The sequence below is a fragment of the Variovorax sp. 10N432 genome, from assembly GCF_056394465.1.
Window position 1 is genome coordinate 168,782 of record NZ_JBFTHX010000010.1, and the last position, 55,880, is coordinate 224,661.

At 68.1% G+C, this 55,880-nt stretch carries 53 protein-coding genes (2 of these 53 running past the window's edge); 37 read left to right on the plus strand and 16 right to left on the minus strand.

From position 1 onward, the window contains the following. The 5 genes from AC1DF3_RS14550 to AC1DF3_RS14570 form a co-directional block, all read right to left on the minus strand. Nucleotides 1-429, minus strand: the 5' portion of a protein-coding gene (locus tag AC1DF3_RS14550; RefSeq protein ID WP_478139997.1) for a glutaredoxin family protein. It extends 204 nt beyond the left edge of the window; 429 of the gene's 633 nt are visible here — the first part of the coding sequence; the start codon lies at nucleotides 427-429; its stop codon lies off the left edge, out of view. Between the two features lie 34 nt (nucleotides 430-463). Then, nucleotides 464-2,512, minus strand: a complete 2,049-nt coding sequence (locus AC1DF3_RS14555) for a M3 family metallopeptidase (protein WP_478139998.1) — start codon at nucleotides 2,510-2,512, stop codon at nucleotides 464-466. 34 nt (nucleotides 2,513-2,546) lie between these two features. Further along, a complete protein-coding gene (gene folD / locus AC1DF3_RS14560; protein WP_478139999.1) occupies nucleotides 2,547-3,410 on the minus strand; it encodes a bifunctional methylenetetrahydrofolate dehydrogenase/methenyltetrahydrofolate cyclohydrolase FolD in 864 nt (287 codons plus the stop codon). Between the two features lie 72 nt (nucleotides 3,411-3,482). Then, nucleotides 3,483-4,115, minus strand: a complete 633-nt coding sequence (locus AC1DF3_RS14565) for a response regulator transcription factor (RefSeq protein ID WP_286507613.1) — start codon at nucleotides 4,113-4,115, stop codon at nucleotides 3,483-3,485. After that, nucleotides 4,112-6,649, minus strand: a complete 2,538-nt coding sequence (locus AC1DF3_RS14570; protein ID WP_478140000.1) for a PAS domain-containing sensor histidine kinase — start codon at nucleotides 6,647-6,649, stop codon at nucleotides 4,112-4,114. Before AC1DF3_RS14570 ends, AC1DF3_RS14565 begins: the two co-directional genes overlap by 4 nt. A 205-nt stretch (nucleotides 6,650-6,854) precedes the next feature. Between AC1DF3_RS14570 and aceE the strand changes: the two genes are divergently transcribed. The 4 genes from aceE to lpdA (AC1DF3_RS14590) are packed head-to-tail and all read left to right on the plus strand — an operon-like array spanning nucleotide 6,855 to nucleotide 13,675. After that, complete coding sequence (aceE, locus tag AC1DF3_RS14575) at nucleotides 6,855-9,569, plus strand: pyruvate dehydrogenase (acetyl-transferring), homodimeric type (protein ID WP_478140001.1); 2,715 nt, start codon at nucleotides 6,855-6,857, stop codon at nucleotides 9,567-9,569. A 37-nt stretch (nucleotides 9,570-9,606) separates the two neighbouring features. After that, nucleotides 9,607-11,265, plus strand: a complete 1,659-nt coding sequence (aceF, locus tag AC1DF3_RS14580; protein ID WP_478140002.1) for a dihydrolipoyllysine-residue acetyltransferase — start codon at nucleotides 9,607-9,609, stop codon at nucleotides 11,263-11,265. Then, nucleotides 11,262-11,852: an Ntn hydrolase family protein gene (locus AC1DF3_RS14585; protein WP_286532989.1), complete on the plus strand. Its 591-nt coding sequence runs from the start codon at nucleotides 11,262-11,264 to the stop codon at nucleotides 11,850-11,852. The genes aceF and AC1DF3_RS14585 overlap by 4 nt, the downstream gene beginning before the upstream one ends. Next, nucleotides 11,849-13,675: a dihydrolipoyl dehydrogenase gene (gene lpdA / locus AC1DF3_RS14590; protein ID WP_286532990.1), complete on the plus strand. Its 1,827-nt coding sequence runs from the start codon at nucleotides 11,849-11,851 to the stop codon at nucleotides 13,673-13,675. The genes AC1DF3_RS14585 and lpdA (AC1DF3_RS14590) overlap by 4 nt, the downstream gene beginning before the upstream one ends. A gap of 70 nt (nucleotides 13,676-13,745) precedes the next feature. Here the strand turns inward: lpdA (AC1DF3_RS14590) and AC1DF3_RS14595 are convergent, their stop codons facing one another. Continuing rightward, nucleotides 13,746-14,306, minus strand: a complete 561-nt coding sequence (locus AC1DF3_RS14595) for a C40 family peptidase (RefSeq protein WP_286532991.1) — start codon at nucleotides 14,304-14,306, stop codon at nucleotides 13,746-13,748. A gap of 222 nt (nucleotides 14,307-14,528) precedes the next feature. Between AC1DF3_RS14595 and AC1DF3_RS14600 the strand changes: the two genes are divergently transcribed. Both AC1DF3_RS14600 and AC1DF3_RS14605 read left to right on the plus strand, forming a co-directional pair. Next, on the plus strand, nucleotides 14,529-15,659 hold the full coding sequence (locus AC1DF3_RS14600) for a PQQ-dependent sugar dehydrogenase (RefSeq protein WP_478140003.1): 1,131 nt from the start codon (nucleotides 14,529-14,531) through the stop codon (nucleotides 15,657-15,659). A 93-nt stretch (nucleotides 15,660-15,752) separates the two neighbouring features. Next, the gene (locus AC1DF3_RS14605; protein WP_286524137.1) at nucleotides 15,753-16,352 is read left to right on the plus strand and encodes an isochorismatase family protein; all 600 of its coding nucleotides are present in this window, start codon (nucleotides 15,753-15,755) and stop codon (nucleotides 16,350-16,352) included. A 28-nt stretch (nucleotides 16,353-16,380) separates the two neighbouring features. On the opposite strand, the gene AC1DF3_RS14610 is transcribed toward AC1DF3_RS14605, so the two are convergent. The 5 genes from AC1DF3_RS14610 to AC1DF3_RS14630 form a co-directional block, all read right to left on the minus strand. Further along, nucleotides 16,381-16,800: a hypothetical protein gene (locus AC1DF3_RS14610; protein WP_286524136.1), complete on the minus strand. Its 420-nt coding sequence runs from the start codon at nucleotides 16,798-16,800 to the stop codon at nucleotides 16,381-16,383. Between the two features lie 75 nt (nucleotides 16,801-16,875). Then, nucleotides 16,876-17,436 carry a GAF domain-containing protein gene (locus AC1DF3_RS14615; RefSeq protein WP_286532995.1) on the minus strand — a complete coding sequence of 187 codons (561 nt, stop codon included), beginning with the start codon at nucleotides 17,434-17,436 and terminating at the stop codon, nucleotides 16,876-16,878. 43 nt (nucleotides 17,437-17,479) lie between these two features. Continuing rightward, a complete protein-coding gene (locus tag AC1DF3_RS14620; RefSeq protein ID WP_286532996.1) occupies nucleotides 17,480-18,322 on the minus strand; it encodes a tetratricopeptide repeat protein in 843 nt (280 codons plus the stop codon). Beyond that, on the minus strand, nucleotides 18,319-19,236 hold the full coding sequence (ku, locus tag AC1DF3_RS14625; protein WP_286524132.1) for a non-homologous end joining protein Ku: 918 nt from the start codon (nucleotides 19,234-19,236) through the stop codon (nucleotides 18,319-18,321). The genes AC1DF3_RS14620 and ku overlap by 4 nt, the downstream gene beginning before the upstream one ends. Nucleotides 19,237-19,330: 94 nt before the next feature. Beyond that, nucleotides 19,331-19,489: a DUF3606 domain-containing protein gene (locus AC1DF3_RS14630; protein WP_478140004.1), complete on the minus strand. Its 159-nt coding sequence runs from the start codon at nucleotides 19,487-19,489 to the stop codon at nucleotides 19,331-19,333. A 277-nt stretch (nucleotides 19,490-19,766) separates the two neighbouring features. Between AC1DF3_RS14630 and AC1DF3_RS14635 the strand changes: the two genes are divergently transcribed. From AC1DF3_RS14635 to AC1DF3_RS14655, 5 genes are all read left to right on the plus strand, one after another. Continuing rightward, on the plus strand, nucleotides 19,767-22,649 hold the full coding sequence (locus AC1DF3_RS14635) for a 2-oxoglutarate dehydrogenase E1 component (RefSeq protein WP_286532999.1): 2,883 nt from the start codon (nucleotides 19,767-19,769) through the stop codon (nucleotides 22,647-22,649). A 63-nt stretch (nucleotides 22,650-22,712) separates the two neighbouring features. Next, nucleotides 22,713-23,987 carry a 2-oxoglutarate dehydrogenase complex dihydrolipoyllysine-residue succinyltransferase gene (odhB, locus tag AC1DF3_RS14640; protein WP_286524128.1) on the plus strand — a complete coding sequence of 425 codons (1,275 nt, stop codon included), beginning with the start codon at nucleotides 22,713-22,715 and terminating at the stop codon, nucleotides 23,985-23,987. A 10-nt stretch (nucleotides 23,988-23,997) separates the two neighbouring features. Continuing rightward, complete coding sequence (gene lpdA, locus AC1DF3_RS14645) at nucleotides 23,998-25,428, plus strand: dihydrolipoyl dehydrogenase (protein WP_286533000.1); 1,431 nt, start codon at nucleotides 23,998-24,000, stop codon at nucleotides 25,426-25,428. A gap of 4 nt (nucleotides 25,429-25,432) precedes the next feature. After that, the gene (gene zapE / locus AC1DF3_RS14650; RefSeq protein WP_286507640.1) at nucleotides 25,433-26,533 is read left to right on the plus strand and encodes a cell division protein ZapE; all 1,101 of its coding nucleotides are present in this window, start codon (nucleotides 25,433-25,435) and stop codon (nucleotides 26,531-26,533) included. After that, complete coding sequence (locus tag AC1DF3_RS14655) at nucleotides 26,530-27,210, plus strand: hypothetical protein (RefSeq protein WP_478140005.1); 681 nt, start codon at nucleotides 26,530-26,532, stop codon at nucleotides 27,208-27,210. The genes zapE and AC1DF3_RS14655 overlap by 4 nt, the downstream gene beginning before the upstream one ends. Here AC1DF3_RS14655 and AC1DF3_RS14660 read toward each other — a convergent pair. Beyond that, nucleotides 27,197-27,967: a PP2C family protein-serine/threonine phosphatase gene (locus AC1DF3_RS14660; RefSeq protein WP_286533004.1), complete on the minus strand. Its 771-nt coding sequence runs from the start codon at nucleotides 27,965-27,967 to the stop codon at nucleotides 27,197-27,199. The genes AC1DF3_RS14655 and AC1DF3_RS14660 overlap by 14 nt on opposite strands. A 124-nt stretch (nucleotides 27,968-28,091) precedes the next feature. On the opposite strand from AC1DF3_RS14660, the gene AC1DF3_RS14665 reads away from it, so the two are divergent. Together AC1DF3_RS14665 and AC1DF3_RS14670 are read left to right on the plus strand one after the other, a co-directional pair. Further along, nucleotides 28,092-28,295, plus strand: coding sequence for a DUF465 domain-containing protein (locus tag AC1DF3_RS14665; RefSeq protein ID WP_286368180.1), 204 nt, complete (start codon nucleotides 28,092-28,094; stop codon nucleotides 28,293-28,295). Further along, a complete protein-coding gene (locus AC1DF3_RS14670) occupies nucleotides 28,295-30,313 on the plus strand; it encodes a DNA repair helicase YoaA (protein ID WP_286533005.1) in 2,019 nt (672 codons plus the stop codon). The genes AC1DF3_RS14665 and AC1DF3_RS14670 overlap by 1 nt, the downstream gene beginning before the upstream one ends. Before the next feature lie 12 nt (nucleotides 30,314-30,325). Here the strand turns inward: AC1DF3_RS14670 and AC1DF3_RS14675 are convergent, their stop codons facing one another. After that, nucleotides 30,326-31,135 (minus strand): outer membrane protein assembly factor BamD, encoded by an 810-nt coding sequence (locus tag AC1DF3_RS14675; protein WP_286533006.1) that lies wholly within the window; start codon nucleotides 31,133-31,135, stop codon nucleotides 30,326-30,328. 14 nt (nucleotides 31,136-31,149) lie between these two features. Here AC1DF3_RS14675 and AC1DF3_RS14680 point away from each other — a divergent pair, with 14 nt between their 5' ends. The 20 genes from AC1DF3_RS14680 (at nucleotide 31,150) to AC1DF3_RS14775 (ending at nucleotide 51,482) form a co-directional block, all read left to right on the plus strand. Then, on the plus strand, nucleotides 31,150-32,175 hold the full coding sequence (locus AC1DF3_RS14680; RefSeq protein WP_478140006.1) for an RluA family pseudouridine synthase: 1,026 nt from the start codon (nucleotides 31,150-31,152) through the stop codon (nucleotides 32,173-32,175). Nucleotides 32,176-32,304: 129 nt separating this feature from the next. Then, on the plus strand, nucleotides 32,305-33,060 hold the full coding sequence (gene scpB, locus AC1DF3_RS14685) for an SMC-Scp complex subunit ScpB (protein WP_478140007.1): 756 nt from the start codon (nucleotides 32,305-32,307) through the stop codon (nucleotides 33,058-33,060). After that, a complete protein-coding gene (locus tag AC1DF3_RS14690; protein ID WP_478140008.1) occupies nucleotides 33,057-34,790 on the plus strand; it encodes a pseudouridine synthase in 1,734 nt (577 codons plus the stop codon). Before scpB ends, AC1DF3_RS14690 begins: the two co-directional genes overlap by 4 nt. A 150-nt stretch (nucleotides 34,791-34,940) precedes the next feature. Next, nucleotides 34,941-35,366, plus strand: coding sequence for a nucleoside-diphosphate kinase (gene ndk / locus AC1DF3_RS14695; RefSeq protein ID WP_286524114.1), 426 nt, complete (start codon nucleotides 34,941-34,943; stop codon nucleotides 35,364-35,366). Between the two features lie 20 nt (nucleotides 35,367-35,386). Then, nucleotides 35,387-36,535 carry a dual-specificity RNA methyltransferase RlmN gene (gene rlmN / locus AC1DF3_RS14700; RefSeq protein ID WP_286533010.1) on the plus strand — a complete coding sequence of 383 codons (1,149 nt, stop codon included), beginning with the start codon at nucleotides 35,387-35,389 and terminating at the stop codon, nucleotides 36,533-36,535. A gap of 4 nt (nucleotides 36,536-36,539) precedes the next feature. Then, complete coding sequence (gene pilW / locus AC1DF3_RS14705) at nucleotides 36,540-37,373, plus strand: type IV pilus biogenesis/stability protein PilW (protein ID WP_286533011.1); 834 nt, start codon at nucleotides 36,540-36,542, stop codon at nucleotides 37,371-37,373. After that, entirely contained in the window at nucleotides 37,366-38,256 is an 891-nt protein-coding gene (locus tag AC1DF3_RS14710) for a helix-turn-helix domain-containing protein (RefSeq protein ID WP_478140009.1), read from the plus strand. Before pilW ends, AC1DF3_RS14710 begins: the two co-directional genes overlap by 8 nt. Before the next feature lie 11 nt (nucleotides 38,257-38,267). Continuing rightward, a complete protein-coding gene (gene ispG / locus AC1DF3_RS14715) occupies nucleotides 38,268-39,560 on the plus strand; it encodes a flavodoxin-dependent (E)-4-hydroxy-3-methylbut-2-enyl-diphosphate synthase (RefSeq protein WP_478140010.1) in 1,293 nt (430 codons plus the stop codon). Nucleotides 39,561-39,569: 9 nt separating this feature from the next. Further along, nucleotides 39,570-40,871 (plus strand): histidine--tRNA ligase, encoded by a 1,302-nt coding sequence (gene hisS, locus AC1DF3_RS14720; RefSeq protein WP_286533017.1) that lies wholly within the window; start codon nucleotides 39,570-39,572, stop codon nucleotides 40,869-40,871. Nucleotides 40,872-40,874: 3 nt separating this feature from the next. Beyond that, a complete protein-coding gene (locus AC1DF3_RS14725) occupies nucleotides 40,875-41,570 on the plus strand; it encodes a YfgM family protein (protein WP_286533018.1) in 696 nt (231 codons plus the stop codon). Continuing rightward, nucleotides 41,567-42,712: an outer membrane protein assembly factor BamB gene (bamB, locus tag AC1DF3_RS14730; protein ID WP_478140011.1), complete on the plus strand. Its 1,146-nt coding sequence runs from the start codon at nucleotides 41,567-41,569 to the stop codon at nucleotides 42,710-42,712. The genes AC1DF3_RS14725 and bamB overlap by 4 nt, the downstream gene beginning before the upstream one ends. A gap of 21 nt (nucleotides 42,713-42,733) precedes the next feature. Continuing rightward, entirely contained in the window at nucleotides 42,734-44,074 is a 1,341-nt protein-coding gene (gene der / locus AC1DF3_RS14735; RefSeq protein WP_478140012.1) for a ribosome biogenesis GTPase Der, read from the plus strand. 188 nt (nucleotides 44,075-44,262) lie between these two features. Continuing rightward, nucleotides 44,263-44,508 carry an RNA chaperone Hfq gene (gene hfq / locus AC1DF3_RS14740; protein ID WP_093123058.1) on the plus strand — a complete coding sequence of 82 codons (246 nt, stop codon included), beginning with the start codon at nucleotides 44,263-44,265 and terminating at the stop codon, nucleotides 44,506-44,508. 54 nt (nucleotides 44,509-44,562) lie between these two features. Beyond that, nucleotides 44,563-45,732 carry a GTPase HflX gene (gene hflX, locus AC1DF3_RS14745; RefSeq protein ID WP_478140013.1) on the plus strand — a complete coding sequence of 390 codons (1,170 nt, stop codon included), beginning with the start codon at nucleotides 44,563-44,565 and terminating at the stop codon, nucleotides 45,730-45,732. Nucleotides 45,733-45,811: 79 nt separating this feature from the next. Further along, nucleotides 45,812-47,158 (plus strand): FtsH protease activity modulator HflK, encoded by a 1,347-nt coding sequence (gene hflK / locus AC1DF3_RS14750; protein WP_478140014.1) that lies wholly within the window; start codon nucleotides 45,812-45,814, stop codon nucleotides 47,156-47,158. A 13-nt stretch (nucleotides 47,159-47,171) separates the two neighbouring features. Next, nucleotides 47,172-48,074 carry a protease modulator HflC gene (gene hflC / locus AC1DF3_RS14755; protein ID WP_286524093.1) on the plus strand — a complete coding sequence of 301 codons (903 nt, stop codon included), beginning with the start codon at nucleotides 47,172-47,174 and terminating at the stop codon, nucleotides 48,072-48,074. Between the two features lie 16 nt (nucleotides 48,075-48,090). After that, nucleotides 48,091-48,279 (plus strand): DUF2065 domain-containing protein, encoded by a 189-nt coding sequence (locus AC1DF3_RS14760; RefSeq protein ID WP_301809600.1) that lies wholly within the window; start codon nucleotides 48,091-48,093, stop codon nucleotides 48,277-48,279. A 132-nt stretch (nucleotides 48,280-48,411) separates the two neighbouring features. After that, nucleotides 48,412-49,575 carry an ATP phosphoribosyltransferase regulatory subunit gene (locus AC1DF3_RS14765; RefSeq protein ID WP_478140015.1) on the plus strand — a complete coding sequence of 388 codons (1,164 nt, stop codon included), beginning with the start codon at nucleotides 48,412-48,414 and terminating at the stop codon, nucleotides 49,573-49,575. Nucleotides 49,576-49,596: 21 nt separating this feature from the next. Then, nucleotides 49,597-50,928 carry an adenylosuccinate synthase gene (locus tag AC1DF3_RS14770; RefSeq protein WP_286533024.1) on the plus strand — a complete coding sequence of 444 codons (1,332 nt, stop codon included), beginning with the start codon at nucleotides 49,597-49,599 and terminating at the stop codon, nucleotides 50,926-50,928. 29 nt (nucleotides 50,929-50,957) lie between these two features. After that, nucleotides 50,958-51,482 (plus strand): phosphoribosyltransferase, encoded by a 525-nt coding sequence (locus tag AC1DF3_RS14775; RefSeq protein WP_286524856.1) that lies wholly within the window; start codon nucleotides 50,958-50,960, stop codon nucleotides 51,480-51,482. 22 nt (nucleotides 51,483-51,504) lie between these two features. Here AC1DF3_RS14775 and AC1DF3_RS14780 read toward each other — a convergent pair whose 3' ends face one another. Then, a complete protein-coding gene (locus AC1DF3_RS14780; protein ID WP_478140016.1) occupies nucleotides 51,505-51,942 on the minus strand; it encodes a VOC family protein in 438 nt (145 codons plus the stop codon). Continuing rightward, nucleotides 51,929-52,846: a helix-turn-helix domain-containing protein gene (locus tag AC1DF3_RS14785; RefSeq protein ID WP_478140020.1), complete on the minus strand. Its 918-nt coding sequence runs from the start codon at nucleotides 52,844-52,846 to the stop codon at nucleotides 51,929-51,931. Before AC1DF3_RS14785 ends, AC1DF3_RS14780 begins: the two co-directional genes overlap by 14 nt. Before the next feature lie 40 nt (nucleotides 52,847-52,886). Between AC1DF3_RS14785 and AC1DF3_RS14790 the strand changes: the two genes are divergently transcribed. Next, on the plus strand, nucleotides 52,887-54,080 hold the full coding sequence (locus AC1DF3_RS14790) for a cystathionine beta-lyase (protein ID WP_286533028.1): 1,194 nt from the start codon (nucleotides 52,887-52,889) through the stop codon (nucleotides 54,078-54,080). Between the two features lie 68 nt (nucleotides 54,081-54,148). Next, nucleotides 54,149-54,352, plus strand: a complete 204-nt coding sequence (locus AC1DF3_RS14795) for a hypothetical protein (RefSeq protein WP_286507677.1) — start codon at nucleotides 54,149-54,151, stop codon at nucleotides 54,350-54,352. Nucleotides 54,353-54,451: 99 nt separating this feature from the next. Here AC1DF3_RS14795 and AC1DF3_RS14800 read toward each other — a convergent pair whose 3' ends face one another. Beyond that, a complete protein-coding gene (locus AC1DF3_RS14800) occupies nucleotides 54,452-55,156 on the minus strand; it encodes an arylesterase (RefSeq protein WP_286533030.1) in 705 nt (234 codons plus the stop codon). Between AC1DF3_RS14800 and AC1DF3_RS14805 the strand changes: the two genes are divergently transcribed. Both AC1DF3_RS14805 and AC1DF3_RS14810 read left to right on the plus strand, forming a co-directional pair. Further along, complete coding sequence (locus AC1DF3_RS14805; RefSeq protein ID WP_286533031.1) at nucleotides 55,119-55,829, plus strand: ABC transporter ATP-binding protein; 711 nt, start codon at nucleotides 55,119-55,121, stop codon at nucleotides 55,827-55,829. The genes AC1DF3_RS14800 and AC1DF3_RS14805 overlap by 38 nt on opposite strands. A 15-nt stretch (nucleotides 55,830-55,844) precedes the next feature. Continuing rightward, nucleotides 55,845-55,880, plus strand: the 5' end (the start) of a protein-coding gene (locus tag AC1DF3_RS14810; protein ID WP_286533032.1) for a hypothetical protein. It continues 147 nt past the right edge of the window; the window shows 36 of its 183 coding nt (coding positions 1-36); its start codon is at nucleotides 55,845-55,847; the stop codon falls past the right edge of the window.

The window sequence follows — 55,880 nt, forward strand, 5'->3', positions numbered from 1 at the left end:
CGACCACTCGGCGTCACCGAAGCCCTTGAGCTGCTGCGATCCGATCGTCAGCAGCGGCAGCGAGCTCTGGCCGCTCAGTCGCTGGAGCGCCGCCACGTCCTCGTTGGACTTGACCGTGCGTTCGTCGAAAGGCACGCCGCGCGTGACCAGCAGCGAGCGGCCGGCGGCGCAAGGGCCGCAGTCCTCGCTGGCGTAGAGCGTGACCGGATAGCGCTGGACCACTTGCCGCAACTCGTAGGGCAGCCCGCCGCCCGCGCTCGCGACGCTGTTGCCGGCCCGGGCCGGCGCCGCCGGCGCGTTGGCACCCGGTGGCTGGTCGGAGAACGTGACCTTGCCGTTCTTGTCGACGTTGCGGTAGACCGGCTGCGCCAGCGCAGCGCCGGCGACCAGCAGCAAGGTGAGGCCCGCGAAGGCAGTCTGGAGTTTCATTGGTGCTTTCCGGATTCCAATGTAACGAAGTATGTCAGGCTGGCTGCGCCTCGGCCATGCCCTGGTGTCGCAACAATGCATCGAGTTGGGGTTCGCGGCCCCGGAAAGCTTTGAAGGACTCCATCGCGCTGCGGCTGCCGCCGGCTTCGAGGATCGCCTCGCGGTACTTGCGCCCGGTTTCGACGCTCGGCTCGCCATTGGCGCCCGCGGTCTCCTCGAAGGCGGCGTAGGCATCCGCGCTCAGCACTTCGGCCCACTTGTAGCTGTAGTAGCCGGCCGCGTAGCCGCCCGAGAAGATGTGGCTGAAGGTGTTCGGCGTGCGGCTGAATTCCGGCGCCGGCATCACCGCGACTTCCTGGCGCACCTCGGCCAGCAGCGCCATCACGTCGCCCGGCTGGGCGGTGGCGGCGTCGTAGCGGGTGTGCAGCAGCATGTCGAAGAGCGAGAACTCGATCTGGCGCAGGGTCTGCAGGCCGCTCTGGAAGTTCTTCGCCGCGGTCATCTTGTCGAACAGGGGGCGCGGCAGCGGCGCGCCGGTGTCGACGTGCGAGGTCATGTGGGCGAGCACGTCCCATTCCCAGCAGAAGTTCTCCATGAACTGGCTCGGCAGCTCGACCGCGTCCCATTCGACGCCGCTGATGCCGGAGACGTCGCGTTCGTCGATGCGGGTCAGCATGTGGTGCAGGCCGTGGCCGAACTCGTGGAAGAGGGTGGTGACGTCGTCGTGCGTGAGCAGCGGCGGCTTGCCGTCGACGCCCTCGGCGAAGTTGCAGACCAGCTGGGCGACCGGCGTCTGCAGCCGGCCGGTGTCGGGGCGAAGCCAGCGGGCGCGGACGTCGTCCATCCAGGCGCCGCCGCGCTTGGCGGCGCGGGCCGAGGGATCGAGGTAGAACTGGCCGACCTTCTGGCCGGCGCGCTCGATGCGGTAGAACTCCACGCTGGGGTGCCAGACCGGCGCCGTGTCGCGCTGGATCGACACCTCGAACAGGGTCTCGACGATCTTGAACAGGCCGGCCATCACCTTGGGCGCCGTCAAGTACTGCTTGACCTCCTGCTCGCTGAAGGCGTAGCGCGCTTCCTTGAGCTTCTCGCCGACGTAGGTCCAGTCCCAGGGCTGGGGATCGGCGAGGCCCAGGTGCTCGGCGGCGAAGGCCCGCAGGTCGGCCAGGTCGCGCTCGCCGTAGGGCCGGGCCTTGGCCGCGAGGTCGCGCAGGAACTTGATCACCTGGTCGGCCGATTCGGCCATCTTCGGCACGATCGAGAGTTCGCCGAAGTTGGGGTAGCCGAGGAGCTTGGCTTCTTCCTGGCGCAGCGCGAGGATCTCGCGGATCAGCGCCGTGTTGTCGAAGGCCGGGTCGCCGAATTCGCTGGCCCGCGTGACGTAGGCGCGATAGAGCCGCTCGCGCAGCGCGCTGCTGCGGGCGAACTGCATCACCGGCAGGTAGCAGGGCATCTTGAGCGTGAGCTTGTAGCCATCCTTGCCTTCGGCCTCGGCGGCGGCGCGGGCGGCGCTGACGACGTCCTCGGGCACGCCATCGAGGTCTTCGAGGACGGCGTACCAGGCAAAGGCGTCGGTGGCGTCGAGCGCGTTCTCGCTGAACTTCTGGCTCAGTTCGGCCTGGCGTTCCTGGATCTCGGCAAAGCGGGCCTTGGCCTCGCCCTGCAGCTCGGCGCCGCCGAGCACGAAGTTGCGGATCGCGTTGCGGTGCGCCTGGCGCTGCTCGGGGTTCAGGGTCGCGGGGTCGATGGCCTTGTACTTGGCGTACAGCCGCTCGTCCGAACCCAGGCGGGTCCAGAAGGCGGTGACGCGCGGCATGGCCTCGTTGTAGGCCGCCCGCAGCTCGGGGGTGTCGGCCACGGCGTTGAGGTGGCCGACCGCGCCCCAGGCGCGGCTGAATCGCTCCGACGCCACGTCCAGCACCTTCGCAATGGCCGTCCACTCGGCCGGAAAGGCGGGCTCGGTCACCGCCTGCAAGGCCGACTCGGCGCCGGCGAGCAGGGCGTCGACCGCCGGTGCGACATGCTCCGGCTTGATCTGGTCGAACAGCGGGAGGTCGTTGAAGTCGAGGAGCGGATTGGTCATGGTCTGATTCAGATGGCGGACGGGGGGCGCGAGTTCAAGTGGCGCTGGCGGCGGCGGTGCGTTCTGCGGCCTCGATCGTGTTCACCAGCAGCATCGTGATGGTCATCGGGCCGACGCCGCCCGGCACTGGTGTGATCCAGCCGGCCACCTCGCGCACGCCGGCGAAATCGACGTCGCCGCAGAGCTTGCCTTCGTCGTTGCGGTTCATGCCGACGTCGATGACGACGGCGCCGGGCTTGACCATGTCGGCCGTGAGCACGTTGCGCTTCCCGACCGCCGCCACCACCAAGTCGGCCTGGCGGGTCATGGCGCCCAGGTCGGCAGTCGCGCTGTGGCAGATGGTGACGGTGGCGCTCTTGGCCAGCAGCATCAGGGCCATCGGCTTGCCGACGATGTTGCTGCGGCCGATGACCACCGCGTGCTTGCCGCGCAGCTCGTAGCCGATCGACTCGAGCATCTTCATGCAGCCGTAGGGGGTGCAGGGCCAGAAGCCGGGCGAGCCGGTCATGAGGGCGCCCGCGCTGGCGACGTGGAAGCCGTCGACATCCTTGGCCGGCGCGATCGCCTCGATCACCTTCTGGGCGTCGATGTGGGCCGGCAGGGGGAGCTGGACCAGGATGCCGTGGATGGCCGGGTCGTTGTTGAGGGCCTCGACCCGGGCCAGCAGGTCGGCTTCACTGAGCTCGGCCGGGTGCTTTTCGAGTACCGAGTGCAGGCCGTTGTCCTCGCAGGCCTTGACCTTGTTGCGCACGTAGACCTGGCTGGCCGGGTTTTCGCCGACCAGCACCACCGCCAGGCCGGGCACCACGCCGCGGGCCTTGAGCGCTGCGGCGCGGGTGGCGACCTCGGCGCGCAGCGTCTTGGAGAGCGGGTTGCCGTCAATCAGTTGGGCTGTCATCGTTTTTCGAACTTCAGAAATGGAAACGCCCGCTTGCGCAGGCGTGGAGTTGCAATCGGTGGCGGGAGGTCGCTAGGCCTTGGCGGGTGTGGCCGCTTGCCCGAGGGCGATCTTGAGCAGGTCGGCCACGGTGTTGGCGTTGAGCTTTTCCATGATGTTGGCGCGGTGCGCCTCCACCGTCTTGATGCTGATGCCGAGGTCGTCGGCGATCTGCTTGTTGAGGCGCCCGGCGACGATGCGCTCGAGCACTTGCGCCTCGCGGCCGGTCAGCTTGGACAGCAGGGCGTCGCGGCTGGCCGACTGCTGGTGCTGCGCGAAGGCGCCGCGGGCATGGTCGAGCATGCGCTCGACCAGGGCCACCAGCGCCTCGTCGTTGAAGGGCTTCTGGATGAAGTCCATCGCGCCCTTCTTCATCGAGTCGACCGCCATCGGCACGTCGCCGTGGCCGGTGATGACCACGATCGGCAGCGGCGAACGGCGCTCGATCAGGCGGTCTTGGAGCTCGATGCCGGACATGCCGCCCATGCGGATGTCGACGATCAGGCAGGCCACTTCGCGCGGGTCGTAGCGCGACAGGAAGGACTCGGCCGAATCGAAGCAGCGGACCCGGTAGTCCTTGCCCTCGAGCAGCCATTGCAACGAATCACGAACCGCTTCATCGTCGTCGACGACATAGACAGTGCCCTTCTTCGGAATCAAACTCATGCAGGTACTTTCGCCTCGTTGCTTGCTACGGAATCGATAGCGTCCAACACCGGTAACCAGAAGGAAAAACGGCATCCGACCACATCCGGCCCATTGTAGATGTTCTCGGCCTGCATCCGGCCACGGTGGGACTCGACGATGGTGCGGCAAAGGTTGAGGCCGATCCCCATGCCTTCCGGCTTGGTCGAGAAAAAGGCCTCGTAGAGCCGGTCCATGACTTCGGGCGCCAGGCCCATGCCGGTGTCCTGGACCGAAAACTCGACCGCCGGCTGGCCGTCGATGTTCTTGGGCAGCACCCGCAGCTCGACGCTGCGGCGCGCCAGCGGCCGGTTGGCCAGGTCGATCGACTCGGCGGCGTTCTTCAGCAGGTTGACCATCACCTGCTCGATCAGGATCGGGTCGACCCGCAGGATCGGCAGCCGCGCCGCCACGTAGTGGTTGAGCCGCACGTTGCGCCGGCGCAACTCGATGCCCGCCAGCTCGACCGCCTCGCTGACCATGGTCGAGACCTCGGCCGGCGTGCGGTTGGGCTCGCTGCGCTTCACGAAGGAGCGGATCCGCTGGATGATCTGGCCGGCGCGCTGGGCCTGCTTGGAGGTCTTCTCGAGCGCCGCCAGCAGGGCCTCCGAGTCGATCTGCTGGCCCTTGATGCGCGACACCATCCCGTTGCAGTAGTTGGTGATCGCGGTCAGCGGCTGGTTGAGTTCGTGCGCCACGCTGGAGGCCATCTCGCCCATCGTGATGAGGCGGCTGGCGGCATGGGCGCGGTCGGCCTGGGCCGCCGCCAGGTCCTCGGCGTCGCGCCGCGGCGTGATGTCGGTGGCGATCACCAGCTGCGCGAGCCGGCCGTCGACCCAGGTCAGGTAGCGCGAGCGCACTTCCAGCCACTTGCCCAGTTCGGGCACGAAGATCTCGTTGTTGGCCGGCTGGGCGGTTGTCAGCTGGTCGATCGGCAGGCCGGCGAAGGAGTCGACGTCGTCCATCTCCTCGTCGCGCGCCTGCGTGGCCGGCACGCCGGCCTGCGCCACCATGCCCAGGTGGCCTACGGTGTTCGAGCCGAACCAGAGCCGGTAGAGCTTGTTGGCGAACAGCAGCTCCTCGCTGCCGAGCGGCGCCACCGACACCGAGGCATCCAGCGCCTCCAGCACCGTCGTGAAGCGCTCGTACGAAGCCGACAGCTGCTCCCGGATCCGGGTCGGCTCGGTGATGTCGGTCATCGAGGTCATCCAGCCGGTCTGGTGGCCGCGGGCGTCGATCAGCGGCGACACATAGAGCCGTGCATTGAAGACGCTGCCGTTGCGGCGCTTGACCCGGACCTGGAAGCCGCCGGGCAGGGCGCGGCCGTGCAACTCTTCCTCGAGCCGCTCGTTCATGACTTCGCGGTCGGATTCGAGCCAGTAGGGGAAGGGCGGCGTCTGGCCGACCAGCTCGTTCTCGCTCCAGCCGGTCATGGCGCAGAAGGCGGCGTTGACGTAGGTGATGCGGCCCTCGAGGTCGAGCACCCGCATGCCGGTCAGCATGGAGTTCTCCATGGCGCGGCGGAAATTGGTCTCGGCCACCAGCGCCTGCTGGGCCTGCAGCCGGCGGCGGGTGTGGCGCCAGGTGCCGATCAGCATCCAGCTGGTGAGCACGCTGAGCGCCCCGACCAGCCAGAACAGGCCGTTGCCGACCACGCCCTGCGACGTCCGGTAGGCCTGCGCCCGCAGCAGCAGCGCGTTGCCGACCGGCGATACCGGGACTTCGTATTCGTTGGTGCGCACGGTCCAGGGCAGCAGCCGGGTGCCGGCGCCGCGCGGGCTGGCGACCGTGTTGCCGGCGATCAGCCCGCCCTTGGCGTCGAGCAGAGAGACCGCATAGCGGGCCGACACCTCGGAAGGCATGCCGTAGCGCAACAGGCCGTCGATCGAGAATTCGCCCATCAGCATGCCTGCGAACAGCCCCTGGTCGAACAGCGGGATGTAGAGCCCGAGCATCGGCGGCGGGTCGCCGCCGGCCAGCGGCTGCGAGAACACCGGCTGGCGCAGTTCGCGCGCCAGCGCATAGTTGCTTTCGATGTCGCCCGGACGCAGCACATCGCCGACCGCATGCTGCAGCGCCGGGTGGACGCTCGGCGCCGCATAGCTGGCCTTGAAGCGCCGGCGGTCGTCGATCCAGCTGACCGACTGCAACTCGGGGAACTGGCTCACCAGCGACTCCGCCCGGCTGGTGAACTCAGCCGCGTCGATTTCGCGGTTGGAGGCGTCGCGGGCCAGCCGCATCAACTGCTCCTGCCGTTCGAGAAGGCGCAGCCGCACCCGCTGCTGGGCGTATTCCACGTCGCGCTTTACCGATTCCTGGACCCGCTCCACTTCCTCGGCCCGCAAGTACCAGAAGGCCGAGACGATGGCCGCGAGGAACAGCAGCACGGCGGCCAGCGGCGCGAGCATGGCGACCGCGTCCTGCAGTACCGGCGTCTGGCGGCGCCACCAGCGGCGCAGCCAGGACAGCGGCGACGCGGCATTGCGCGCGACGGCGATCGGAGAGGAAAGGGGCATCGTGCAAGTTTAGGTGATGCCCTGTGGCGGGAGAGGGGCGCAGTCCGAGTGCCGGGGACCCACGTGCGGGTGCTTTGTCCTGATGAATTTCACAATAAGAAATCGACAAGCACGATTTGAAATTTCAATAATTCTGTGCGAAACTCCCGCGCACTGCTGGATACGGCACTAAATTACGCCCACAACCCCTCACAAGGAGACAAGCATGTCGGCAAATCCCGAGAACCATTTCGGCTCGGCTGCAAACGACCTGGACGCGCAGGAAACGCGTGAATGGATGGACGCCCTGTCCGCCGTGATCGAGAGCGAGGGGCCCGATCGCGCGCACTTCCTCCTTGAGCAATTGCTCGAGCACGCACGCCAGAACAGCATCGACAAACCGTTCTCGGCCAATACCGCCTACGTCAACACGATCGAGACCGACCAGGAAGAGCGCTCGCCCGGCAATGCCGAGATCGAGGAGCGGCTGCGTTCCTACATGCGCTGGAACGCCATGGCGATGGTGGTCAAGGCCAACCGCCACCACCCGCCCGAAGGCGGCGACCTCGGCGGCCACATCGGCTCCTTCGCCTCGCTGGCCAGCATGTTCGGCGCCGGCTTCAACCACTTCTGGCACGCCGAGAGCGAGAACCACGGCGGCGACTGCCTCTACATCCAGGGCCACGTGTCGCCCGGCATCTATGCCCGCGCCTACCTCGAAGGCCGGCTGACCGAAGAACAACTGCTCAACTTCCGCCAGGAAGTCGACGGCAAGGGCCTGTCGAGCTATCCGCATCCCAAGCTGATGCCCGAGTTCTGGCAGTTCCCGACCGTCTCGATGGGCCTGGGCCCGCTGATGGCGATCTACCAGGCGCGCTTCCTCAAGTACCTGCATGCGCGCGGCATCGCCAACACCGAGAACCGCAAGGTCTGGGTGTTCTGCGGCGACGGTGAAATGGACGAGGTCGAATCGCTGGGCGCCATCGGCCTGGCAGCGCGCGAGAAGCTCGACAACCTGGTCTTCGTCATCAACTGCAACCTGCAGCGCCTGGACGGCCCGGTGCGCGGCAACGGCAAGATCATCCAGGAGCTCGAAGGCGAGTTCCGCGGCTCCGGCTGGAACGTCATCAAGCTGATCTGGGGCAGCGGCTGGGATCCACTGCTGGCGCGCGACAAGGAAGGTGCGCTGCGCAAGCTCATGATGGACACCAACGACGGCGACTACCAGTCGTTCAAGGCCAACGACGGCGCCTACGTGCGCAAAAATTTCTTCGGCCGCGATCCGCGCACCCTCGAGATGGTCGCCAAGATGAGCGACGACGACATCTGGAACCTGCGCCGCGGCGGCCACGACTCGCAGAAGGTCTATGCGGCCTTCGACGCCGCCGTCAAGCACCAGGGCCAACCGACCGTGCTGCTAGTGAAGACCGTCAAGGGCTTCGGCATGGGCAAGATCGGCGAGGGCAAGAACACGGTCCACCAGACCAAGAAGCTCGGCGACGAGGACATCAAGGCCTTCCGCGACCGCTTCAACATCCCGATCCCGGACAGCCAGATCGCCGACCTGCCGTTCTACAAGCCGGCCGACGACACGCCCGAGATGAAGTACCTGCACGAGCGCCGCAAGGCGCTGGGCGGCTACCTGCCGCACCGCCGCGTGAAGGCTGACGAGAGCTTCACGGTGCCGGCGCTGGAGACCTTCAAGGCGGTGCTCGAGCCGACCGCAGAAGGGCGCGAGATCTCGACCACGCAGGCCTACGTGCGCTTCCTGACGCAGCTGCTGCGCGACCAGGCGCTCGGACCGCGCGTGGTGCCGATCCTGGTCGACGAGGCCCGCACCTTCGGCATGGAAGGCCTGTTCCGCCAGATCGGCATCTACAACCCCGCGGGGCAGCAGTACACGCCGGTCGACAAGGACCAGGTCATGTACTACCGCGAGGACAAGGCCGGCCAGATCCTGCAGGAAGGCATCAACGAGGCCGGCGGCATGTCGAGCTGGATCGCGGCGGCCACCAGCTACAGCACCAACAACCGCATCATGGTGCCGTTCTATGTCTACTACTCGATGTTCGGCTTCCAGCGCATCGGCGACCTGGCCTGGGCGGCCGGCGACATGCAGGCACGCGGCTTCCTGCTCGGCGGCACCTCGGGGCGCACCACGCTGAACGGCGAAGGCCTGCAGCACGAGGACGGCCACAGCCACATCCTGGCCAACACGATCCCGAACTGCGTCAGCTACGACCCGACCTTCGCCCACGAAGTCGGCGTGATCCTGCACCACGGCCTGAAGCGCATGGTCGAGAAGCAGGACAACGTCTACTACTACATCACGCTGCTCAACGAGAACTACCCGATGCCCGGCCTGCAGCCCGGCACCGAGGAGCAGATCATCAAGGGCATGTACCTGTGCAAGCAGGCGCCCGCGCTCAAGGCCAAGTCGCCGTCGGTCCAGCTGCTGGGCAGCGGCACGATCCTGCGCGAGAGCTTCGCGGCCCAGGAACTGCTCGAGAAGGACTGGGGCGTTTCGGCCGCGGTCTGGAGCTGCCCGAGCTTCAACGAGCTGACCCGCGACGGCCAGGAAGCCGACCGCTGGAACCTGCTGCATCCGACCGAGAAGCCGCGCGTGTCCTTCGTCGAGCAGCAGCTGTCGGCAAGCACCGGTCCGGTGGTCGCTTCGACCGACTACATGAAGGCCTATGCCGAGCAGATCCGCCCCTTCATCCCGAAGGGCCGCAACTACAAGGTGCTCGGCACCGACGGCTTCGGCCGCAGCGACTTCCGCAACAAGCTGCGCGAGCACTTCGAGGTCAACCGCCACTTCATCGTGGTGGCGGCACTGAAGGCGCTGGCCGAAGACGGTGCGGTGCCGGCGCAAAAGGTGGCAGACGCAATCAAGAAGTACGGCATCAACGCCGAGAAGATCAACCCGCTCTACGCATAAAACCAATCAACGGCGCCCGAAGGGCGGGAGACACGACATGGCAACAGTGGAAATCAAGGTGCCGGACATCGGCGACTTCGACGAGGTCGCGGTGATCGAGGTGCTGGTGAAGGTCGGCGACACGGTGAAGGCCGAGCAGTCGCTCATCACCGTGGAGTCGGACAAGGCCTCGATGGAGATTCCGTCGAGCCAGGCCGGCGTGGTCAAGGAACTCAAGGTCGAGGTCGGCAGCAAGGTCAAGGAAGGCTCGGTGGTGCTGGTGCTCGAAGGCGAGGGCGCGGCCGCGCCGGCGGCCTCGGCGCCCGCGGCAGCTGCTCCCGCGCCTGCCGCGGCGGCAGCACCGGCACCTGCGGCCGCTGCCCCTGCGCCGGCCGCGGCGGCGGGCCCGATCGACATCAAGGTGCCCGACATCGGCGACTTCAAGGACGTCGCGGTGATCGAGGTGCTGGTCAAGCCCGGCGACACGATCAAGGCCGAGCAATCCCTGATCACGGTCGAGTCCGACAAGGCCTCGATGGAGATCCCGTCGTCGGCGGCGGGCGTGCTCAAGGAACTCAAGGTCAAGGTCGGCGACACGGTCAACATCGGCGACCTGATCGCGGTGATCGAAGGCACCGCGAGCGCCGCGGCGCCCGCGGCTGCGGCACCGGCACCGGCACAGGCCGCTGCGGCAGCGGCACCGGCCAGCGCGTCGGCACCGGTCCCTGCGGCGTCCGCCCCGGCCGCCGCCCCGCCCGCGCACGACCCGACGGTTGCGCCCAGCGGCAAGATGCCGCACGCCTCGCCCTCGGTGCGCAAGTTCGCGCGCGAACTCGGCGTGCCGCTCGAGGAAGTCAAGGGCAGCGGGCCGAAGGGCCGCATCACCCAGGAAGACGTGCAGAGCTTCACCCGCTCGGTGATGAGCGGCGCGGCCAGCACCAAGGCCGCCGGCGCCAAGGCGCCCGCGGGCGGCGGCGGCGAGGCGCTCGGCCTGATCCCGTGGCCGAAGGTCGACTTCACCAAGTTCGGCACGGTCGAGCGCAAGGACCTGTCGCGCATCAAGAAGCTCAGCGGCGCCAACCTGCACCGCAACTGGGTGATGATTCCGCACGTCACCAACAATGACGAGGCCGACATCACCGAGCTGGAGKCCTTCCGGGTCGCGACCAACAAGGAGAACGAGAAGTYGGGCGTCAAGGTGACGATGCTGGCCTTCGTGATCAAGGCCATGGTCTCGGCACTGAAGAAGTTCCCCGACTTCAACACCAGCCTGGATGGCGACCAGCTGGTCTATAAGCAGTACTACAACATCGGCTTCGCGGCGGACACGCCGAACGGGCTGGTGGTGCCGGTGCTCAAGGACGCCGACAAGAAGGGCGTGCTGCAGATCAGCCAGGAAATGGGCGATCTGGCCAAGAAGGCGCGCGACGGCAAGCTCGGTTCGGCCGACATGCAAGGCGGCTGCATCTCGATCAGCTCGCTGGGCGGCATTGGCGGCACGCACTTCACGCCGATCATCAACGCGCCCGAGGTCGCGATCCTGGGCCTGTCGAAGGGCCAGATGAAGCCGGTGTGGGACGGCAAGCAGTTCGTGCCGCGCCTGACGCTGCCGCTGTCGCTGTCCTATGACCACCGGGTCATCGACGGTGCTGCGGCGGCGCGATTCAACGCCTACCTGGGCCAGGTGCTCGCGGACTTCAGACGCGTTCTCCTATGACCACGGTGGTGGCCGTCCGCAAGGGCGGCCAGGTCGTGATGGCGGCGGATTCGCTCGTGACCTTCGGCGACACGCGCCTGTCGCACCGCGCCGAAGCCAACCAGAAGCTGTTCATGGTGAACGATGCGGGCGGGCAGAGCATCTTCGCGGTGGCCGGCGCGGCGGCGCACTTTCTGGTGCTCCAGCATGCGCTGGCGGCGCAGCCCCCCGAGGCGCTGCGCTTCGGCAGCAAGGACGAGATCTTTCGCACCTTCACGCTGCTGCACCCGGTGCTCAAGGACTCGTTCTTCCTGCAGGCCAAGGAAGACGAGCACGAGCCCTACGAGTCGAGCCAGTTCACGATGCTGCTGGCCAATGCCAGCGGCATCTACGGCATCTACAGCTACCGCGAGGTGTTCGAGTTCAAGCAGTTCTGGAGCATCGGCTCGGGACGCAGCTTCGCACTCGGCGCCATGCACGCGGTCTACGACAAGGCGCGTTCGGCGCGCGATGTCGCCGAGGCCGGCGTTGCGGCGGCCTGCGAATTCGATCGCAATTCGGCCGGTCCGGTCGACGTTCTCACACTCAAACTGAAGGTGTCCAAATGAGCGAAGTACAAGTCAAGGTGCCGGACATCGGCGATTTCGATGAAGTCGCGGTGATCGAGGTGCTGGTGAAGGCCGGCGACACGGTGAAGGCCGAGCAGTCGCTGATCACGGTGGAGTCGGACAAGGCCTCGATGGAGATTCCGTCGTCCGCGGCCGGCGTGGTCAAGTCGGTGGCCGTGAAGGTCGGCGACAAGGTCAAGGAGGGCTCGGTGGTGCTGACGCTCGAGGCGGCCGAAGGCGCCGCCGCGGCGCCTGCGCCGGCACCGGCGGCAGCAGCCCCTGCCGCAAGCCAGGCGTCGGCACCGAAGCCGGCCCCGGCTGCGGCGACCCCCGCGCCTGCCGCCGCATCGAGCTACACCGGTTCGGTCGACCACGACTGCGATCTGCTGGTGCTCGGCGCCGGCCCGGGCGGCTATTCGGCCGCCTTCCGCGCCGCCGATCTCGGCCTCAAGGTGATCCTGGTCGAGCGCTACGCCACGCTCGGCGGCGTCTGCCTCAATGTCGGCTGCATCCCGTCGAAGGCGCTGCTGCACGTCGCCGCGGTGATCGACGAGGTCAAGCACTTCGCCGACCTCGGCGTCAGCTACGGCGAACCGAAGATCGACCGCGCCAAGCTGCTCGGGCGCAAGAACAAGGTGGTGGGCAAGCTCACCGGCGGCCTGGCGGCGATGGCCAAGATGCGCAAGGTCACGACGGTGCGCGGCATCGGCGAGTTCATCGATCCCTTCCATGTGAAGGTGCAGGAAACCAGCGGCGACGGCCAGGCCACCACCGGCAAGGCGCAGACGGTCAAGTTCCGGCACTGCGTGATCGCGGCCGGTTCGCAGGCCGTGCACCTGCCCTTCATGCCGAAGGACCCGCGCGTGGTCGACTCCACCGGCGCGCTCGAACTCGGCATCGAGCCCAAGCGCATGCTGATCCTCGGCGGCGGCATCATCGGGCTCGAGATGGGCTCGGTCTATTCGACCCTGGGCGCGCGGCTCGACGTGGTCGAGATGCTCGACGGGCTGATGCAGGGCGCCGACCGCGATCTGGTCAAGGTCTGGCAGAAGCTCAACGCGCCGCGCTTCGACAACATCATGCTGAAGACCAAGACCGTGGGCGCCGAAGCCACCAAGGATGGCATCCGCGTGACGTTCGAGGGCGAGCAGGCGCCGAAGGAGCCGCAGTTGTACGACCTGGTGCTGCAGGCCGTGGGCCGCAGCCCCAACGGCAAGAAGATCGGCGCCGAGAAGGCCGGTGTCGCGGTCAGCGACCGCGGCTTCATCCCGGTCGACATCCAGATGCGGACCAACGTGCCCCATATCTTCGCGGTCGGCGACATCGTCGGCCAGCCAATGCTGGAGCACAAGGCGGTGCACGAGGCGCACGTGGCGGCCGAGGTGATCGCCGGCGAGCAGAAGGGCGACAAGGAACTGGCGAGCGCGGCTTTCAATGCCCGCGTGATCCCGAGCGTGGCCTACACCGACCCCGAAGTGGCCTGGGTCGGCCTGACCGAAGACCAGGCCAAGGCCGAAGGCGTGAAGATCGAGAAGGGCCTGTTCCCCTGGACCGCCTCGGGCCGGGCGATCGCCAACGGCCGCGACGAGGGCTTCACCAAGCTGCTGTTCGATGCCGAGTCGCACCGCATCGTCGGCGGCGGCATCGTCGGCACCCACGCTGGCGACATGATCGGCGAAATCGCGCTGGCGATCGAGATGGGCGCGGACGCCTACGACATCGGCAAGACCATCCATCCGCATCCGACGCTGGGCGAGAGCATCGGGCTGGCGGCGGAGGCGGTGCATGGCCACTGCACCGACCTGCCGCCGGTGAAGCGCTGAGCGGCGGCTTGCCGCCCCATGAAAAAATCCCGCCTGGCGCGGGATTTTTTTCGTCCGGATCAGGGCGGTATCAGTCGCCCGAGGCCTTGACCTCGTCCTGCGCCGCGGCGACCCGGCGGGCGCCGCTGAAACGGCGCTGCCAGTAGCTGCCGCTCATGTCTTCGACCCGCACTTGCGCGCCGGGCTTGGGGGAATGGATGAACTTGCCCTCGCCGACATAGATCCCGACGTGGCTGAAGGCGCGGCGCATGGTGTTGAAGAACACCAGGTCGCCGGGCTTGAGCTCGCTGCGGTCGATCTTCTGGGTGGCGGCGGCCTGTTCTTCGGCGCGGCGCGGCAGCAGGTGGCCGACCGTCTGGGTGTACATGGCGCGGACGAAGCCGCTGCAGTCGAAACCGGTCTCGGCCGTGTTGCCGCCGCGGCGGTAGGGGACGCCCAGGAAGCCGATGGCGGTCACCACGAGGTCGGAGGTGCGATCGGCGACCGTCTGGCGAACCTGGTGGAATTGGCCCAGCAGGGTCTTCTCGGCGACCGGGGTGCCCGTCTGCGGGTCGGTGGTCGGATCCAGCTGCGGCGCGGCGTGTGCGTGGAGGGCGAGCAGCAAGCTGGCGGTGAGGAGAAAAAGTCGCATGGCGCGTAGGATATGGACGACACCTTGGGGTGTCAATTTCATGCGGATTCGGGATTCTGCACGTAAACAGTTGTCGGAGAAAGGATTTTTTCCATTTCTCACATACCCAAATGTAAAAGTCAACGTTATGGGCCATAAGTTCTTTGCTGGATGTAATGCAAAAGATTTGCAATTCGGGTTGAAATGGCACCGGCCCGGAAATCCGCCGACGCCAAGGAAAACATGAAATCGTTGCTGCTTTCGCGGGTTCGCCAAGGGCTCGCCCGTTTCCTTTTCGCGTCCCTGGCGACCCTCGGCGTGGCGCAGGCGGCACCGCGGCCGGAGATCGTCGCGGCCGGGTTCGAGAACCCCTGGGGCGTCGCCTTTCTTCCGGACGGGCGCTTTCTGGTCACCGAGCGGCCCGGGCGGCTGCGGGTGGTGGCGGCAGACGGCCAACTCGGCGCACCGCTGGCCGGGCTGCCACCGATCGCGGCGGGCGGGCAGGGGGGGCTGCTCGACGTGCTGGCCGATTCCGCCTACGACCAGAACCGTACGCTGTACTTCTGCTTTTCCGAACCCGAGGCGGGCGGCCCGGCCAACGGCACCGCGCTGGCGCGCGCCCGGCTGTCCGCCGACGCCAGCCGCCTCGAGGAAGTCAGGGTGATATTCAGCCAGCGGCCCAAGGTGGTCAGCCGCAACCATTTCGGCTGCCGCATCGTCGAGGCCGCGGACGGAACGCTGTTCCTGACCCTGGGCGAGCGTTTCAGTCGCAAGGAAGACGCGCAGAAACTCGACAACCACCTGGGCAAGATCGTGCGTATCGGCAAGGATGGTTCGGTGCCCAGGGACAATCCCTTCGTCGGCCAGGCCGGCGCGCTGCCCGAGATCTGGAGTTATGGCCACCGCAATGGCCAGGGCGCGACGCTGGGGCCCGATGGCAAGCTGTGGATGCACGAGCATGGACCGCAGGGCGGCGACGAGATCAACGTCCCGCAGGCCGGCCGCAACTACGGCTGGCCGGTGATCACCTACGGCGAGAACTACGGCGGCGGCAAGATCGGCGACGGCATCACGCAGAAGGAGGGCATGGAGCAGCCGCTGCACTACTGGGTGCCCTCGATCGCCCCGTCGGGCATGGCCTTCCTGACCAGCGACCGCTACGGCGCGACCTGGAAGGGCAACCTCTTCGTGGGCTCGCTCAAGTTCGGCTACCTGGACCGGATCGTCCTCAAGGACGGCAAGGTCGCGTCCGAGCAGAAGCTGCTCGAAGACGGCAAGGCGCGCATCCGCGACGTCAAGCAGGGGCCGGACGGCCTGCTCTATATCCTGACCGACGAGTCGAACGGCAAGCTGATCCGGCTGCGGCCCGACTGAAGCACGTTCCGCCGCCGCAGCACGCGCGGGCCGGAAGTCCCCGTGCATCGGTGGTACGGTCCGGGATCACACCGTATTTCGCGAAAGACTCCCATGCTGCTCGATGCCTCCCAATCCCAACTGGTCCTGGTCGACTACCAGGCGCGCCTGATGCCGGCCATTTTCGAGGCCGAGGCCGTCGCGAAGAACGCGGTCCGGCTGGGAGAAATGGCCCGGCTGGTGGAGGTCCCGATCTGGGGCACCGAGCAGAACCCGTCCAAGCTCGGCGAGAACCTGCCTGAGATCCGCGCGCTGTGCCAGCGCACGCTGGCCAAGATGCACTTCAGCGGCGCCGAGGAGGGCCTGGGCGAATGGCTGCGCGTGCCCGCGAAAGCGCCGCAAGGCAACGCCCGCAGCCTTCCCAAGCACTTGCAGAAGCCCGCCGCGGCCGAGGAGCGCAACACCATCGTGATCGCCGGCTGCGAGGCCCACGTCTGCCTGCTGCAGACGGCGCTCGACCTGCTCGAGGACGAGTTCGAGGTCTGGGTCGTGACCGATGCGTGCAGTTCGCGCACCGAGCGCAACCGCGACGCCGCCTTCGACCGGCTGGCCGGCGCGGGTGCCGAACTCGTGACCACCGAGATGGTCGGCTTCGAATGGCTGCGCACGGCCGAGCATCCGCGGTTCAGGGAACTGCAGGCCCTGATTCGCTGACGGCCGGACCCTCGAGACGCGGGGCGCTTCAGGGCGGGGCGCCGCGACGGGGCCGCCGGAGCCGCTTCAGATAGGCGTCGCGGACGATCAGGGCCATGGTCTCCACCGGCGTGAACACCAACGAGGCGCTGCCGAGCACGGCCGAGGCGAAGTCGCCGAGCTGGAACACGGCCGGCCCGCCGTCAGGTGTCAGGAAATGACTGATGACCAGGGCGTGCCACAGGAACAGCAGGAAATTGGCCGCCAGCACGGTCTTCAGCAGCCGGCTGCTGAACATGGTCAGGCAGATGCCGGCCTGCACGGTGGCGGCCGCCAGCAGCGCCATGCCGAGCGGGTAGCCCGCCGCGTAGCCTTGCAGCGCGGCGGCGGCCAGCAGCAGGGAGATGGCCGCCAGCAGTGCCGACTTGCGGCGTACCGAAACGATGGCGGCGGAGCGATGGGGAGTCACTGGCCCCAGTCTGGACGAGGCGCGCGCGGAAGTGAATCCGCCATATGGGGGATGGGGACGGCTCGCGACCGGGCCTCAGTGGGCAAAGGCGAGCGGCTCGAAGTCGCGCCCTTCGGCTTGCGCGATCAGCCGCGCCGTGGCGTGGGCGGCCATCTCCAGGCGCCGGACGTCGCGCTCGTCCAGATGGGGGCAGGCCGCGAAACTGAAGCCGCACAACATGCCGTACAGCGTGCCGTCCGACAGGCGCACCGGCACACCGATATGGGCGCCCAGCGCTTCGTAGTAGAGGGGAAGTCCGTAGTCCGAACGGACACTTGCGACGTCCGGCGTCAGGCACGGCATGCGGCCGTCGACGATGCGCTGGCAGATGGTTTCGTCGAGGGGATGGCCCTCGCCCTGCTTGATGACGGCGTCTTCGGTGCGCGAGGCGATGTGGCGGAACACCCGGGCGCCGTCGACGAACTCGCCGATGAAGACCACCTCCAGCTTGAGCTGCTCGCGCACCACACGCAACAGGCTGCCGATCGAGACCTCGATCAGGCCGCTGGCGCGCAGGTCGGCGTCGGCCGTCACAGCGGTGAGCCGCGTCGCCCAGTCGTCCGCAGGGTCGGGGCTCGTGTCGAGAATCGTTTTCATGGAGTGCCGATTCTGCCGCCAGAGTGAAAAAAGCCGAACTCGTTCATTTGTCCTGGAGGCGTCGATAGGCGCTGAAGTGCCGGATCGCCTTCTTTTCGTCGCCCAGGTGGTCGTGCAGGCGCGCCGCATTGAAGTGAGCGTCGCCCAGGCCCGGGTCGAGCGTKAGGCAGCGGTCGTAGGCCATCAGGGCCTCGCGGTAGCGCTCCAGGTCTTCCAGCGCCACCGCGCGGTTGAAATGCAGCAGGGCGACCTCGGGGCGCTGGGCGAGCGCCTCGTCGTAGAGCGCCACGGCCTCCGCATGGCGGCCCGATTCGCAGAGCAGGGCGCCGAGATTCAGGTAGGCGTCGGCATACGCCGGCGCGCCCTCGAGCAGGCGGCGGTAGGCGCGCTCGGCCGCTGCCGGGTCGCTCGCCTCCAGGGCCTCGGCTTGCGCGAACAGCGTCTCGGGCGACGACTGGACCAGCGCCGGCGCCTCGGCCGGGCCGCGCTCGACGAAGGCCACGGTGCCGCTCATCGCCGCGACATCGAAATCCATCAGCAGCTGGCCCGACTCGGCCGCCCACCGGCTGCCCCGCTCGTGCACGGCGACCTCGCTGCCGACGGCGGTGATCCGCAGTCCGCTCAGCGGCAGTTCGGCTGGCAGCGTGCCCTTGAGCCGCTGCAGCGCGCGCACGATCTTGCGCGTCGGGATGTCGGCCAGTTGCAGCTTGTGGGCGGTGCGCAACAGGACGACGTCTCGAAACGAGAAGCGGTATTCGTTGCGCGGTCCGCGCGATGGGCTGACGAAGCCATGGGCGATGAGTCTGGCGACCGCGCTGCGCGACAGGCCCAGCATCTCCTGGATGCCGCGCAGGGTATGGGGCGCCGGCGGCGGCGACGGCTTCACTTTCTCGATCGCGCGCGCGCCGGGGCCTCGGCCTCGGGCGCCTTGGCGCTGGCCCGCTTCACGCCCTTGCGCTCCTTCGAGGCCAGCGGCGTGACCTTGTCGGCGGGCGCCCGCGCGGCGCGCTGGCCGGCTGTGCCGCCGCGGGCCAGGCTGGCACGCAGCATTTCGGTGAGGTCGATGATCTGGCCGCCCGCGTCGGCGTCGCGCGCCTCGGCCGCGACCACCTGCTTGCCGGCGATCTTGGCATCGATGGCGGCCAGGATGCGCTGCTTTTCCTCGTCGACGAACTGGGTCGGGTCGTAGCTGTCCTCGGCGATCTGGTCGATCAACTGGAGCGCGAGCTTCACCTCCGCGTCCGAGGGCTGGACCTGCTCGATATCGAGTTCCTTCAGCGAGCGCACCTCGTCGGCGTAGAGAAGCTGCTGCAGCACCAGGCCGTCTTCGGCGGCGCGCACCTGGACCACGTACTGCTTGCCCTTCCAGGCCCATTTCGCGAGTGCGCAGCGGCCGCTTTCCTGCATGGCGGCGCGCAGCAGCGAATAGGATTTGCCGCCGCGCTTGTCGGGGGCGAGGTAGTAGGCCTTGTCGTAGTAGATCGGGTCGACCGCCTTCTCGGGAATGAAGCTCACGATGTCGATCGCGTGGCTGGCGCTTTCCTCGACCGCCTTGAGTTCATCAGGCGTGAAAAGCACATAGCGATCCTTCTCGAATTCGTAGCCCTTGACCATCTCGGACCGCGGAACGACGGTGGCCGGGTCTTTTTCGGACACGTACTGTTGCTTGACGCGGGAGCCGTCGCGAGTGAGGAGGTTGAACTTCACCGTGCTGCTGCTCTCGGTCGCGGAATACAGCTTGACCGGAATCGAGACCAGACCGAAACCCAGGGACAGGGAAGCGATCGAACGAGCTGCCATGCGGACCTCCAAGGACGGTGCGGCGCACCCAGGATGCGCAGGATGCCACTTTACGGTGGCTTCGAACAGGGGCGGGAGCCCCCGGCTGCACCCGTCATTGCTTGCCGAGATGCACCGCGACCTGCTCGACCCGGGGGCCGACGTCCGCCACCGCCTGGCGCAGCGCATGCTCGCTCACGCCGAGCCGTTCGCACCAGTATTTGATCTCGCCCGCCTGAGTGACATCGATGTGGTCGTGGGCTTCGTCGGACATGGCAGTGTTCTCCATTCGGTAGGCGGCCATCGTGGCCGTCGGCTCGGCGGCGGCATGGCGGAAAATCCTGCGTCTTCGTGCAGGACGATGCCGATGTCCGGGCACTCCATGGCCTTGAACAGTGCCCCCGGCACCGTCATATGCGCGTCGTGGCACAATGCGAGAGTACTCAGGCCCTTCCCCAGCCACAGTCGCATCCGCCAACCGGTCCAGCCGTGTCGCGGAAGGTTTCTTAACCAGCTAGTGCTTCCTTCAGGGAAGCGAAGGTCAGCGGAATATGAGCGATTCCTCGTCGACGGGTTCTTCCGTCTACAGCGCCTACCAAGGCAACACCTACCTCTTCGGCGGCAATGCGCCCTATGTCGAAGAGATGTACGAAAACTACCTCTCCAATCCCGGCAGCGTGCCCGACAACTGGCGCTCGTATTTCGATGCGCTCCAGAACGTGCCCGCCACCGACGGCAGCAATGCCAAGGACGTGCCCCACCTGCCGGTGGTCAACGCCTTCGCCGAGCGTGCCAAGCAGGGCACCACCAAGGTGGTGGTGGCCAGCGGCGCCGACTCCGAGCTGGGCCGCAAGCGCACCGCGGTCCAGCAGCTGATCGCCGCCTACCGCAACGTCGGCGCCCGCTGGGCCGACCTCGATCCGCTCAAGCGGACCGAGCGTCCGGCAATTCCCGAACTCGAGCCTTCGTTCTACGGCTTCGCCGACGCTGACCTCGAAACGGTGTTCAACACCAGCAACACCTTCTTCGGCAAGGAGACGATGTCGCTGCGCGACCTGCTGAACGCACTGCGCGAGACCTACTGCGGCACCATCGGCGCCGAGTACATGTACATGACCGACCAGGGCCAGAAGCGCTGGTGGCAGCAGAAGCTCGAAAGCGCCCGCACCAACCCGCAGCTGGGTGCCGAGCAGAAGAAGCGCGTGCTCGAGCGGCTCACCGCCGCCGAAGGCCTCGAGCGCTTCCTGCACACCAAGTACGTCGGCCAGAAGCGCTTCTCGCTCGAAGGCGGCGAGAGCTTCATCGTCGCGATGGACGAGCTGATCAACCAGGCCGGCATCAAGGGCGTCCAGGAGATCGTGATCGGCATGGCCCACCGCGGCCGCCTCAACGTGCTCGTCAATTCGCTCGGCAAGCTGCCGGCCGACCTGTTCGCAGAGTTCGACCACACGGCGCCCGAAGACCTGCCCAGCGGCGACGTCAAGTACCACCAGGGCTTCAGTTCCGACGTGACCACGGGCGGCGGCCCGGTCCACCTGAGCCTGGCTTTCAACCCCTCGCACCTCGAGATCGTGAACCCGGTGGTCGAAGGCTCCGTGCGCGCGCGCATGGACCGCCGCGCCGACCCGCTCGGCAAGCAGGTTCTGCCGGTGATCGTGCACGGCGACGCCGCCTTCGCCGGCCAGGGCGTCGTGATGGAAACGCTGGCGCTGGCCGAAACCCGCGGCTACTCCACGGGCGGCACCGTCCACATCGTGATCAACAACCAGATCGGCTTCACCACCAGCGACCCGCGCGACAGCCGCTCGACGCTGTATTGCACCGACATCGTCAAGATGATCGAGGCGCCGGTGCTGCACGTGAACGGCGACGACCCCGAAGCCGTGGTGCTGGCCACCCAGCTCGCCCTCGAGTTCCGCATGGAATTCCAGAAGGACGTGGTGGTCGACATCATCTGCTTCCGCAAGCTCGGCCACAACGAGCAGGACACGCCGGCGCTGACGCAGCCGCTGATGTACAAGAAGATCGCCCAGCACCCCGGCACGCGCAAGCTGTACGCCGACAAGCTGGCGGCCCAGGGCCTCGGCGCCACGCTCGGCGACGACATGGTCAAGGCCCAGCGCGCCGCCTTCGACGCCGGCAAGAACACCTCCGACCCGGTGCTGACCAACTTCAAGAGCAAGTACGCGGTCGACTGGAGCCCCTTCCTCAACAAGAAGTGGACCGACGCCGGCGACACCGCGATCCCGACCGCCGAATGGAAGCGTCTGGCCGAACGCATCACGAAGGCGCCCGAAGGCTTCACGGTGCATCCGCTGGTCAAGAAGGTGCTCGACGACCGCGCCGCGATGGGCCGCGGCGACGCCAATGTCGACTGGGGCATGGGCGAGCACATGGCCTTCGCCTCGCTGGTGGCGAGCGGCTATCCGGTCCGCCTCTCGGGCGAGGACAGCGGCCGCGGCACCTTCACGCACCGCCATGCGGTGCTGCACGACCAGAATCGCGAGAAGTTCGACGAAGGCACCTATGTGCCGCTGCAGAACGTGGCCGACAACCAGGCCCCGTTCGTCGTCATCGACTCGATCCTGTCCGAAGAAGCGGTGCTGGCTTTCGAATACGGCTACGCCTCGAACGATCCCAACACGCTGGTGATCTGGGAAGCGCAGTTCGGCGACTTCGTCAACGGCGCGCAGGTCGTGATCGACCAGTTCATCGCCTCGGGCGAGGTCAAGTGGGGCCGCGTCAACGGCATCACGCTGATGCTGCCGCACGGCTACGAAGGCCAGGGTCCGGAGCACAGCTCGGCGCGCCTCGAGCGCTTCATGCAGCTGGCGGCCGACACCAACATGCAGGTGGTGCAGCCGACCACGGCGAGCCAGATCTTCCACGTGCTGCGCCGCCAGATGGTGCGCAACCTGCGCAAGCCGCTGATCATCATGACGCCGAAGTCGCTGCTGCGGAACAAGGACGCGACCTCGCCGCTGTCCGAATTCACGAAGGGTGGCTTCCAGACCGTCATTCCGGACAGCAAGGACCTGAAGGCCGAGAAGGTCAAGCGCGTGATCGCCTGCTCGGGCAAGGTCTACTACGACCTGGCCAAGAAGCGCGAGGAGAAGGGCGCCGACGACGTGGCGATCATCCGCGTCGAGCAGCTCTATCCGTTCCCGCACAAGGCCTTCGCCACCGAGCTGAAGAAGTACCCGAACCTGGTGGACGTGGTCTGGTCGCAGGACGAGCCGCAGAACCAGGGCGCCTGGTTCTTCGTGCAGCACTACATCCACGAGAACATGCAGGAAGGCCAGAAGCTCGGCTACTCCGGCCGTGCCGCCTCGGCATCGCCGGCGGTCGGCTACTCGCACCTGCACCAGGAACAGCAGAAGGCGCTGGTCGACGGCGCGTTCGGCAAGCTCAAAGGCTTCGTGCTGACCAAGTAAAAAAAAGGAGCGCCCAGTGCGCTCCGACCCAATTCCAAAGAAACACGAAGCGAGCACATAGAAATGTCCATCGTAGAAGTCAAGGTTCCCCAGTTGTCCGAGTCCGTGGCCGAGGCCACCATGCTCCAGTGGAAGAAGAAAGCCGGCGATGCCGTCGCCATCGATGAAATCCTGATCGAGATCGAGACCGACAAGGTCGTGCTCGAAGTGCCGGCCCCCGCGGCGGGCGTGCTGGCCGAGATCGTCCAGGGCGACGGTGCCACCGTCACCGCCGAGCAGTTGATCGCCCGGATCGACACCGAAGGCAAGGCCGGCGCCGCCGCGCCTGCCGCCGCCGCACCGGCCGCCGCGCCGGCCGCGGCCCCCGCGCCGGCTGCGGCCGCAGCCGCTGCCACCGGCGGCTCGAAGTCCGACGTCGCGATGCCGGCGGCCGCCAAGTTGCTGGCGGACAACAAGCTGAGCACCGGTGACGTTGCCGGCACCGGCCGCGATGGCCGCGTCACCAAGGGCGACGTGCTCGGCGCCGTGGCGGCCGGCACCACCGCGAAGGTGGCGGCACCCGTGCCCGTGCCGACCGGCGCGCCCAAGGCGGCGCTGCCGCAGGTTGCTGCGCCGACCCGCGCGCCCGACCTCGGCGACCGTCCGGAAGAACGCGTGCCGATGAGCCGCCTGCGCGCGCGCATCGCCGAGCGCCTGCTGCAATCGCAGTCGAGCAATGCCATCCTGACCACCTTCAACGAAGTCAACATGGCCCCGGTCATGGAGATGCGCAAGAAGTTCCAGGACGCGTTCACCAAGGAGCACGGCGTCAAGATCGGCTTCATGAGCTTCTTCGTGAAGGCCGCGGTGCATGCGCTCAAGAAGTACCCGGTGATCAACGCCTCGGTCGACGGCAACGACATCGTCTACCACGGCTACTTCGACATCGGCATCGCGGTCGGTTCACCGCGCGGCCTGGTGGTGCCGATCCTGCGCAACGCCGACCAGATGAGCTTCGCCGACATCGAGAAGAAGATCGCCGAGTTCGGCCAGAAGGCCAAGGACGGCAAGCTGGGCATCGAAGAGATGACCGGCGGCACCTTCTCGATCTCCAACGGCGGCACCTTCGGCTCGATGCTGTCGACCCCGATCATCAACCCGCCGCAGTCGGCCATCCTGGGCGTGCACGCGACCAAGGACCGCGCGGTGGTCGAGAACGGCCAGGTCGTCGTTCGCCCGATGAACTACCTCGCGATGAGCTACGACCACCGCATCATCGACGGCCGCGAAGCCGTGCTGGGCCTGGTCGCCATGAAGGAAGCGCTGGAAGATCCGTCGCGCCTCCTGTTCGACATCTGAGGAGCACCGGATGTCTGACAAGCAATTCGACGTCGTCGTCATCGGCGGCGGCCCCGGCGGCTACGTGGCTGCGATCCGCGCGGCACAGCTCGGCTTCAACGTGGCCTGCATCGACGAGTGGAAGAACGCCAAGGGCGGTCCGGCCCTCGGCGGCACCTGCACCAACATCGGTTGCATTCCCTCGAAGGCGCTGCTGCAGTCGTCGGAGCACTACGAGCACGCCGGCCACAGCTTCGCCGACCATGGCATCAAGGTCGAGGGCCTCGGCCTCGACGTCGCCAAGATGCTGTCCCGCAAGGACACCGTCGTGAAGCAGAACAACGACGGCATCGTCTACCTGTTCAAGAAGAACAAGGTCGCGTTCTTCCATGGCCGCGGCTCGTTCGTGAAGGCCTCCGACGCCGGCTACGAAATCAAGGTCGAGGGTGCAGCCGAAGAGAGCATCACCGCCAAGCAGGTCATCGTCGCGACCGGCTCCAACGCGCGTCCCTTGCCGGGTGCGCCGTTCGACGAGGAGAACATCCTCTCGAACGACGGCGCGCTGCGCATCGGCGCCGTGCCGAAGAAGCTGGCGCTGATCGGCTCCGGCGTGATCGGCCTCGAGATGGGCTCGGTCTGGCGCCGCCTCGGAGCCGAGGTCACGGTGCTCGAAGCGCTGCCGACCTTCCTGGGCGCGGTCGACGAGCAGATCGCCAAGGAGGCGCTCAAGGCCTTCACCAAGCAGAACCTCAAGATCGAGCTCGGCGTCAAGGTCGGCGAGGTCAAGTCGGGCAAGAAGGGCGTCTCGATCGCCTACACCGACGCCAAGGGCGGCGCGCAGTCGCTCGAGGTCGACAAGCTGATCGTCTCGATCGGCCGCGTGCCCAACACCATCGGCCTCAATGCCGAAGCAGTGGGCCTGAAGCTCGACGAGCGCGGCGCCATCGAGGTCGACGAAGAGTGCCGCACCAACCTGCCCGGCGTCTGGGCCATCGGCGACGTGGTGCGTGGCCCGATGCTCGCGCACAAGGCCGAGGAAGAGGGCGTGGCGGTGGCCGAGCGCATGGCCGGCCAGCACGGGCACGTCAACTTCAACACGATTCCCTGGGTGATCTATACCTCCCCGGAAATCGCCTGGGTCGGCCAGACCGAGCAGCAGCTCAAGGCCAGCGGCCGGGCCTACAAGGCCGGCACCTTCCCGTTCCTCGCGAACGGTCGGGCGCGTGCATTGGGCGACACCACCGGCATGGTCAAGTTCCTGGCCGACGCGGCCACCGACGAGATCCTCGGCGTCCACATGGTCGGACCGATGGTGAGCGAGCTGATCTCCGAAGCCGTGGTGGCGATGGAGTTCAAGGCCAGCGCCGAAGACATCGCGCGCATCTGCCACGCCCATCCGTCGCTGTCCGAGGCGACGAAGGAAGCGGCCCTTGCCGTCGACAAGCGCACGCTGAACTTCTGAGTTCGTGACTACTGTCAGGCAGGCGTACGACGCGGAGCTGGCTGCGCGGGGTTACCAAAGCGACCCCGCGCAGCTGCGCGCCGTGGAAGCCCTCGACCGCTGCGCGCGCGAGTGGGGCGAGTACAAGGCGCAGCGTTCCAACGCCTTCAAGAAGCTGATCAACCGGCCGGAGATTCCGCGCGGGGTCTACATGTACGGCGGCGTCGGGCGCGGCAAGAGCTTCCTGATGGACTGCTTCTACAACGCGGTCCCGCTCAGGCGCAAGACGCGGCTGCACTTCCATGAGTTCATGCGCGAGGTCCATCGCGAGCTGGCCGAGCTGCAGGGCACGGTCAACCCGCTGGACGAGCTGGGCCTGCGGATTTCCAAGCGCTACAAGCTGATCTGCTTCGACGAGTTCCATGTCGCCGACATCACCGATGCAATGATCCTGCACCGGCTGCTGGCGGCGTTGTTCGAGAACGGCGTGGGCTTCGTCACCACTTCCAACTTCAAGCCGGACGACCTCTACCCGGGCGGCCTGCACCGCGACCGGATCCTGCCGGCGATCGCGCTGCTCAACCAGCGGCTGGAGGTGCTCAGCGTCGACAACGGCACCGACTACCGGCGCCGCACGCTCGAGCAGGTGCGTCTCTACCTGACGCCCAACGGCGCCGCGGCCGACAAGGAGATGCGCAAGGCCTTCGAGCGGCTGGCCGAGAGTGCCGACGAGAACCCGGTGCTGCACATCGAGTCGCGCGAGATCCATGCCCGGCGCAAGGCCGGGGGCGTGGTCTGGTTCGACTTCAAGACGCTGTGCGGCGGTCCGCGCTCGCAGAACGACTACCTCGAGATCGCGACCCAGTTCCACACCGTGCTGCTCTCCGACGTGCCGTACATGCCGGTGCGGATGGCCTCTGAAGCACGTCGTTTCACATGGCTGGTCGACGTGTTCTACGATCGGCGCGTGAAACTGATCATGTCCGCCGAGGTCCCGCCCGAGGCGTTGTATACCGAAGGGCCCCTGGCCCATGAATTTCCTCGCACCGTGTCGCGGCTCAACGAGATGCAATCGACCGAGTTCCTGGCGCTGGAGCGGCGCACCGTCGACACCCGCCTCACATGAAGAACATCGTCCTTGCCTTGCTGTTCGGTCTTGCCGCAGTGCCGCTCTGGGCGCAGTCGAGCGCGACCGCCGCCGGCGCCGACCTCGACGCCGAGCGCGCCCGCCTGGCCGAGGAGCGCAAGGCGATCAGCGCCCGCTACGATGCCGACCGGGCCGCCTGCTACAAGAAGTTCGCGGTCGAGGGCTGCCTGCAGGAAAGCCGGCAGCGCCGCCGCGTGGCCACCGACGACGTCAAGCGCCAGGAAGCAGAGATCAATGACCTGGAGCGCAAGCGCCGCGGCGCGGCGGCACTCGACAAGCTCGACGAAAAGGGCAGCAGTGCGCGCGCCAGGGAGGCCGATGCAAAGCGCGAGGATTCGCTGAAGTCGCAGCAGGATCGCGAGCAGCGCGCCGCCGACCATGCGGCCGGCCGCACCCAGGCAGCCAGCGAAGCGGCCGAGAAGCAGCGCCAGTTCGACGACAAGCAGCGTGCCCATGCCGAGGAGCAGGCGAAGGCGGCGCGCCGCCGCGCCGAAGCGCCGGCTGCACGTCAGGCCTACGAAGACAAGCAGCGGCAGGCCGACCAGCATCGGGCGGACAACCAGAAGCGAAACGCCGACCGGACCAAGCCGCGCTCGGCGCCCCTGCCCGATCCGGGGACCGCGGCCAACCCGGCCGCGACGCCTACTCGTCCTTAGGCAGGTCCTCGAGCTTCACGACGACGATCGAGATGTTGTCGCCGCCGCCGTGGGCGCGTCTGCGGGCTTCGGCGACCAGCAGTTCGACGGCTTCGCGCGGTGGCTTCTCGGCCAGCAGTTCGCCCATCTCGATCGGGCTGAAGTAGTGCCATAGGCCGTCGCTGCAGGCCATCAGCACGTCGCCGGCCTTCAGGCGCGGAATCAGGTGGACGTCGACCGGGGGCGGGGTCGACTTCATGCCGAGGCAGCCGAGCAGGATGTTGCCCTGGGGATGCACGCTGGCCTCGTCCTCGTCGATTTCGCCGCGGTCCACCAGCACCTGCACGTAGGAGTGGTCCTTGGTGCGCTTGACCAGCCGGCCGTGGTGGAAGTGGTAGATGCGGGAGTCGCCCGCGTGGATCCAGGCGCAGTCGCCCTCCGGGTTCATGAGGAAGGCCGCCAGCGTGCTGTGCGGCTCCTGCTCGCTGGACACCGCCGTGAGCTTGATCACGGTGTGGGCGTCCTCGAGCAGCTGGCGCAGCATGCCGACGGGTTCGTCGCGCCCGGGCTTGTAGCGGGAGAAGAGCTGGCGCGCGGTCAGCAGCACCTGGTCGGAGGCCTTGCGTCCGCCGCTGCGCCCGCCCATGCCGTCGGCGATGACCGCCAGCACGCAGCCCGGCACGCGGGGGTGGGTGACGACCAGGACCTGGTCTTGCTGGTAGGGGCGGTCTCCCTTGTGGAGACCGGTGGCGGCGGCGAGTCGAAAGCCTCGGGTCATGTGGCGCTGCTGCGCCGATGGCGCGGTTCTTGTTGTGAGGGTGCTGACGGAACGAAGACGTATTATCGAGCGAACACAGGCGCCGGCCGGACCGTCGCCGCTTCGCTTTTTTGACTGCGTGCCCTTGGACTCCAATCTTCACTCATTTTCCCGCCAGCTGATCGAACTTCGGATCGAGCATGCCGACCTCGATGCCACGATCGACCGGCTGGGCGACGTCGTGCCGCAGGACGAACTGCTGCTGCGGCGGCTGAAGAAGAGGCGGCTGGCGCTGCGCGACCAGATCGCGCGTCTGGTCGACCTGCTCGACCCCCAAGAGCCCGCCTGATGCCGCTCGAACAAGAAGTGCGCGAGGTCTTCGCGCAAGGCGGGGTGCTCTCGCATGCCGCCGACCAGTTCCGGGAGCGCGAGGGACAGACCCAGATGGCGCTGGCGGTGGCGCGCACCATCGAACAAGGCGGCGTGCTGGTGGTCGAGGCCGGCACCGGCGTCGGCAAGACTTTTTCGTACCTGGTGCCGGCGCTGCTGAGCGGCGAGCGGGTGCTGCTGTCGACCGCCACCAAGACGCTGCAGGACCAGCTCTTCGGCCGCGACCTGCCGCGGCTGGTCACGGCGCTGGGCCTGCCGGTGCGCACCGCGCTGCTCAAGGGCCGGGCCAGCTACCTCTGCCTGCACCGGCTCGACCTCGCGCGCCACGACGCCTCGCTGCCGGAGCGCGGCTCGCTGCGCACGCTGGCCAAGATCGAGCAGTGGTCCAAGGCCACCCGCACCGGTGACCTGGCCGAGCTGCCGGGGCTCGACGAGCGCTCGCCGCTGATTCCGCTGGTCACGTCGACGCGCGACAACTGCCTCGGCGCGCAGTGTCCGCAGTTCAAGCCCTGCCATGTCAACCTGGCGCGGCGCGAGGCCATGGCGGCCGACGTGGTGGTCATCAACCACCATCTGTTCTTTGCCGACCTGGCGGTGCGCGAATCGGGCATGGCGGAACTGCTGCCGAGCGTGCGGGTGGTGGTGTTCGACGAGGCGCACCAGCTCAACGAGACCGGCGTGCAGTTCCTCGGCGTCCAGCTCGGCACCGGGCAGGCGCTCGATTTCGCCCGCGACATGCTGGCGGCCGGGCTGCAGCAGGCGCGCGGCCTGGTCGACTGGCAGCAGCTGGTGGCGGCGGTGGAGCGCGGCGCCCGCGACCTGCGGCTGGCGGTCGGCAAGCAATGGCCCGGCGCCAAGCTGCGCTGGGCCGGCCCGGCGCCGGAAGGCGTTCCCGCGGCGGCCTGGGAGGAGGCGCTGGGCGCCTTGCAGCAGGCCTTCGCCGACGCGGCGCGCGGCCTCGATACGGTCAGCGAGCTGTCACCCGATTTCGTCCGGCTGCACGACCGGGCGCAGCAGCTTGCACAGCGCGCCGAGCGCTTCGCCGAGGCCTGCGCGCCCGGATCGGTGCGCTGGGTGGATGTGGGCACGCAGCTGCGGCTGGTCGAGTCGCCGCTCGACATCGCCGAGGCGGTGCGGTCGCGCGTGCTCAAGACCGGTGGTGCCGAGCCGGAGGAAGGCGACGACGACGACGCGCAAGGGCGGGCCTGGGTGTTCACCTCGGCGACCCTGGGCGACGACCCGAAGCTGCGCTGGTTCACCGAACCCTGCGGCCTCGAAGACGCCGAAGTGCTCCGGGTCCAGAGCCCCTTCGACTACGCGCGGCAGGCCGCGCTGTTCGTGCCGCGTGTCTTTCCAAAGCCGAACGACCCGGCCCACAGCCAGCAGGTGGCACTGCTGGCGGCACGGGGCGCCGGCGCCCTGGGCGGACGCACGCTGGTCCTGACCACCACCCTGCGCGCGCTGCGCACCATCGGCGACGCGATGAAGTCGCAGTTCGAGCGCCTCGAGGCCGGACAGCGGCCCGAGGTGCTGGTGCAGGGCGAGCTGCCCAAGCGGGTGCTGATGGACCGCTTCCGCGAAGGCGCCAGCGAGGGCCGGGCAGGCTGCGTGCTGGTCGCGTCGGCCTCGTTCTGGGAGGGCTTCGATGCGCCGGGCGATGCGCTGCAGCTGGTGGTGATCGACAAGCTGCCGTTCCCGCCGCCCAACGACCCCTTGGTCGAGGCGCGTTCGCAGCGGCTCGAATCACAAGGGCGAAGCGCCTTCGGGGAGTATTCGCTGCCGGAGGCCGCAGTCTCGCTCAAGCAGGGTGCCGGCCGCCTGATACGGCGCGAATCCGACCAGGGCGTGCTGGTGATCTGCGACACGCGGCTGGTCGCGATGGGCTACGGCAAGCGCCTGCTGGCCGCGCTGCCGCCGATGCGCAGGATCGAGGGCGAAGCCGAACTCGACGCCGAGATCGCCGCGCTCAGGAGATGAACGGCCAGAGGGCTACCAGAGCTTCCACCAGGGATCGTCCTTGGCCCGGAAGCCGCGCGTGAGGTATTCGCTCTGCGGGTAGTTCTTGGTCAGAACGCGCTGGGCGTCGTCGCGCAGGTCGGTCATGCCGAGCTTGTCGTAGGACATGTACATGATGTACAGCGCCTCTTCGAGTGCCGGCACTTCGCGGTAGTCGGACAGCGCCAGCTGGGCGCGGTTGATCGCCGCCAGGTAGGCGCCGCGGGTGTAGTAGTAGCGCGCCACGTGCACTTCATACTGCGCCAGCGAATTGACGATGTAATTCATGCGCAGCCGCGCGTCGGGCGTGTAGCGCGACTCGGGGAAGCGGGTCACCAGTTCCTTGAACGACTCGAAGGATTCCTTGGCCGCCTTCTGGTCGCGCTCGGACAGGTCCTGGCGGGTCATCCACGAGAACAGCCCGAGGTCGTCGTTGAAGTTGATCACGCCCTTGAGGTAGAGCGCGTAGTCGATCGCCGGGCTGGCCGGGTGGAGCTTCATGAAGCGGTCGAGGGTGGCGATCGCCGGCACCTTGTCGCCGGCCTTCCATTGGGCGTAGGCCTTGTCCAGCTGGGCCTGCTGCGCGAGCGGGGTGCCGGCGGCGCGGCCTTCGAGCTTCTCGAGCAGCGGAACGGCCTTGTCGTAGGCGCCGGAGTTCGATTCGTCCTTGGCTTCGGAGTAGATCCGGTTGGGGCTCCAGTTCGCGGTCTTGTCGGCTTCGGTCGTCGAGCAGCCGGCCACCAGCCACGCTGCGGCGCACAAGGCCAGCCAGCCGGGGACGACCGATAATTTGGCGCGAAACATCAGATAAGGCTTTCGTGAAACAGTTGCCCTCGATTATATCGGCCGACCCCCTGGCGGACGCCCCTGAGGCGGCCGACCACGACGAGGGCGTGGAGCTCTCCGCCGCCAGCGAAGTCCGCGCCTTCATGATCGGCCCCGCCGAGCATGGCCAGCGGCTCGATCGCGCGCTCGCGGCGCTGGTGCCGGAATTCTCGCGCAGCTACCTGCAGCAGTTGATCGAGGCCGGCATGGTCGAGATCCAGGGGCGGGTGCTGACCAAGGCCTCGGCGACCGTCCATGCCGGGGAGGCCGGGCAGATCGAACTGCGGCCGACGCCGCAGAGCCAGGCCTTCAAGGCCGAGGCCATGGCCCTGGCTGTGCTCTACGAGGACGACCACCTGCGCATCATCGACAAGCCGGTCGGTCTGGTGGTTCATCCGGCGCCGGGCCACTGGAGCGGCACGCTGCTCAACGGCCTGCTGGCGCTCGATCCCCGGGCGGCGCTGCTGCCGCGCGCCGGCATCGTGCACCGGCTCGACCGCGACACCAGCGGCCTGATGGTGGTGGCGCGCAGCCGCCAGGCGATGGATGCCCTGGTGGCGTCGATCGCGGCGCGGGAGGTCAAGCGCCAGTACCTGGCGCTCGCCCACCGCAGCTGGCAGGGGGCTCGCACGCGCCATGTCGACGCCCCGATCGGGCGCGATCCGCGCAACCGGTTGCGCATGGCCGTGGTCGATCTCGAGCGCCATTCGGGCAAGACGGCCCGCACGCTGGTCGAACTGCTCGACGGCACCGAGCAGGGCTGCGCGGTGCGCTGCACGCTCGAAACCGGCCGGACCCACCAGATCCGGGTCCACATGGCGTCGATCGGGCATCCGCTGGTCGGCGACGCGCTCTACGGCGGTGCGCCCGCAGCCGGCCTGACGCGGCAGGCGCTGCATGCCTTCAGGCTCGAATTCGCGCATCCGGTCACGCATCAGCCGATGGCGTTCCGCTCGCCGCCGCCGCCGGACCTGCGTCAGGGTTTCTCCGAGTGGGGGCTGGATTACAATCGCGCCTGACGGTCCCGAGGGCCGCGCCGGCCGCCTGATTGCCGGCTTTGCGTTGCTTTTCGCCGCGTGCCGGCAGCGCCTCCTTCCATCCTTCTGAACTAGCGTCCTCGAGGCGCCTTTTCCTGGATAACGCGAACCATGAATACGGCGGATGCCAAGCGCATTCTCGAAACCGCCTTGATCTGTTCGACCCAGCCGTTGCCGGTGCGCGAACTGCGCGTGCTGTTCGACGACGAACTGGGCGCCGACACGATCAAGTCGCTGTTGCTTGAACTGCAGGAAGACTGGTCGCAGCGCGGCCTGGAGCTCGTGAGCGTGGGCAGTGGCTGGCGCTTCCAGAGCCGGCCCGAACTGCGCGACCACCTCGATCGGCTGCATCCCGAGAAGCCGCCGCGCTACACCCGCGCGGTCCTCGAGACGCTGGCGATCATCGCCTACCGGCAACCGGTCACGCGGGGCGACATGGAGGACATCCGGGGCGTCACGATCAACTCGCTGATCCTGAAGCAGCTCGAAGACCGCAACTGGGTCGAGGTGATCGGCCATCGCGAAACCGTCGGCCGGCCTGCGCTCTACGCGACGACGCGCCAGTTCCTCGACGACCTGGGCCTGGCCTCGCTGGACCAGTTGCCGCTGATCGAGACGCCGGCGCAACAGGGCGCGCTGATCGACGCGCTCGGCCAGGCGGCCGGCGAGGACCAGCCCGCGCTGCCGATCGAGGACCTGCCGGCCGAAACGCTGCTCCTGGCCGAGGTCGAGATCGAGATCGAGGCCGAGGCTGCCGCCGTGACTGCCCCCGAGCCTTTCGAACCCCCCATTCCCGCGCCCGTCGACGCCGAAGCGGCGCCCGACGAGGCCGACACCACCGCCGCCCCTTCCGGAACCCGACCATGAGCCCCATTGATCCTGATGATGCAGCCGCGCTGCCGGCCGACGCCGCTTCCGACGTGCCCGCGGTCGAGACCCCCGTAACGGCAGCCGAAGGCGAGGCCGCGCCGCGCAAGCGTCGCCCCCGCAAGCCCAAGGCGGCCGTCGCCCAGCCGGTCGACGCTCCCGCCGTCGAGGAGGGCGCGGCCGAAGCGGCCGCGCCGGCCACCCTGGCCGCGGCGCCGGAGGCCGCGGCCGTGGCCGAGGTCGTGCCGCCGCCGCAGCCGCTCGCTCCGGTGGTGGCCGCGCCGGTCCCTGCCGCCGCCGCCCGCGACGAGGCGGATGAAGACGAGGACGAAGACGAGGAAGAGCCGGACGAGGAAGAAGACGACCTCGACCGCGCCCGCCGCGCCGCCGAGCGCGAGCAGCGCAACGCGCCGCCGCCCGAGCCGATCCGCTTCGCCGACGTGATCTCCGGCCAGTTCGACGCCGACGAGGAAAGCCCCGAGGTGCCGCCGCTCAAGCGCGTGCTGCTGCCCGAGGCCGATTCGCCCAAGCTCCACAAGGTGCTGGCGCAGGCCGGCCTGGGCTCGCGGCTCGAAATGGAGCAGCTCATCCTCCAGGGCCGCATCTCGGTCAACAACGAGCCGGCCCACATCGGGCAGCGCATCCAGTACGGCGACCAGGTCAAGATCAACGGCAAGCCGATCCGCTACCGGATCGCGCCGCCGCCGGCGCGCGTCATCGCCTATCACAAGCCGGTCGGCGAGGTCGTCACGCACGACGACCCGCAGAATCGGCCGACCGTGTTCCGCAAGCTGCCGCGCCTGCAGCAGGGCAAGTGGCAGTCGGTCGGCCGCCTCGACCTGAATACCGAAGGCCTGCTGCTGTTCACCAGTTCGGGCGAACTCGCCAACCAGCTGATGCATCCGCGCTTCGGCCTGGAGCGCGAATACGCCGTGCGCGTGCTCGGCGCGCTCAGTGCCGAGGAGAAGAAGCGGCTGCTCGAAGGCGTGCGGCTGGACGACGGCATGGCGCAGTTCGGCACCATCGAGGAGGGCGGCGGCGAAGGCTCCAACTGCTGGTACCGCGTCACCATCTCCGAGGGCCGCAACCGCGAGGTGCGGCGCCTGTTCGAGTCGGTCGGCCATGCCGTCAGCCGGCTGATCCGCATCCGCTACGGCGCGATGGTGCTGCCGCGCGGGCTCAAGCGCGGCGCCTGGATGGAGCTCGACGAGCGCGACATCCAGGCCCTGTTCCAGGCCGCCGGCGGTGGCGGCGAACGTGCCCCCCGGCACGGCAACGGGCCCAAGGGCCAGGGGCCGGGCCAGGACAACGGCGGGCGCAACCGCAATCGCAAGCGCCGCGGCAACCGCAACGGCGGCGCGCAGGGCGACGCCCGCGAATCGATCCCGAATCCGCTGGCCCATGGCCCGGGTGCGCGCCCGGACCGCGGCGGCGGCAAGGGCCCGCCCCAGGGGCGCCGCGGCAACCGTGGCGACCGGCCGCCAGGGCAGGGGCCCGGCCCCGGTCCGCAGGGACGCAGCCGCCCGGGTGACGACCGCGCCCCCGGCGGTGCCAATCAGCCCGATCCGATGAAGACCTCGCTCGGCTACATCGGCACCGACAGCTTCTCGCGCCAGCGCAAGGAGCAGCGCCAGGGCCCGCGTCGCGGTGGACCCGGCGGTGGCGGCGGCGGCGGTGGAAACTTCGGCGGCGGCGGCGGCGGTGGTGGCGGTCGACGCCGCGGCCGCTGAATTCGGCAAAACGGCGCGGCCTTTCGCCCGCCCGCGGCGAGGGAATGCTCCCGCGCCGGTTAAAATCAGAGGCTTTGTCAAGGCTTGCAACCCGCATGTTGCGGCCGTGACGGAACTCATTCAGATTCAAGCTCTCAAGAAAGCACTTTCATGGCCATCGAACGCACCCTCTCCATCATCAAGCCCGACGCCGTCGCCAAGAACGTCATCGGCAAGATCGTCTCCCGCTTCGAGGCCGCCGGCCTCAAGATCGTGGCAGCCAAGCTGATCCACCTGTCGCGCAGCGAGGCCGAGCAGTTCTACGCAGTCCACAAGGAGCGTCCCTTCTTCAAGGACCTGGTCGAGTTCATGATCTCCGGCCCGGTGTTCGTGCAGGCGCTCGAAGGCGACAACGCGATCGCCAAGAACCGCGACCTGATGGGCGCCACCGACCCCAAGAAGGCCGCTCCCGGTACCATCCGCGCCGACTTCGCCGACAGCATCGATGCCAACGCGGTGCACGGTTCCGACGCGCCCGAAACGGCCCAGGTCGAGATCGCCTTCTTCTTCGCCGGCCTGAACGTCTACGCCCGCTGAGGGCGAGCCCGCCTGACGCAATGACCACGGCCAACCTGCTCGACTTCGATCTGGAGGGATTGGCCGCGTTCTGCGAACGGCTGGGGGAAAAGCGTTTCCGCGCGACGCAGCTGTTCCGCTGGATCCACCAGCGGGGCGCCAGCGATTTCGCGCAAATGACCGACCTGGCGAAGTCGCTGCGCGAGAAGCTCGCGACCACCGCCCGGGTCGAGGCCCTGCCGGTCATCACGCAGCACGAATCCGCCGACGGCACCATCAAGTGGCTGTTCGACGTCGGCGACGGCAATGCGGTCGAGGCCGTGTTCATTCCCGAGGACGACCGCGGCACGCTGTGCGTGTCGTCGCAGGCCGGCTGCGCCGTCGGCTGCCGCTTCTGTTCGACCGGCCACCAGGGCTTCAGCCGCAATCTCACCACCGGCGAAATCACGGCCCAGCTGTGGTTCGCCGAGCATTTCCTGCGCAAGCACCTGGGCCGCGCCGAGCGCGTGATCTCCAACGTCGTGATGATGGGCATGGGCGAGCCGCTGCAGAACTATGCGGCGCTGGTGCCGGCGCTGCGCACGATGCTCGACGACAACGCCTATGGCCTGTCGCGGCGCCGCGTGACGGTGTCGACTTCGGGCGTGGTGCCGATGATCGACCGGCTCGGCGGCGACTGCCCGGTGGCGCTCGCGGTGTCGCTGCACGCGCCCAACGATGCGCTGCGCGACGACCTCGTGCCGCTCAACCGCAAATACCCCATCGTCGAACTGCTCGAGGCCTGCAAGCGCTACCTCGCGCATGCCCCGCGCGACTTCATCACCTTCGAATACTGCATGCTCGACGGCGTCAACGACCAGCCCGAGCACGCGCGCCAGCTGCTGGAACTCGTGCGTTCGTCCGGCGTGTCCTGCAAGTTCAACCTGATTCCCTTCAACCCATTCCCGGCATCGGGCCTGCTGCGCTCGCCGCAGCCCCGGGTCCTGGCCTTCGCCAAGGTGCTGAGCGAAGCGGGCATCGTGACCACGGTGCGCAAGACGCGCGGCGACGACATCGATGCCGCCTGCGGACAGCTCGCCGGCGACGTGAAAGACCGCACCCATGCGGCCGAACGGATGGCGCAGCGGCGCACCGTGATCCTGCACCCGGCCTCTCGCCAGGCCGCCACCCCCACTGCCGAGGAGCAATGATCCGATGAGCAAGGCGTTTCCGAATGCACGCACGCTGCTGCTGCAGGTGTCCTGTGGCGTCGCTGCAGCCTATCTGCTGGCAGGCTGCGTCAACACCCGGAATGGCGTGGTGCAGACTTCCCCCGGCAGGGACGCGGCCATCGTGACGGACTCCGACGAAACCAATGGCCGCAAGCGCGCCAAGCTGCGGACCGAGCTCGCGGTCGGCTACTTCCAGGCCGGGCAGACCACGGTGGCGCTCGACGAGATCAAGCAGGCCCTGGCGGCGGATCCGAGCTTCCCGGACGCCTACAACCTGCGCGGCCTGGTCTACATGCGGCTCGACGACCCGGCCCAGGCCGAAGACAGCTTCCGCCGTGCCATCGCGCTCGACCCGCGCGAGCCCAACGTGCTGCACAACTACGGCTGGCTGCTGTGCCAGCAGAACCGCTTTGCCGATGCGCAGCAGCAGTTCTCGGCCGCGCTCGCCATCGCCACCTACACCGACCGGGCCAAGACGCTGATGACGCAGGGCGTCTGCCAGCTGAAGGCCGGTCTGAAGCCCGAAGCCGAACGCAGCCTGATGCAGGCCTACGAGATCGATGCCGGCAATCCGGTGATCGGCTACAACCTGGCCTCGATCCTGGCCCAGCGCAACGACTGGCAGCGGGCCCAGTTCTACATCCGCCGCGTCAACAACAGCCCGTCGGCCAGCGCCGAGTCGCTGTGGCTCGGCATCAAGATCGAACGTCAACTCGGCAACCGCGAAGCGGTCTCGCGGTTGGCGGACCAATTGCAACGGCGCTTCCCACAGTCGCGGGAGGCGATCGCGTACGAGCGCGGAAATTTCAATGATTGAGCGAGCGAGTGAATTCGGGGCTTCGGCCGCGGTGCCCCTGGTCGGTGGCGACAGCACGAACAAGTCGGCCGGCGACATGCTGCGCGAGGCGCGGGAGGCGCACGGCCTGCACATCGACATGGTCGCCGCGGCGCTCAAGGTGTCGCCGCAGAAGCTGGCCGCGCTCGAGGACGACAACATCGAGGCGCTGCCCGACGCCGTTTTCGCGCGCGCGCTCGCGGCCAGTGTCTGCCGGGCGCTGCGGATCGATCCGCAGCCGGTGCTGGCGAAGCTGCCCGGTGCGCAGCGGCCCGGATTGGCGGATGCCGACCGCACCATCAGCAAGAGCTTGAAATCGGCGGCGCCGCGCTCGGGTTCCGGCGCCAGCGGCCTGCCGTCGCGGGCGCTGCTGGTCGTGGTCGTGCTGCTGCTCGTCGGCGCCGCCGTGCTGTTCTGGCTGCCGCAGTCGGCCTTCGACCGGGTCGGCGCGGTGTTCGCGGGCCTGGGCTCGCACAGCGACACGACGACCGCCAGCGGCACGCCGGCAGCGGCGGCCGTGGAGCCGACGGCGCCGAGCGCACCCCCGGTCCTGCCGCCGCCGGCCGACACCGCGCCCGTCGAAGCGCAGGCGGTGGCTGAGCCGCCGGCCGCAACCGTGAGCAACGACCTGATCGTCTTCGTCGCCCGCGACGAATCCTGGATCACCGTGACCGAGGCGGGCGGCAAGCAATTGATCCGCCGCACGGTCAAGGCCGGTGAAACCGTCGGGCTGACCGGCGCGCTGCCGCTGTCGGTCGTGATCGGCCGGGCGTCGGCGGTCGACGTGCGTGTGCGCGGCAAGCCCTTTGACCTTACGCCGCTCGCGCGTTCCGGCGGCGTGGCACGCTTCGAAGTCAAACCCTGATCGAGCCCGACATGACCGATGCCCAGAACCCCTTCGGCTGCCTGCCGATCGAACCCGCCGCGCCCCGGCCGCGCCGCTCGCGCCAGGCCAGCGTGGTCTGGGGGCCGCGCACCGTGACCGTCGGCGGCGATGCGCCGGTGCGCGTGCAGTCGATGACCAACACCGACACCGTCGACGCCATCGGCACCGCGATCCAGGTCAAGGAGCTGGCGATCGCCGGCTCCGAGATGGTCCGCATCACGGTCAACACGCCCGAGGCCGCCGCGCAGGTGCCCTACATCCGCGAGCAGCTCGACCGCATGGGCATCGACGTGCCGCTGATCGGCGATTTCCACTACAACGGCCACCGCCTGCTGACCGACTATCCGGCGTGTGCCGAGGCGCTCAGCAAGTACCGCATCAATCCGGGCAACGTGGGCAAGGGCGACAAGAAGGACCGCCAGTTCGGCCAGATGATCGACGCCGCGATGCGCTGGAACAAGCCGGTGCGCATCGGCGTCAACTGGGGCAGCCTCGACCAGGAACTGCTGGCCAGCCTGATGGACACCAACAGCGCCCGGGCCGAACCCTGGGACGCCAAGTCGGTCATGTACGAGGCGCTGGTGACCTCGGCCATCGATTCCGCGAAGCTGGCCGAGTCGATGGGCATGGCCGGCAACCAGATCATCCTGAGCTGCAAGGTGAGCGGCGTGCAGGACCTGATCTCGGTCTACCGCGAACTGGCCCGGCGTTGCGACTACACGCTGCACCTAGGCCTCACCGAGGCCGGCATGGGCACCAAGGGCACGGTGGCTTCGGCCACCGCCCTGTCGATCCTGCTCCAGGAAGGCATCGGCGACACGATCCGCGTCTCGCTGACCCCCCAGCCCGGCGAATCGCGCACCCAGGAGGTGCTGATCGCCAATGAGATCCTGCAGGCGCTGGGCCTGCGCGTGTTTGTCCCCAGCGTCACGGCCTGCCCGGGATGCGGACGCACGACCAGCACCACCTTCCAGGAACTGGCCAAGCAGATCGACGACTACCTGCGCATGCAGATGCCGGTCTGGCGCAACAAGTACCCGGGTGTCGAGACCATGAAGGTGGCCGTCATGGGCTGCATCGTCAACGGGCCGGGCGAAAGCAAGCACGCCGACATCGGCATCAGCCTGCCCGGCACCGGCGAGGCGCCGGCGGCGCCGGTCTTCATCGATGGCCAGAAGGCCCTCACGCTGCGCGGCGACAACATAGCCAACGAGTTCCACCAGCTGGTCGAAACCTACATCCAAAAACGCTTCGGCAGCGGCATCGCTTCCGAGGTCGCCTGAGCTCCATCCATGGCTGAAAAAATCAGTGCCGTCAAAGGCATGAACGACATATTGCCGCCCGATTCGGCGCGCTGGGAATGGCTCGAAGCCATCGTGCGCGACCTGATGGGCCGCTACGCGTACCGCAACATCCGGACGCCCATCCTCGAACAGACGGCCTTGTTCGTGCGCGGCATCGGCGAAGTCACCGACATCGTCGAGAAGGAGATGTACTCCTTCGAAGACAAGCTCAACGGCGAGGCGCTCACCCTGCGTCCCGAGAACACCGCCAGCGTGGTGCGCGCCGTGACCGAGCATTCGCTGCTGTACGACGGCGGCAAGCGGCTCTGGTACATGGGCCCGATGTTCCGCCACGAGCGGCCGCAGCGCGGACGCTACCGGCAGTTCCACCAGATCGGTGCCGAGGCCCTGGGCTTCGCCGGTCCGGACGTCGATGCCGAGCTGATCCTGCTCGCCAGCGCGCTCTGGAAGGCCCTGGGCCTCACCGATGTTCGGCTCGAGCTCAACAGCCTGGGCCAGCCGGCCGAGCGGGCGCTGCACCGCACGCAGCTGATCGCCCATTTCGAACAGCACGCCGACAAGCTCGACGAAGACGGCAAGCGCCGGCTGCACAGCAATCCGCTGCGCATCCTGGACACCAAGAACCCGGCCATGAAGGAGGTCGTCGAGTCGGCGCCCAGGCTCATGGACTTCCTGGGCGAGGCCTCGCTCGCGCACTTCAACGGCCTGCGCGCGATCCTCGACGCCAATGGCATCGGCTACACGATCAACCCGCGCCTGGTGCGCGGGCTCGACTACTACAACCTCAGCGTCTTCGAGTTCGTGACCGACCGCCTCGGCTCGCAGGGCACCGTTTGCGCCGGCGGCCGCTACGACGACCTGATCGTGCAGATCGGCGGCAAGCCGGCGCCGGCGGTCGGCTGGGCACTGGGGGTCGAACGGGTGCTCGAACTGGTGAAAGAGCAGGGCACGCCGATCCCGCTGCCGGTCCCCGACGTCTATGCGGTGGTGCCCGACGCCGCCGCCATGCCGGTGGCGCTGCGCACCCTGCAGCAGCTGCGCGATGCCGGCCTGCGGGCCCAGATGCACGCGGCCACGGCCGACGGCCTCGGCAGCTTCAAGTCGCAGTTCAAGAAGGCCGACGCCAGCGGAGCGGCGCATGCGCTGGTCTTCGGCGCCGACGAGCTCTCCCGCGGCGAGGTCACGGTCAAGTCGCTGCGCGACGGCAGCGGGGCCCAGACCACCCGGGCGCTGACCGACCTGGCCGCCTGGGCCGCCACCCTACAATCCTCGGCTCCCCAACATTCATAGCGCATGGCCACCCATCTCGATCTCGAAGAACAGGAACAGCTCGACCAGCTCAAGCATTTCTGGAACACCTACGGCACCCTGATCACCTGGGTCGTGCTGCTTGCCGCCGGCGCCTTCGTCGCCTGGAACGGCTGGCAGTACTTCCAGCGCAACAAGGCGGCGCAGGCTTCCGCCCTCTATGACGAGATCGAGCGCAGCGCGCAGGCCGGCGACACCGCCCGCATCGAGCGCGCGCTGTCCGACATGAAGGACAAGTTCGCGGGCACCGCCTACGCCCAGCAGGCCGGCCTGCTGGCGGCGCGGGCGCTCAACGACAAGGGCAACGCCGAAGCGTCGCGTGCGGCGCTGGCATGGGTCTCCGAGCATGCGGTCGACCCGGGCTACCAGGCGGTCGCAAAGCTGCGGCTGGCGGGCGAGCTGCTCGAGGCCAAGCAGTACGACGAGGCCCTGAAGGCGCTCGCCGGCGAGATGCCGAAGGAATTCGAGGCCCTGGCGGCCGATCGCAAGGGCGACATCTACCTCAGCCAGGGCAAGCGCGAGGAGGCCAAGGCCGAGTACCTCAAAGCCCTGGCCGCCTTCGAACCGGGCGCCGACTACCGCCGCCTGGTCGAGATCAAGCTCAATGCCGTCGGCGTGGACCCGAAGAGCCTGGCTCCGGCGGCCGGCAGCGCCGCATCCCCAGCCAAGACCACACCATGAATTTGAAGCGTTACCTGACTTGGGCGCCCGCCCTGCGCATCGGGGCGGCCGCCGCATTGATCGCAACGCTGGCGGCCTGTTCCGGCACGTCACGGCCGAAGCCCGTCGAACTGCCGCCCAGCGTGGCGCTGATGGGGATCAAGCAGGCCTGGACCATCAAGATCCCGAAGGTCGAGTTTCCGCTGGCGACGGTGGTCAACGGCGACCAGATCGCGGTCGCCGGCGCCGACGGCACCGTGGTGGTGATCGACGCCCGCGCCGGCACCGAAGTCTGGCGCGCGAACGTCGGCGCGCCGCTGGCGGCCGGGGTCGGCAGCGACGGCCGCCTGGTGGCGGTGGTCACGGCCAACAGCGAACTGGTGGCCCTGGAGGCCGGCAAGGTGCTCTGGAAGGAGCGGCTCACGGCCCAGGCCTACACGCCGCCGCTGGTGGCAGGCCGCCGCATCTTCGTCCAGGCCGCGGACCGCACCACCAGCGCGTGGGACGGCCAGAGCGGCCGCCGCCTCTGGTCGCAGCAGCGCACCGCCGAGAACCTGGTGCTGAAGAAGCCCGGCGTGCTGCTGGCGGTGGGCGACACCCTGGTCGCCGGCGTCGGCGGCCGGCTGGTGGGCATCAATCCGGCCAACGGCTCGTCGCGCTGGGAGTCGCCGATCGCCGCGCCGCGCGGCACCAACGACGTCGAGCGCCTGGTCGACCTGACCGGCACCGTGAGCCGGCAGGGCGACGTGGTGTGCGCGCGGGCCTATTTCGCCAGCGTCGGCTGCGTCGATACGGCGCGCGGCGCCTTGCTGTGGACCAAGCCGGCCGTCGGTGCCGACGGCATCGGCGGCGACGACCGCTACATCTTCGGTTCCGAGGACAGTGGCGCCGTGGTGGCCTGGCGCCGCAGCGACGGCGAACGGGCCTGGCAGCAGGCCGACCTGCTCAAGTACCGCCTCCTGACCGCGCCGCTCGCGGTCGGACGCTCGGTGATCGTCGGCGACACCACCGGTCTGGTGCATGTGCTGTCGCGCGACGACGGCAAGCCGCTGAACCGGCTCAATCCCGATGGCTCGGCCATCGCAGCGACACCGGTCCTGGCCGGCAACACGGTCGTGGTCGTCACCCGCAATGGCGGCGTGTTCGGCTATCGGCCCGAGTAATCAAGTGAAAGGACGCCTTCCATGAAGCCGGTCATCGCGCTGGTCGGGCGTCCCAACGTCGGGAAGTCGACCCTGTTCAACCGCCTGACGCAGACGCGTGACGCCATCGTCGCCGACTTCGCGGGCCTCACGCGCGACCGCCACTACGGCAACGGCCGCCTGGGCAAGCACGAATTCATCGTCATCGACACCGGTGGCTTCGAGCCCGATGCGGGCAGCGGCATCTTCAAGGAGATGGCCAAGCAGACCCGCCAGGCCGTGGCCGAGGCCGACGTCGTGATCTTCGTGGTCGACGCGCGGGAAGGGCTGTCGGCCCAGGACCACGACATCGCCAACGAACTGCGCCGGCTCGGCAAGCCCTGCGTGCTGGTGGCCAACAAGGCCGAGGGCATGCACGACGGCACCAAGCTGGTCGATTTCTACGAACTCGGCTTCGGCGAGGTGCATGGCATCTCGGCGGCCCATGGCCAGGGCATCCGCGACCTGGTCGAGCTCGCGCTCGAACCGCTGGCGCTGCCCGAGCCCGAGGAAGAGGGCGAGGAAGATCCCAACAAGCCGATCAAGCTGGCCGTCGCGGGCCGCCCGAATGTCGGCAAGTCGACCCTGATCAACACCTGGCTGGGCGAGGAGCGGCTGGTCGCCTTCGACCTCCCGGGGACGACGCGCGATGCGATCTCGGTGCCCTTCGAGCGCAATGGCCAGCGCTTCGAGCTGATCGACACCGCCGGCTTGCGCCGCAAGGGCAAGGTGTTCGAGGCGATCGAGAAATTCTCGGTGGTCAAGACGCTGCAGGCGATCGAATCGGCCAACGTGGTGCTGCTGCTGCTCGACGCCACCCAGGGCGTGACCGACCAGGACGCCCACATCGCCGGCTACATCCTCGAGAGCGGCCGGGCGGTGGTGATCGCGATCAACAAGTGGGACGCGGTCGACAGCTACCAGCGCGAGCAGATCCAGCGCCAGATCGAGACCCGGCTGCCGTTCCTCAAGTTCGCCTCGCTGCACTTCATCTCGGCCATCAAGCGCCAGGGCCTGGGGCCGGTGTGGCAGTCGATCGTGCAGGCCCACAAGTCGGCCACCCGCAAGATGTCGACGCCGGTGCTGACCCGCCTGCTGCTCGAGGCGGTGCAATTCCAGGCGCCGAAGCGCTCAGGCATGTTCCGCCCGAAGATGCGCTATGCGCACCAGGGTGGGATGAACCCGCCGATCATCATCATCCACGGCAATTCGCTGGAGCACGTCACAGAGGCTTACAAGCGCTTTCTCGAAGGGCGTTTCCGCAAGGAATTCGACCTGGTCGGGACGCCGCTGCGGATCCAGCTCAAGACCTCCAGCAATCCCTACGCCGACAAGGACGGTTGAGCCCGGCGCCGGCCTCCGCCGGCGAGTGACTTGGCGGCCATTGAGCACCGATGAGGGGCGTCGAGCGCGGAAGTTCCAGCGTTCGGTGCCGTTATTTTTAGAAGGCCATTGGGGCTTATATGCTGCGGCGCGGAATCGCTGTGTTAAGGTGACCGGTCCAACAACAACTCTTGAACACGGAGAATATCGTGAGCAATAAAGGGCAGCTTCTTCAAGACCCCTTCCTGAACACCTTGCGTCGCGAGCACGTGCCGGTTTCGATCTATCTGGTCAACGGCATCAAGCTGCAAGGCCAGATCGAGTCCTTCGACCAGTACGTCGTGTTGCTTCGCAATACGGTGACCCAGATGGTCTACAAGCACGCCATCTCCACCATCGTGCCGGGTCGGGCCGTCAACTTCTCGGCTGCCGAGAACGACGACACCGCCGCCTGATCGGCGCGAGGCGCGGCGGTTCATCCGCCGCGCTTTTTTCATATCTGAATCCGCTTGTCTGAACTGATTCCCCGGATAGAAGGCGCCGTCGTTCTGGTCGGCGTGGATTTCGGGCTGCCCCATTTCGACGGCGAACTCGAGGAACTCGGCCTGCTCGCGCAGACCGCAGGCCTGCAGCCGGTCGCCCGCCTCGTGTGCAAGCGCAAGGCCCCCGATGCCGCGCTGTTCGTCGGCAGCGGCAAGGCCGACGAACTCCGCGAACTGGCCGAACTGCATCGTGCCAGCGAAGTGGTCTTCGACCAGTCGCTGAGCCCGGCGCAGCAGCGCAACCTCGAACGCCAGCTCGGCATTGCCGTCTACGACCGCACCTTCCTGATCCTCGAGATCTTCGCCCAGCGCGCCCGTTCGCACGAAGGCAAGCTGCAGGTCGAGCTCGCGCGCCTGCAGTACCTGAGCACGCGGCTGGTGCGCCGCTGGTCCCACCTGGAGCGCCAGACCGGCGGTGCCGGCGTGCGCGGCGGCCCCGGCGAAAAGCAGATCGAACTCGACCGCCGGATGATCAACGAGTCGATCAAGCGCACCCGCGAGCGCCTGATCAAGGTGCAGCGCCAGCGCGGCACGCAGCGCCGTCAGCGCGAGCGGCGCGACACTTTCAACATCTCGCTGGTGGGCTATACCAACGCCGGCAAGTCCTCGCTGTTCAATGCGCTGGTCAAGGCCCGCGCCTATGCGGCCGACCAACTGTTCGCCACCCTGGACACCACCACCCGGCAGCTCTACCTCGGCGATGCTCGCCGCAAGGTCTCGATCTCCGACACCGTGGGCTTCATCCGCGACCTGCCGCACGGACTGATCGACGCCTTCAAGGCGACGCTGCAGGAGGCGGTCGATGCCGACCTGCTGCTGCACGTGGTGGATGCTTCGAATCCGCACCACCCCGAGCAGATGGCCGAGGTCCAGGCGGTGCTCAAGGAGATCGGTGCCGACGTCGTGCCGCAACTGCTGGTGTTCAACAAGCTGGATGCCCTTGAAAGCGCGCAGCACCCCCTGCATCTCGAAGACGAGATCGAAGTCGACGGCCTGCTGGTGACCCGCATTTTCCTGAGCGCCCATACGGGGGAGGGGCTGCCGGCGCTGCGGGCCGAACTGGCGCAGCGATCGCACTCGGTGCCCGAAGATATGCCCTTGGAGGGCGGGGCCGAATTGCATGAGGCCACCGATTGAGATTGTGCACAATCCCACTTCACTGACCAAAGAACAGACTCGAATGAATTCAAAGCCAGTGTGGAGACGGTTTCCGGCGATGTTCAATCTGAACGACGGCCGCTGGGGCCGGGGTGACGACTCCTCGTCCAACGGCGACCGCCCGACTGCCAACCGGCCCGAAGGCGAGCCGCCGTCGCCGCCTCCCGGCAACAACAACAACAACCGTCCGCGGGGCCAGGGTCCGAACCAGGGACCGCCCGACCTCGACGAACTCTGGCGCGACTTCAACCGCAAGCTCGGCGGCCTGTTCGGCGGCGGGCGCGGCGGCGACCGGCCGCCGGGCGGCAACGGCAATGGCGGCGGCATGCGGCCCGACATGAAGAACGCCGGCTTCGGCCTCGGCCTGATCGCCGTGGTCGCGGTCCTGATCTGGCTCGGCACCGGCTTCTTCATCGTCAACGAAGGCCAGCAGGCCGTGATCACGCAGTTCGGCCGCTACAAGGCGACGGTGGGGGCGGGCTTCAACTGGCGCCTGCCGTACCCGATTCAGCGCCACGAGATCGTGGTCACTTCGCAGATCCGCTCGGTCGATGTCGGCCGCGACACCATCGTGCGCTCGACCGGCCTGCGCGAGTCGGCCATGCTGACCGAGGACGAGAACATCGTCGAGATCAAGTTCGCCGTGCAGTACCGCCTCAACGACGCCCGCGCCTTCCTGTTCGAGAGCAAGGCGCCTTCCGACACGGTGGTGCAGGTGGCCGAGACCGCGGTGCGCGAAGTGGTCGGCAAGATGCGCATGGACGCCGCGCTGGCCGACGAGCGCGACCAGATCGCACCGCGCGTGCGCAACCTGATGCAGACCATCCTCGACCGCTACAACCTCGGCGTCGAGATCGTGGCGATCAACCTGCAGCAGGGCGGCGTGCGGCCGCCCGAGCAGGTGCAGGCGGCCTTCGACGACGTGCTCAAGGCCGGCCAGGAGCGCGAGCGCGCCAAGAACGAGGCCCAGGCCTATGCCAACGACGTCGTGCCCCGCGCGACCGGTACCGGCTCGCGCCTGAAGGAAGAGTCCGAGGCCTACAAGGCGCGAATCGTGGCCCAGGCGCAGGGCGATGCCCAGCGCTTCAGCTCGGTGCTGTCCGAATACCAGAAGGCGCCGCAAGTGACGCGCGACCGCATGTACCTCGACGCCATGCAGCAGATCTACAGCAGCACCAGCAAGATCCTGATCGACTCCAAGCAGAACTCCAACCTGCTCTACCTGCCGCTCGACAAGCTGATGCAGCAGACCGGCGCCAATGCCGCCGCCGGCACGCCGTCGGATGCCGCGAGCCCCAACGTCGCCGGCACCGCCGCGCCGCAATCCTCGGTGATTCCGGTGGCTCCGTCCGCCGGCGATGCCCGGGCCCGCGATGGCCGTTCACGCGACCGCGACGTGCGCTGAGGACCAGAAAGCTATGAACAGAATCGGATTCATCGTCTCGTCGGTCCTGGTGGCGCTCGCGCTGCTGAGTTCCACGCTCTTCGTGGTCGACCAGCGCCAGTTCGGCGTGGTCTACGCGCTCGGCCAGATCAAGGAAGTGATCACCGAGCCCGGCCTCAACTTCAAGCTGCCGCCGCCGTTCCAGAACGTGTCCTATATCGACAAGCGGCTGCTGACCTTGTCCAGCCTCGACCCCGAGCCGATGCTCACGGCCGAGAAGCAGCGCGTGGTGATCGACTGGTACGTGCGCTGGCGCATCACCAACCCGTCGGAGTACATCCGCAATGTCGGCCTCGACGAGAACGCCGGCGCGGTGCAGCTCAACCGGGTGGTGCGCAACGCCTTCCAGGAAAACATCAACAAGCGCACCGTGCGTGACCTGATCTCGACCCGCCGCGATGCGCTGATGGCCGACGTCCAGCGCGAGGTGCTGGCGGTCGTGAAGGGCGCCAACAAGCCGTGGGGCGTGGACATCGTCGACGTCCGCATCACGCGGGTCGACTATGTCGAGGCGATTACCGAGTCGGTCTATCGCCGCATGGAGGCCGAGCGCAAGCGGGTCGCCAACGAACTGCGCTCCACCGGCTTCGCCGAGGGCGAGAAGATCCGCGCCGACGCCGACCGCCAGCGCGAGGTGATCGTGGCCAACGCCTACCGCGACGCCCAGAAGATCAAGGGCGAGGGCGACGGCCGCGCCGCGGGCATCTATGCCGAGGCCTTCGGCCGCGATCCGCAGTTCGCGCAGTTCTATCGCAGCCTGGACGCCTACAAGCAGAGCTTCAACAAGAAGAGCGACGTCCTGGTGCTCGACCCCTCGTCGGAGTTCTTCCGGGCCATGCAGGGCTCGGGCTCGACCGGCAACGCGCCGCGTCGCTGACGACCGGCTTCGCCGCGTGGACAGCGACACCTTCTGGAGCGCGCTGGCCCTGGTCCTGGTGATCGAGGGCCTGCTGCCTTTCCTGTCGCCCGGCAGCTGGCGGCGCGGCTTCAACCAGCTCATGCAGCTGCGCGACGGCCAGCTGCGCTTCTTCGGCCTGTGCAGCATTGTTCTAGGACTGTTCCTGCTCTGGCTCCTGGGGTGATGTCGCCCCCACGCTTCCCCACTGCGTGTGGGGCGCTGCCCGCCGAGGGGGCCCAGGCCGCCTTGGGGCGGCCCGGCGGCGRCCTGCCACAGTCCCGGTAGAATCCCGGTTTAACCACGGCCCCCGATCTCCATGTCCGCCTGGGTCCTTCCGGATCACATTGCCGATGTGCTGCCTTCCGAGGCGCGCCACATCGAAGAACTTCGACGCCAGCTGCTCGACACCGCCCGTGGCTATGGCTACGAGCTGGTGATGCCGCCGCTGCTGGAGCATCTCGAATCCCTCCTGTCCGGTACCGGCGAGGCGCTCGATCTGCAGACCTTCAAGCTGGTCGACCAGCTGTCGGGCCGCAGCATGGGCCTGCGCGCCGACACCACGCCGCAGGTGGCCCGCATCGACGCCCACCTGCTGAACCGGGCCGGCGTGGCGCGGCTGTGCTACTGCGGCCCGGTGGTCCACACCCGGCCCGACCGCCCCCATGCCACGCGCGAGCCGCTGCAGTTCGGGGCCGAGATCTACGGCCACGCCGGGCTCGAGGCCGACACCGAGATCCTGCGACTGGCGCTCGACTGCCTGCGGGCGGCCGGCGTCACCGGGCGCGCCCAGGCGCCGGTGATCGTCGACCTGGCCGACGCCCGCATCGTGCGCGCCCTGTTCGCCGGCGTGCCGGTCGATGCCGCTGCGATCGCGCGTGTGCATGCGGCGCTGGCGGCCAAGGATGCGAGCACGCTGCGCGAACTCACGGCCGGCTTCCCGGCCCCGTCGCGCGACGGCCTGCTGGCCCTTGTCGAGCTCTACGGCGATGCCGCGGTGCTCGACGAAGCGGCCCGCGTGCTGCCCGACAACGCCGGGATCCGCGCCGCGCTCTCCGACCTGAAGCAGCTCGCTGCCCGCCTCGAGGGTGCGCGCGTGAGCTTCGACCTGGCCGACCTGCGCGGCTATGCCTACTACAGCGGCATGCGCTTCGGCATCTACGCCGACGGCGCCAGCGACTCGCTGGTGCGCGGCGGCCGCTACGACGAGGTGGGCGCCGTGTTCGGGCGCAACCGTCCGGCGGTCGGCTTCAGCCTCGACCTGCGCGAACTGGTCGCCGTGCTGCCCGCGCGGCCGCTGCGGGCAGCGATCCGCGCCCCATGGAGCGACGCCGAGCCCCTCAACAAGGCCATCGCCGCACTGCGCGGCGAAGGCGAGACCGTGGTCTGCGTGCTGCCGGGCCACGGCAACGAAATCGACGAATTCCATTGCGACCGCGAGCTTGTCCAGCAGGACGGCCAATGGCGCGTGCAAGCCATCTGACATCTTGAGAAGCGAGACACCATGAGCGTTACCACCGGAAGAAACGTGGTCGTCGTCGGCACCCAATGGGGCGACGAGGGCAAGGGCAAACTGGTCGACTGGCTGACCGAAAGCGCGCAGGGCGTGGTGCGCTTCCAGGGCGGCCACAATGCCGGCCACACGCTGGTCATCAACGGCGTCAAGACGGCGCTGCACCTGATCCCCAGCGGCATCATGCGGCCCGGCGTCAAGTGCTACATCGGCAACGGCGTGGTCGTTTCGGCGGCCAAGCTGTTCGAGGAGATCGAAGGCCTTGAGAAGGCCGGCGTCGAAGTGCGTTCGCGACTGCGCGTCAGCGAGGCCTGCCCGCTGATCCTGCCTTTCCATGCGGCGCTCGACATCGCCCGCGAGGCCTATCGCGAGAAGGGCGGCATCGAGAAGATCGGCACCACCGGCCGCGGCATCGGCCCGGCCTACGAGGACAAGATCGCACGCCGCGCGCTGCGGGTGCAGGACCTGAAGCATCCCGAGCGATTCGCCACCAAGCTGCGCGTGCTGCTCGACCTGCACAATCATGTGCTGACCCAGGTGCTGAGCGCGCCGGCGATCGATTTCGACACCGTCTACGACGAGGCGATGCGCCACGCCGAGCTGCTCAAGCCGATGATGGCCGACGTCTCGCGCGAGCTCAACGACGCCAACCGGGCCGGCGCCAACCTGCTGTTCGAAGGCGCCCAGGGCACGCTGCTCGACGTCGACCACGGCACCTATCCCTACGTCACCTCGAGCAACTGCGTGGCCGGCAATGCGGCCGCGGGCTCGGGTGTCGGCCCGGGCATGCTGCACTACGTGCTCGGCATCACGAAGGCCTACTGCACCCGCGTCGGCGGCGGCCCGTTCCCGACCGAGCTCGACTGGGAGAAGCCCGGCACCGTCGGCTGGCACCTGAGCAACGTCGGCGCCGAGAAGGGCGTGACCACCGGGCGCAGCCGCCGCTGCGGCTGGTTCGATGCCGCGCTGCTGAAGCGCTCGGCCCAGGTCAACGGCCTTTCCGGCCTGTGCATCACCAAGCTCGACGTGCTCGACGGCCTCGAAGAACTCAAGCTGTGCACCGGCTACGAGCTCGATGGCGAGTACACCGACATCCTGCCGATGGGCGCCGACGAGATCGAGCGCTGCACGCCGGTCTACGAGACGCTCGAGGGCTGGAGCGACAGCACCGTGGGCGTGACCCAGTACGACAAGCTGCCGATCAATGCGCGGCTTTATCTGCAGCGCATCGAGCAGGTCACGGGCGTGCCGATCCACATGGTGTCGACCAGCCCCGACCGCGATCACACGATCATGATGCGCCATCCCTACCTGGCCGACTGAACGCAACCACCCGCAGGAACACCATGACCATGTTGACCGAAGACGGCAAGCACCTCTACGTGAGCTACGACGAGTACCACAACCTGATCGAGAAGCTCGCGATCAAGGTGCACCAGTCGGGCTGGCAGTTCGACACCATCCTGTGCCTGGCGCGCGGTGGCTTGCGGCCCGGCGACGTGCTGTCGCGGATCTTCGACAAGCCGCTGGCGATCATGTCGACCAGCTCGTACCGCGCCGATGCCGGCACGGTGCAGGGCCACCTGGACATCGCGCGCTTCATCACCACGCCCAAGGGCGAGATCGCCGGCAAGGTGCTGCTGGTCGACGACCTGGCGGATTCGGGCCACACGCTGCATGCCGTGGTGGAGCAGCTCAAGAGCAACTACAAGCCGATCACCGAGCTGCGCAGCGCGGTGCTCTGGACCAAGGCGCTGTCGACCTTCACGCCCGACTACTCGGTCGAGTTCCTGCAGACCAACCCCTGGATCCACCAGCCTTTCGAGGGCTACGACTCGCTCGGCGTCGGGAAACTGCTGGAGAAGTGGTCGGTCTGAGCACGGTGAGGCCGCAGCGGCCTCACTTGAGTTTTTCGGTGTAGCGCTTCTGCATTTCTTCGGGCGCCACGGCCTCGATGGCGTGCCCGACATTCCAGCGGTGTCCGAACGGGCAGCGGAAGGTGCCCGAGCGTTCGCCGTAGAAATGATCTTCCAGCGGCATTTCGAGCGTCGCGCCGGCCTTCAGGGCGCGCGCGACCAGCGCATCGGCGTCGTCGACATGCAGGTGCAGCGTGACGGGGGTGGCGCCCAGGGTGGTGGCGCTGCGGATGCCGTACTCCGGGAATTCGTCGCACAGCATCACGGTGGTGCCGCCGAAATCGAGTTCGGCGTGGCCGATGCGGCCGCCGGGCTCGGTCAGCCGGAACTTCTCGGTGGCGCCGAAGACCTCGCCGTAGAAAGCGATCGCGGCGGCCGTGTCCTTCACGCAGAGATAGGGGAACAGTTCATGGACGGTCATGCGGGGGTCCTCGATGAAGCGGTGTGGGCGCGATTCTGATCCCGCCCGGGCGGGACGTCTTGGACGAAGTTGACCTGTCGACGGAGACGTGGTTCGGTGCGCTCGGCGCCGCCCGGCGGTAGGCCTCGGGGCTCATGCCGGCGATGTCGCCGAACTCCCGGATGCAGTGGGACTGGTCGCTGTAGCCCAACGCGAGCGCAAGCTCCGCCCAGGGCACGGTCCCCGGTGCCGTGGCCAGCAGCCGCTGGAAGCGCAGCACGCGCTGCAGGCGCTTGGGCGCCAGCCCCGTGGCCTCCTTGAAGAGGGCGGCGAAATGCCGGTGGCTGTAGCCGCTGGCGCGCACCAGCTCGCGAACCGGCGTGCCGTCGGCGATGCCGCGCAGGCCCCGCGCGACCGCCGGGTGCAGCGCAAGCGGGCGTGGCGCCCGTCGCCGGACGAGCAGGGCCTCGAGCGCGTCCAGCCGGGCCGAGGGCGTAGGCAGACCTTGCAGCAGCTCGAGCGCGTCGCCGGCGGCCGCACCCCAGAGCGCGTCGAGCGGCGTGTGCCGTTCGGCCAGGGCCGAGGCGGGCGTGCCGAACAGCGCCCAGGCAGCCCCGGGGCGCAGCTGCGCGCCCACCGACGCGGTGGGCGCCGCGACCTCCCGGGCATAGAAGGCCGAACGGGCGCCGCCGACGATGGCATGTCCCACCGTCCAGCCGGTGCTGTCGTCCGGGTCGGCGAAGAGCCGCAGCGGGGTGTCCGCCAACCTGAACACGAGGTGCATGTCGCCGGTCGGCAGCACGTGTTCGCGCCGAGGCACCGGGTGCGCGAGCGCGTCCGCAGGGCCGGGCTCGGCCGCCCACATCGAGCGGACGACGAACCGCAGCGAAGGCGGGGGAACGCGCGTGAGCAGCATGCCGGCCATTGTGCGCACTGGCGGCGATCTGGTCGACTAGCATGGAGGCATGCCCAAGCCCATCACCGACCTGATCCACCATCCCTACAGCCCGCCGGCCCATTTCGCGGCGCCCCAGCCGGGCGTCTACAAGGCTTCGACCGTGTTCTTCGCCGACGTCGCCGCGATGCGCGCGCGCGACTGGCGGACCAAGGTCGGCTACACCTACGGCCTGCACGGCACGCCGACCACCTTCACGCTCGAGGAGCGGCTCGCCACGCTGGAGGGCGGCTCAGAGTGCCTGCTGGTGCCCAGCGGGCTGGCGGCGATCTCGCTGGTCTCGTTTGCGCTCCTGAAGGCTGGCGACGAGGTGCTGATCCCGGACAACGCCTACGGTCCGAACAAGGCGCTGGCGAACGGCGAGCTGGCCAATTTCGGCATCAGCCACCGGCTCTACGACGCCATGAACCCCGCCGACCTCGCGGCCAAGCTGTCGGACCGCACCAAACTGGTCTGGGTGGAGGCCGCCGGCTCCGTGACGATGGAGTTTCCAGACCTGCCGGCGCTGGTCGGTGCCTGCCGCGAGCGCGGCGTGATCACCGCGCTCGACAACACCTGGGGCGCCGGCCTGGCTTTCGCGCCCTTCGATTTCAACGGCACGGGGCAGGGGGTCGACATCTCGGTCCATGCGCTGACCAAGTACCCGAGCGGGGGCGGCGATGTGCTGATGGGCAGCGTGGTCACCCGCGACGAGCGGCTGCACCGCGCGCTCAAGCTGACCCACATGCGCATGGGCTTCGGCATCGGCGTGGGCGACGTCGAAACCGTGCTGCGCTCGCTGCCGAGCCTGGCGCTGCGCTACCAGGCGCATGACCGCAGCGCCCGCGAACTCGCCCGCTGGCTCGAAGGCCGGCCCGAGATCGCGCAGGTGCTGCATCCGGCGCTCGAGGGCTCGCCGGGCCACGCGCACTGGCTGCGGCTCTGCGGCGCCAGCGACCTGGCGGCGGGCCTGTTCTCGGTGGTCTTCGACGCCCGCTACGGCACCGAGCAGGTCGACCGCTTCTGCGACAGCCTGGCCTTGTTCCGGCTCGGCTATTCGTGGGGTGGGCCGATCAGCCTGGTGGTGCCCTACGACATCGGCCTGATGCGCGACGCCGCGGTGGCCCGCTGGCCGCACAAGGGCACGCTGGTGCGGTTCTCGATCGGCCTGGAAGACGTGGACGACCTGCGCGCGGACCTGGAACAGGCGCTGGCGGCACTCTGAGAGCGCCGCGATATCGCGTACAGTCAAGCCATGTGCAGTCACCGTGACTGTCTCGTGAAGGAGAAGCAGTGGCAACACCAAATTACGGCTATGAAAAGCGCCAGAAAGAACTGGCTAAGAAGAAAAAGAAGGAAGACAAGCTGAGGGAAAAGGCCAACCGCAAGCTCATGCCCAGCAGCGACGGCCTGGCACCCGGCGATCCGGAGACCGATGTCGCTTCGCTGGAACGCGATCCGCCGACGGTGCCCGAACTGCCGACCAAGAACGGCTGAGCCGTTCCGGACCTCCCCCCCGAAAGAATGAAGAAGCCGCCGCGGCTCAGCGCCGCGGCGGCTTTTTGCTTGCGTGAATCGAAGCCGGCCGGCGGCCGGCTATTTCGGAAGCATCTTGCGCAAGGCCGGCCAGACGTTGTCGAGCATGCGCGGCTGGGCGGCCGCGGTCGGGTGGATGCGGTCGGCCTGGAACAGTACCGCCGCATCGGGCCCGTCGGCGATGCCTTTCAGCAGGAAGGGAACCACCGGTGCCTTGGTCGCCGCCGCCACCTTCGAGAAGATGGCCTCGAAGCGGCGCGTGTAGTCGCTGCCGTAGTTCGGTGGCACCTGGATGCCGACCAGCAGCACCTGGGCGCCCGTGGCCTGTGCAGCCTTGGTCATCTGCAGCAGGTTGTCCTCGGTGCCGGCCAGCGGCAGGCCGCGCAGGGCGTCGTTTGCGCCGAGTTCGAGCACCACGTGCGTCGGCTGGTGCTGCGCCAGCAGGTTGGGCAGCCGGGCCCGGCCGCCCGCGCTGGTGTCGCCGCTGATGCTGGCATTGACCACCGTGGCCGCGATCTTCTGTTCGGCCAGCCGCTTGTCGAGCAGCGGCACCCAGCCTTCGCCGCGCTTGAGGCCGTACTCGGCCGACAGCGAGTCGCCGACCACCAGGATCAGGGGCGCCTTGCCCGCTGCCGACTGCGCTCCGGCGGCCGGCCATGACCCCGCATTCGCGACCAGCGCGGCGCTCAAGATAAAGTGACGTCGATTCACCACGCGAAACCTTTCAATGTCCTCAATCCGATCCGATGGCCGAGCCGACGCCATCGTCGCCGTCCAGCATGTCTTCAAGTCCGTGACCGATTCCACCGGAACGCTGGATATTCTGCAGGACATCGACTTCACCCTGGGCGCCAGGGAGACCGCTGCGATCGTCGGCGCCTCGGGCTCGGGCAAGAGCACGCTGCTGTCGATCGTCGCCGGCCTCGACACGCCCACCCGCGGCACCGTGAAGCTCGGGGGCGAGGACCTGTTCGCGATCGACGAGGACGAACGTGCGGCCCTGCGGGCGCAGAAGGTCGGCTTCGTGTTCCAGAGTTTCCAGCTGCTCGGCAACCTGAGCGCGCTCGAGAACGTGATGTTGCCCCTTGAATTGGCCGATCGCAAGGATGCCCGCAAGGCGGCCACCGAGATGCTCGGCCGTGTCGGGCTCGGCCAGCGCCTGGGCCACTATCCCAAGGTGCTGTCGGGCGGCGAGCAGCAGCGGGTGGCGCTGGCGCGGGCCTTCGTGGTCCAGCCGGCGCTGCTGCTGGCCGACGAGCCCACCGGCAGCCTCGATTTCGCCACCGGCGAGCAGGTGATGCGGCTGATGTTCGACCTCAACCGCGAACTGGGCACCACCCTCGTGCTGGTCACGCACGACCGTGGCATCGCGGCCCAGTGCGAGCGCAAAATCACGATCGAGGCGGGGCGCGTGGCGCTCGACGAGGGGGGGAGCTGAACCGCGGGGGAACCCATGCCCAGACCTTCACCAGACAGCGACGAGGAAGAC

Excerpts from the sequence above, each read along its gene's own strand:
- AC1DF3_RS14555 (WP_478139998.1), bottom strand. The coding sequence starts at position 2,512 with ATGACCAATCCGCTCCTCGACTTCAACGACCTCCCGCTGTTCGACCAG.
- folD (WP_478139999.1), bottom strand. The coding sequence starts at position 3,410 with ATGACAGCCCAACTGATTGACGGCAACCCGCTCTCCAAGACGCTGCGC.
- AC1DF3_RS14565 (WP_286507613.1), bottom strand. The coding sequence starts at position 4,115 with ATGAGTTTGATTCCGAAGAAGGGCACTGTCTATGTCGTCGACGACGAT.
- AC1DF3_RS14570 (WP_478140000.1), bottom strand. The coding sequence starts at position 6,649 with ATGCCCCTTTCCTCTCCGATCGCCGTCGCGCGCAATGCCGCGTCGCCG.
- aceE (WP_478140001.1), top strand. The coding sequence starts at position 6,855 with ATGTCGGCAAATCCCGAGAACCATTTCGGCTCGGCTGCAAACGACCTG.
- AC1DF3_RS14585 (WP_286532989.1), top strand. The coding sequence starts at position 11,262 with ATGACCACGGTGGTGGCCGTCCGCAAGGGCGGCCAGGTCGTGATGGCG.
- lpdA (WP_286532990.1), top strand. The coding sequence starts at position 11,849 with ATGAGCGAAGTACAAGTCAAGGTGCCGGACATCGGCGATTTCGATGAA.
- AC1DF3_RS14595 (WP_286532991.1), bottom strand. The coding sequence starts at position 14,306 with ATGCGACTTTTTCTCCTCACCGCCAGCTTGCTGCTCGCCCTCCACGCA.
- AC1DF3_RS14600 (WP_478140003.1), top strand. The coding sequence starts at position 14,529 with ATGAAATCGTTGCTGCTTTCGCGGGTTCGCCAAGGGCTCGCCCGTTTC.
- AC1DF3_RS14605 (WP_286524137.1), top strand. The coding sequence starts at position 15,753 with ATGCTGCTCGATGCCTCCCAATCCCAACTGGTCCTGGTCGACTACCAG.
- AC1DF3_RS14615 (WP_286532995.1), bottom strand. The coding sequence starts at position 17,436 with ATGAAAACGATTCTCGACACGAGCCCCGACCCTGCGGACGACTGGGCG.
- ku (WP_286524132.1), bottom strand. The coding sequence starts at position 19,236 with ATGGCAGCTCGTTCGATCGCTTCCCTGTCCCTGGGTTTCGGTCTGGTC.
- AC1DF3_RS14630 (WP_478140004.1), bottom strand. The coding sequence starts at position 19,489 with ATGTCCGACGAAGCCCACGACCACATCGATGTCACTCAGGCGGGCGAG.
- AC1DF3_RS14635 (WP_286532999.1), top strand. The coding sequence starts at position 19,767 with ATGAGCGATTCCTCGTCGACGGGTTCTTCCGTCTACAGCGCCTACCAA.
- odhB (WP_286524128.1), top strand. The coding sequence starts at position 22,713 with ATGTCCATCGTAGAAGTCAAGGTTCCCCAGTTGTCCGAGTCCGTGGCC.
- lpdA (WP_286533000.1), top strand. The coding sequence starts at position 23,998 with ATGTCTGACAAGCAATTCGACGTCGTCGTCATCGGCGGCGGCCCCGGC.
- AC1DF3_RS14655 (WP_478140005.1), top strand. The coding sequence starts at position 26,530 with ATGAAGAACATCGTCCTTGCCTTGCTGTTCGGTCTTGCCGCAGTGCCG.
- AC1DF3_RS14660 (WP_286533004.1), bottom strand. The coding sequence starts at position 27,967 with ATGACCCGAGGCTTTCGACTCGCCGCCGCCACCGGTCTCCACAAGGGA.
- AC1DF3_RS14670 (WP_286533005.1), top strand. The coding sequence starts at position 28,295 with ATGCCGCTCGAACAAGAAGTGCGCGAGGTCTTCGCGCAAGGCGGGGTG.
- AC1DF3_RS14675 (WP_286533006.1), bottom strand. The coding sequence starts at position 31,135 with ATGTTTCGCGCCAAATTATCGGTCGTCCCCGGCTGGCTGGCCTTGTGC.
- scpB (WP_478140007.1), top strand. The coding sequence starts at position 32,305 with ATGAATACGGCGGATGCCAAGCGCATTCTCGAAACCGCCTTGATCTGT.
- AC1DF3_RS14690 (WP_478140008.1), top strand. The coding sequence starts at position 33,057 with ATGAGCCCCATTGATCCTGATGATGCAGCCGCGCTGCCGGCCGACGCC.
- ndk (WP_286524114.1), top strand. The coding sequence starts at position 34,941 with ATGGCCATCGAACGCACCCTCTCCATCATCAAGCCCGACGCCGTCGCC.
- rlmN (WP_286533010.1), top strand. The coding sequence starts at position 35,387 with ATGACCACGGCCAACCTGCTCGACTTCGATCTGGAGGGATTGGCCGCG.
- pilW (WP_286533011.1), top strand. The coding sequence starts at position 36,540 with ATGAGCAAGGCGTTTCCGAATGCACGCACGCTGCTGCTGCAGGTGTCC.
- AC1DF3_RS14710 (WP_478140009.1), top strand. The coding sequence starts at position 37,366 with ATGATTGAGCGAGCGAGTGAATTCGGGGCTTCGGCCGCGGTGCCCCTG.
- ispG (WP_478140010.1), top strand. The coding sequence starts at position 38,268 with ATGACCGATGCCCAGAACCCCTTCGGCTGCCTGCCGATCGAACCCGCC.
- hisS (WP_286533017.1), top strand. The coding sequence starts at position 39,570 with ATGGCTGAAAAAATCAGTGCCGTCAAAGGCATGAACGACATATTGCCG.
- AC1DF3_RS14725 (WP_286533018.1), top strand. The coding sequence starts at position 40,875 with ATGGCCACCCATCTCGATCTCGAAGAACAGGAACAGCTCGACCAGCTC.
- bamB (WP_478140011.1), top strand. The coding sequence starts at position 41,567 with ATGAATTTGAAGCGTTACCTGACTTGGGCGCCCGCCCTGCGCATCGGG.
- der (WP_478140012.1), top strand. The coding sequence starts at position 42,734 with ATGAAGCCGGTCATCGCGCTGGTCGGGCGTCCCAACGTCGGGAAGTCG.
- hflK (WP_478140014.1), top strand. The coding sequence starts at position 45,812 with ATGTTCAATCTGAACGACGGCCGCTGGGGCCGGGGTGACGACTCCTCG.
- hflC (WP_286524093.1), top strand. The coding sequence starts at position 47,172 with ATGAACAGAATCGGATTCATCGTCTCGTCGGTCCTGGTGGCGCTCGCG.
- AC1DF3_RS14765 (WP_478140015.1), top strand. The coding sequence starts at position 48,412 with ATGTCCGCCTGGGTCCTTCCGGATCACATTGCCGATGTGCTGCCTTCC.
- AC1DF3_RS14770 (WP_286533024.1), top strand. The coding sequence starts at position 49,597 with ATGAGCGTTACCACCGGAAGAAACGTGGTCGTCGTCGGCACCCAATGG.
- AC1DF3_RS14775 (WP_286524856.1), top strand. The coding sequence starts at position 50,958 with ATGTTGACCGAAGACGGCAAGCACCTCTACGTGAGCTACGACGAGTAC.
- AC1DF3_RS14780 (WP_478140016.1), bottom strand. The coding sequence starts at position 51,942 with ATGACCGTCCATGAACTGTTCCCCTATCTCTGCGTGAAGGACACGGCC.
- AC1DF3_RS14785 (WP_478140020.1), bottom strand. The coding sequence starts at position 52,846 with ATGGCCGGCATGCTGCTCACGCGCGTTCCCCCGCCTTCGCTGCGGTTC.
- AC1DF3_RS14790 (WP_286533028.1), top strand. The coding sequence starts at position 52,887 with ATGCCCAAGCCCATCACCGACCTGATCCACCATCCCTACAGCCCGCCG.
- AC1DF3_RS14805 (WP_286533031.1), top strand. The coding sequence starts at position 55,119 with ATGTCCTCAATCCGATCCGATGGCCGAGCCGACGCCATCGTCGCCGTC.
- AC1DF3_RS14800 (WP_286533030.1), bottom strand. The coding sequence starts at position 55,156 with ATGGCGTCGGCTCGGCCATCGGATCGGATTGAGGACATTGAAAGGTTT.